Genomic DNA, 52,039 nt, shown 5'->3' with positions numbered 1-52,039 from the left:
AAACAAAATAGGAACGTGTCCATAGACTTGGCAAGTGTTGAAGATGAGGAAACTCTCCTCTCAAACGCTTCGATGTCACTCCTTTAATTTTCGCCATTGTGTCAGCAGGACTAAGTGTTGGTAGTGTATTTAAGAGCAAGTAAACATGGTCTTTGCCGCATTCCATTGCGACAATAGCAACATCCATTTCTCCGCATATTTCTTGAACCAACTCTTTGAAACGTTCTTCTACTTTTATGTTAAGAAAAATCTTTCTTCTGTATCGTGGGCAAAACACAAAATGGTAGTTAATTAATGACACAGTTGTTTTGGTTCTTCTATAATCATGTATCATATTCACATTGTATCAGTTTTACTTTTAAACTACACCACAAAAGATACCAATATTTTGGATACTTAAAGTACCACAAACCTTGCGATTTTCAGTGGTACTCCGTATCCAACCTCACTTTCATCCCATGCCTAAAGGCGATGGGCTTTCCCGTTCGGAAAGGGCTGTAAAATTGGTAATTTGTATAGAGGAAGATACAGGATAATTAACTTCATCATATTAATTTTAAGTATTTCTCCCCCCTTAATCTTTTTGATTATAAATGCCATTAAAATTAATTGAATTATTTATTCTGGGATTACTAAACTCAGTTTTCAGTTGTATTTATTTTATAATACTCTGCTGCTGTGTACATATTCCATCGCCAGAAACTAGATCCCTGAGATACAATATACCGGTCTAAAAAAATTTCAAAATTGGAATGGAGGGGATGTAAGTCTAATATATCATCTCCTAACAACAAATAATCTGGGCTATTACTTCTAGCTTTACTGTTATCAACTACTAAATAATTTTCATGCACATGTGCAATTGGATACACGTCTTTTGGTAGTTGTAGGTTACTATGTGTGACTTCTATTTCATTGAGAGAAAATATGCTTATACCACCACCTATATTTATATCCCCTTCCAATAACATTTCAAAGATGCGAGCTCCATTGTGTTGTTGTAAAAAGATTTTATAATCTATAGGTAATGTCCATTCAGTATTATTTTCGAATGATTTAATTTCTCTTTGTTCTACTGGTGAATTAAATGAACAAGTTACTGTACTAGTATTTCCTTGTTCATTTTGTAAATTTAATTTATTGTTTGCTTTACTTAATCTTTGTTTTAAGGAATCTAAACTTTTAAGAATGATAGTGTTTTGCATATTATTCACCTAACTTTAAATTTTAGTAGGCAGACCACCATGGGTTTACAATCTGTTGATGAATTTGACGTGGTAGAGGGAATAAATTATCAAAGGAACTATTACCTTGCCAGTACTTTAAGAGCTTATAACCGTTATCGGATAATGTATATGTTTCTTCAAAGATCTCCATATCAAAAACCTCTACTTGCCATTTTTCAATTAATTGATAGTAAAGTAACCCTTGAAGTGCATCATTTATTTTTTCAGGTGAATACTTATCCTTGAATAAATATAATAAATGATTAAATCGAACAGATGTATGGATACCAATGAAAGAGAGTATGGCGTACTGTTCTTCTGTTAAACACCGCTTAAACTTTACCAATTCTTCACAAGAATGGAATACATAGGTTTTATTGAGCCCATGAATCCGATATATATGAAGTCCCTATAATTCCTCATTTGATAAATGAGGAATTATAGGGTATAGGTAGATATAATCTGTACCCTTTTTATACTTGAGCTGTTGATACCCGCGTTGTTCTCGTTATATCCATATCTATGCCATATGTAAACTGTAATTCTTTACAAACATCTTTAATTAAAATTGCAACATTATACTTCTCATTAAATTGTAAAACGATGTTTTCTACTTCTTCATATGTATACTTATATTCCCCTGTAATGACACTTTTTAAATCAAAGCATTCATTTATGCAAAGTTGCACAAGTAGCTGGTCATATTTTTCTATTACATCTTCTTTCTTCCACAGTACCTCTTTTACATATAACCGATCAAACTTCACGCTTTCTCGATTACAATCCGTTAAAATCCGGGTCATTTCATTTAATTCTCGATACAATTCAGAAATATTTTTGCTTAAACTAAGCAGTTTATCTACGCCGTTTTCATATAACATATTCATTCCACCCCCGCATTTTCTTCCTCTTATTATAGCAAGAAAATTCTAAAAATAGTTTCTTTCTTCTGAAATATTAGGAAACGAATTTCGATTGCTTTACAATGAAACTAGCGAACACGAAAGGGGAAAGAAAATTGGAGCAAAAATTATATTACACTGACGCTTATAAGCAAGACTTTACTACAAAAGTTATAAAGCAAGATTATGATAAAGACGGTAACTTATACGTTATTTTAAACGAAACGGCATTTTACCCAACAGGTGGCGGGCAGCCTCATGATACTGGAACTTTAAATGGCATTACTGTATTTGGTGTTGAAGAAGTCAACGAAGAAATCCGCCACTTCATTACAGAACAATTACATACAGAAGAAGTAGAAGGTAAAATCAATTGGGAGCGCCGTTTTGATCATATGCAACAACATGCGGCTCAGCACATTTTATCTGCTGCTTTTTGGGATCATTTTAACATACCTACGATTGGATTCCATCTTGGTAAAGAAACGGTAACAATCGATTTAGAAACAGGAAATCTGCATACAGAAACAGTTGAAAAAGCAGTACAAATTGCGAACAAAATTGTTTTTGAAAATCATCCAATTCTTATTAAATGGATGAACTTAGAAGAAGCGAAAACATTACCACTTCGCAAAGAACCGACTATGACAGAAAATATACGCGTTGTTATTATTGAAAACTTTGATTATAACGGCTGTGGTGGAACGCACCCGAAACGTACAGGTGAAGTAGGGCCTATTCAAGTACTAGGATGGGAACGTAATAAAGGCGGCATACGATTAACATTTATCGCTGGTTGGCGCACACTTAAATTAATGGGACAACAGCAACAAATTATGAAGGATGTTTTTAAACAATTAAACAGTAGCGAAGCTGATATTCCAGCAAAAGTAGCACAACTTCTTACTTCTCAAAAAGAAAATGAAAAAGCAATGCAAACAATGACTGAAAAATTATTATATACAGAGGCAAACGAACTACTTCAACAACCTACCAAAATACATGCTGGCATACTTATTTCTAAAGTGTTTACAAATCGTTCTATGCAAGAAATCGCAAAGCTATCCGCTATTATTACAGAACAACAAGAACATGCCATTACATATTTCATTATTGAAAACGAGGACAAATTACAATGTATTCTTGCTTGTGGAAAAACAGTCACGCTTGATATGAGTGCTCTTTTAAAAGATGCACTTCCTGCAATTGAAGGAAAAGGTGGCGGAAATAAAAAAAGTGCTCGTGGCGGTGGGAAAGCGATTATGACTGGGGATGAGTTTTTAAATCAACTTGTTTCTTCTTTACAGTCAGCAGTGTAAAACATGTTATGAAGGATAGCGAACGGCTATCCTTCAACTATATTTACAGGCCAATATTTTGTTTCAATCCTTGGTAACTCCCTGCATTTGCAAACCCTTCATTTACAAGCTTTATAAAGGTTTCCGAAAAACCATGCTGACTTAATTCGTCTATTGGCATCATTTGTACATCATGAATCGGATTATGATCAAATTCATTTGATGGTAACATAATTTCCCCTGCAATCTTTTCCAGTAAAAATGTAATATGCAATAAAGATCGGCTAGCATCTGGTTTATCACAAACATAGAGTAGCTTCTTAATTTTAACTTCTAACCCTGTTTCTTCTCTCATTTCTCGAACCATTGCTTCTTCTAACGTTTCACCATTCTCTACCCTTCCCCCAGGTAAAGACCAACTGCGATTAGCAACTTTTTGCTTTACTAGCAATACTTTTTCATCTTCAATTAAAATTCCAGTAACACGAACTTGCATTACATTTTCCATATACAATCTCCTCTTCCTATTAAATTTACAAATAAATCCTTCCACAAAAAGAACGTATGTTTTATAATTAAAAAAAATTATGGAAGAAAGAAGTTGTTACATTCATGCGTCCATCTTTAACAAAGTCTATATCACTTGAAGATTTCCAAAACTATTATTGGTTAAAAACAGAACTGCAAACATTTTGTCGTGAGCATGGGTTGCCAGCTAGTGGCTCTAAGATTGAAATAGCCAATCGTATCTCCCATTATTTACATACTGGTAAAATATTAAAAAACAGCTCTGGTCCAAAAGCGAGTAAAACTTCCCTCTCTTATAAAGACCTTTCTCTTCAAACGATTATTACTAACAATCACCGCTGTAGCGAAGATGTTCGTGCTTTTTTTAAAGAAAAAATCGGAACAAAATTCCGCTTTACAGTAGCTCTTCAAAAGTTTTTTAAAGAGAATATTGGAAAAACATATGAAGATGCGATAACGTTTTGGTATGAAGAAAACGAACGAAAAAAAGACCCTACATATAAAACAACTATCAGCACGCAGTTTGAATACAATCGCTTTACTCGTGACTTTTTCGAAGATCCAAATAACAAAGGAAAATCAAAAGCTGATGCGATCGCTGCTTGGAACGAAATAAAAGCAAAGCCTGGTAGCAATGCTTATGTTCCTCAAAGAGTAGAAAACTAGTTCCTTTCTAGTTTTCTACTTTCTCAAATAATAGAGCAAGACCTATCCCGCCCCCTATTCCTAATGTTGCTATTCCATATTTCATACGCTCCCGTTTCGCCTGATAAAACAAGCGCGTTACAAGCATAGCTCCAGATGCACTGTACGGATGACCGAGTGCAATTGCACCACCATTTACATTTAATTTTTCATATGGAATTTGTAACTCCTTTGCACAAGCTACAACTTTTGAAGCAAATGCTTCATTTATTTCAAAATAATCAATGTCCTCTACTTTCATATTCCTTTCGTTTAGTAATTTGTTCACCGCAAATATTGGACCAGTCCCCGGAAGGTTGGGATCCACTCCAACTACAGCACTACAAACAAAACGAAGAATAGGCTTGTATCCTAATTTTCGAGCTTGCCGCTCTTCCATTACAAGAACTGCACACGCCCCGTCGTTTACACCACATGAATTCCCTGCCGTTACTGTACCATTTTGTAGAAATGCGGGTTTAGTTCTTTTAATCATTCGTTCATAATTCATTTCTGGCTTTATAGACTCATCTAACAATCCATTAAAAGACAATATTTCATCATGTATATATCCTTTTTCTAACGCTTGCAGTGTTCGTTTGTAGCTGAGGCAAGCATACTCATCTTGCATTTCTCTCGTTATGTTATAACGCTCTGCAACATATTCAGCCGCTACTCCCATATCAGGATCACCAATTGTTTCTGGTGAAAATCGTGCTCTATTTTGAAAAGGTGACGTACTTGTACTCTCTACTCCTCCAGCGATATAGTACTTACCTGCTCCCCCTTGAATGAGATGACACGCAGTACGAATCGCTTCCAATCCAGCACCACATTGCCGGTCAATCGTTACGCCAGGAATATGATAACCGAGCCCCGCCTCTAATATAGACAGCCTTGCAATATTTCCTCCTGGCCCAACAACATTCCCTAATATGACATCATCTATTTCTCTCTCAATTCCTTTACTTAAAAATGTAAGAAGTGGCGTTGCTAATTGCTGAACTTCATATTCTTTTAACATCCCATTCTTCTTACCGATAGGAGTTCTTTTCGCCTCTACAATAACCGCTCTATTCATATATCTTCTCCCGGTTTTCAATCATACTTTTTGCTGTAATACGGGCAATCTTCCCGCTATTTGTATACGGTATTTCATCAACGAAATACCATTCTTTCGGTATTTTAAAAGAGGATAATCGTTGTAAGCAAAAACTTTTTAATTGTTGCTTCGTAGCACTTCCTTTTACAACCGCGACAGGTTTTTCACCCCAGTAACTATCTTCCACACCAATTACAACTATTTCATCAACAGCTGGATGTTCATGTAATACGCTTTCTATTTCTTCTGGGAAAATATTAATTCCTCCAAATAAAATCATATTCTTCTCTCTACCGACAATATAAATAAATCCTTCTTCATCTTCATAACCTACATCTTGCACTGTCATCCAGCCATCTGCATTCAACTCCCGTGCTAAAACCCCATCTATTATGTATCCCATAAAAAACTGATCACTTTTCACATAAACAGTTCCTATCTCACCTTTCTGTACTTCTTTTCCTGCCTCATTACATACTCGAACTTGCACATTGTGACAAGGTTTCCCTACTGAATTTGGCCTTCTTTCGCTCTCTTTATCAACTAATGCTGTTACAAAACTCAGTTCCGATGCACCATAAAATTCATATCTTTTCGCATAAGGAAATATATTCTTTATTTTTTCTTTCGCTCCAGCTTCCCATTTCGCCCCTGACGAAATAATTTTCATTTTATTTTCTATCACTCTATTTTCTTTATATAAAGCTTCAAGCATTGTCGGAACTGTATACATAACTGATATATTTTCAGTTTCTAACTTATCTAGTACTTGATTTGGAATGAACTTTCTCATAATGTGAACCGTTTGTCCTACATATAATGCGCTTATTGCCCCGTATAAGAAAAGAGAATGAACAAGCGTCCCAGCTATTAAAATCGAATCCTCTCTTTTCATATGAAAGTCATGTACATTACAATCAAAACTATGAAGCCACGATTGTTGCGCACGTAAAAACGCTTTTGCTTTCCCAGTCGATCCTGATGTGAATCCCATATAAAAAGGAGCATTTTGTACATTCTCTATAGGGAAATATGTAGGAAGATATTTCTCAATCATCCTTTTCCACTCATCAATTTCAATTACTCTTCCTTCTTCATCCGGTAAATCATTTAACTTATATCTCTCTGTCACAATCATATCCGGATTACTAATTGCAATTCTTTCTTTGAGCTCATCTTGTTTCCACTTTATATCTAGTGGCACACAAACCCATCCGGCCATAGCAGCACCAGCAAATAGTTGTAAAAACTCTATACTATTTTCTAATACAATCGCTATCGTTTTATTCTTCGATTCTTTTTCATTCAACCAGTTTGCTACTTTATACACTGACTCAAACCACTCTTTATATGTTAAAACTCGATCATTTTCCTTTATTGCTATTTTATTCGGTTGTACAGAGGCATGCTTTTTATATTCTTTTGTAATCCCCATATGAGACGTCCTTTCTTGACAAAATAATAAAAAGAAACACGTAATGAACGTGTTTCTTCTCTTTCTTATCCCGCTTTTGTATATTTCCCACTCTTTAAAGCAGGCGTAATAATATGTTTCAATGAACGATGTAATTTCGTTACAAGAATTGCTGCTATAATTGCTTTTATGCAATCACCTGGTAAAAACACAACACTCACTTTCATCGTTTCCCATACAGAAATATCCATTACGAAAGCTTGCACAAGGATACCAAATACATAAACTATGAAAATACCACCAATTATATTAATACATAATACTTTTATAATAGAAACTTCACGTAAACGCTCAATTAAATACCCTATGACAAACGCTCCAACAATATAACCAAGTAAATATCCTGCACTTGGCCCAACAAATACACTAAGGCCACCGCGTCCACCAGCAAGTAATGGTGCTCCTACTCCTACAATAAGTAAGAAAACAAGCTGACTTAATGCACCTAGTCGTGAGCCTAACAACCCACCAGCAAGCATAACACCGAGTGATTGTAATGTAATTGGAACTGGTGTAATAGAAAGAGCAATTGGAGGTATTAACCCTAACACTCCCATAATAGAACTAAATAAAGCGACGAAAACTAAGTTTTTTGTATTCATATTTGCTTCTCCTATTTGTAAACTTAAAATTACTTTCAGATAACATATCACAGAAATTATATTATCTTTCCGTCTTTCTTTTGTCAACCTCCAATTCATTTAAGTTTACAAATAAAAATTCACTTATTTCTCTCTATGCAAATGCTCAAGTTCTTTCCGAAGCGCTTGTTTTAAAAACTTCCCAACAGATGTTTTCGGTATTTCTTCCATAAATACAATATCGTCTGGTAACCACCACTTCGCAAACTGTGGTTTTAAAAACTCATATATTTCCTCTTTCGTAACTGTACTATTTTTCTTTTGAACGACACACGCAACAGGGCGCTCTTGCCACTGCGGATGAGGAACAGCAACGACAGCTGCTTCAAATATAGCATCATGTGCCATTAAAGCATTTTCAAGGTCTACTGAAGAAATCCACTCGCCTCCACTTTTAATCACATCTTTCGTACGGTCAACAATTTTCACGCAGCCTTCCTCGTCCACTGTGACAACATCACCAGTATATAACCACCCATCGCGAAAGCCTTCAACAGTACGATCATCGTTATAATAGCTTTCAGCGATCCACGGTGCTCGTAAACATAGTTCTCCCATCTCCGTACTATCCCACTTCACTTCACCATTTGTACCGACTACTTTCATCTCTACACCAGGAACAAGATACCCTTGTTTTGATCGAATTTCTAATTGCTCTTCATACGATAATTCTGTTTCATAACTTTTTAAACGTGCAAGTGTTACGAGTGGGCTTGTTTCGGTCATACCATATGCATGGATGAACGGAACATTATGTTTCTGTTCAAATGCTTTAATAACGCTTTTGGGTGCAGCTGCACCTCCGCATAGTATTCTCGTCATACTAGATAAATCGTAACTATTATTTTCTAATTCTTGTAATACGCCGAGCCAAATTGTCGGCACACCGGCAGCTAACGTCACTTTTTCTGATTGAATCATTTCTAGTAAAATTTTCGGAGTAAACATCGGTCCTGGAAGCACTTGTTTTGATCCAAACCAAGTAGCAGCGAAAGGCAGTCCCCAAGCATTCACATGGAACATCGGTACAATCGCCATTGCCGCATCACTTTCCGATAATGCAGCTGTATCTGCTAAACCGAGTGCCATACAATGCAATACAGTACTACGATGCGTATATACAACACCTTTTGGATTTCCTGTAGTCGCTGACGTATAACACATACCAGCAGGTGTATTTTCATCAATATCTTTAACGAATTGGAAAGTTGGATCGCCTTCTTCTAATAGCTTTTCATAATGATATACAGGTTCTAGCGTAGTATTTGGAATTTCATCTTTATCAGTCATAATAATGTAAGCTTGTACAGTTGATAATTCAGATTGAATTTTTTCAACAAGCGGTACGAGATCTTCATCAATAAGTAGAATTCGATCTTCTGCGTGCCGAATAATGTATGAAATATGTTGAGGAGATAAACGAATATTAATTGTGTGTAAAACGGAAGCAATACCAGGAATAGCAAAATACGCTTCCACATGTCGATGATGATTCCACGCTAACGTTCCTATACGCTCGCCTTCTTTAATTCCTAATTTTTTTAACGCACTGGAAAGCCTTCTCGTTCTTTCACCTAACTGCTTATACGTTAATGTCGTAACTGTGTCATGTGTCCGTGAAACAATTTCTTTCTTCGAAAACAGTTTTTCTGCTCTTTCCATCATAGAACTAATTGTTAGCGGTACATTCATCATCATATTGGTTACATCCCCCTTTAAAGCGTTTTCATTTTTTGTTTATTATAACAGACTTCTACAAATAATCACGACATTTTTCTGTATTTTCTGAATTATTTCTTTGGAAATAATTCAGAAAATACTAAGAGAAAACACATTAAAACTCCTTCTTACGATATATAAATACCGAAATAACAAAAGAAAAGATATATATGATAACGCCCAATATTGTATATAGAATTGAAACGTATACAGATAAATTTAAATTTGATATTGGAAATTGTTCTATTAGATAGCCAATTACACTTTGTAATCCAAAATAAGTTACAAGTCCCCCGCATGCGCCTCCAATTGTAATAGCATCAGATTTTTCTGCTCCAAAAACATAGAGAAGTGGGTAAGCTATTGCTCCGGCATTAAGGATGATAAACGTCCCTAAAGAAACACTCTTAAATATCCCATCATCAATTGGTGTATCTGAAACGAAACTATGTATATAAAATATGCCATACGACAATAAAGTACCAATAATTACAACTAAAAAATAGAAAAGGTAATGACTTTGTACAATGTTATTTCTAGTAATCGGTAAAGTAAGTACATATTTTTCATAACCTGACTTACTCTCATATTTAATAACTTCAAGTGCAGGAATTGCAGCAAATAAGATAATGAATGTAGCAATTAAACGGTACATTGAAGCATTACCAAAATAAAAAACAAATCCCGATCCTAATATCGCTATTCCCATGAACGTAAAGAAAGTTCGATACACTAGATAATAGTTTGTCAATAATAAACCTCTCATTTATTTTTCACTCCTCGTTAATAAGACACTCATTTCTTCTATCGAAATGGTTCTATGAGCAATCCCATTTGGTAGTTTATGCACATCTGATACAAGTACATTGAAATAAGAGCCATTATTCCTTTTCACCACAACTATATCTTTGTTAATTAAAGTTAGTTGTTCTTCATCAACATCTACAATGGCATAATTGTTCAAAACCTTATTCTTTTCTTCATTCAATAAAATTTCTCCATCTTTTATAATGATAAGATGGCTAGCTATTTTTTCTACATCACTCATAATATGAGAAGAAAGTAGTATACCACCATTACTTTTACTCACAAAACTTTTTAACTCCTCTAATACCTGCTCCCTAGATGAAGGATCGAGACCTCCCGTCGCTTCATCTAGGATTAATAATTTTGCATTATGTGACAGCGCAACAGCTATAGTTAGTTTCATTGACATTCCACGCGAGAATTTACCTACTTTCTCATTAGTAGGTAAAGAGAAAGAATGAACTAATCGGTAAAAATTTTCTCTATCCCAAGATTCAAACATCTTTTCAAAAACTTTATTTAGTTGTTTTATTGTAAGATGAGCCGGGAGATTCATAGCATCAAATACGACTCCTATCTTTTCCTTAATCTTGGCATCTTTATTTATATTTTCTTTACCAAATATTTTTACTGTACCATTATCTTTAGAAATTAATTGTAATACTGTTTTAAAGGTTGTTGATTTCCCAGCTCCATTGTTACCAATGAATCCAACAATTGATCCAGACGGCACATTGAAAGAAACATCTCTTAAAACAACTTTATTTCCAAATGATTTACTTAGATTTTCAATTTCTAGAAGATTTGACATCATTACACTCCTATCTTAACTTTTCATAAAAATATGTTTTCTCCTATTAAAAATTATCCACCTTTTCTCTCACTTTTTTTTTCAGTTTAAAAATAAGACGATTACTATACTCTTTATTTTCTACTAAAATTCGATACGCCTCTAATACTCCTAACACACGAACAAAAAGATAAACTCCAATAGCAATAAGTACAACACAATAAGGGTGATACTGGACTAATTCTCCTGAAGTGATATGCTTTTTCTCAAATAAAAAAGGTAGCGCTCCTGCTGCTATAAAACAAAATCCAACGATTATTACTACAGCATACTTTTTCTTAATAATTGCATATCTTGTTGTCAATTCTTTTAGAAAGTTTTGATCAAATAATAATTCTTCCTTTTTTAATACATTGTATCGACTCTCTTCTATCATTACAGGTACCATCATTGCTCCAATACCAAGGACAGCAATAATGATGACAAGGAACATAGACATTGTTACATTTTCTTTAAATAATAAATACGGTATTGTAGATAAAATGAGCAAACTAAACCCTAGCGCTATATATTTAGAAATTTTTTGTCCGTACACTATATACCCTTCTGCCATTTCCTGACTTACGTAATAGCCATCCACATTTTCATTACTTTTCTCTGCAGTTTCTTTTAATAAATAGTCGAGTGATACTTCAAAAACATTTCCAATCATTATTAACTTTTCAGTTTCAGGAAAACCTTGACCGTTTTCCCATTTACTAACCGCTTGCCTTGTTGTATTTAATTTTTCAGCTAATGCTTCTTGAGAAAGGCCCTTTCCCTTTCTTAATTTAAAAAGCTTTTCACCAAATCCCATATGTGTGTGTCCCCCTTTGTTTTCTTACCTAAATTGTATGTAAACATTGCCCTTGTCTCTATCTTCCTGCGGTTGCACTTTGTCAACTTACGGTTGCGAATGTGTTATATAGCGGTTTTCTATACAATTTAGCTAGTTTTCTTTTATGATTATGGTGTGAATAAAAACCTCCCATCTCAATAACCAATTATAACAATTAAAGGTAATTATTGTTACCCAAAAATAAAAACTCCTTTATTTATTTAAAGGAGTTTTCGATATGAAATATTTCTAGAATGGCTAATTTTCTATCTCAATTAATTCACAATTTCTTCTATACATTTTTGTACGTTGTGCAACGATTCATAAGCATCCCACACAGTATATGTTGTTATCTCTTTATATAAGGCATATTCATATATATGTAAAATATTTCTCCTATTAACTTCCCTAATAAAAACACTTTTTAATAATCATAACGGCTTCTGCTTAAACTTTTCATAATGTCGTACTTTTAATAAAAGGACATTCCCGCAATCTGTACAAATATAAGCATCTACTGGTGAAGATGTGAACATCGTCTCCTTTTTCCGTATTTGTGCATAACCGACAAACTCACCTTCTCCTATGTTATGAGAACCACAATTAGAGCATGTCTGCACGTCTTTCTGTTTCATGAGAGCACCACCTTTAATCTGTTTCCACTCCCTTCGACAGTCCACTTCCATTTCCCTTCCAAAAAACTTCATATTCTCTTACATTTCAACAGGAATATCAGAACAAACATCGTATATGTACTATGAAATATATTTACTGACGGAGGAATTATATGAGTACAATTATGACGCCCAATACAGCACAAGAAATAGAAAACGCAGAAATACATATGCTTTCTTCTAGATTAGAGGCACTACAAGCGATAAAAGAAAATCCAATGCAAGTACAAATAGAACAATTCGGAAGTGCCACCGCCTTTTCATCAAAAGTAATTGCTGGTCCTGCTTTTAATACGATAAAAGGTATTACAAATACAACTCAGATAGATGAAATCATCTCTTATTATCAATTACTACAAATCCCTTGTCGTTTTGAAATTACGCCAGCGCAAGGTACAGCTGAACTATTTCAATACTTATCTGAAAAAGGTTTTTATCAATCTAGCTTCCATACCGCTTTATATAGTACACCGCGAGAAGATCCGTCCCTTCTTCCTTCTAACATTTCAGTACGCAAATTAAAAGAAAATGAGTTTAATGTTTTTGCAGACATATATGTACGTGGATTTAACATGCCATCCTTTACAAAAGATGGTGTGCGCCAAAATAACGAAATTCTCCACAATAAACCAGGATGGCATTTTTTCATAGCTGAAGTTCAAAACATTCCTGCGGGCATTGGTGTCCTGTATATAAATAAGGGTGTCGCATCATTAGCTGCTTCTGCTACTTTGCCAGAATTTCAGCGTAAAGGTTGTCACACTGCATTAATTCAAAAACGAATTGAGACAGCTATTGAATCCAATTGTCATTTAATAGTCGGACAAGCAAGATTCGGTAGCAGCAGTCAAAATAATATGGAACGTGCCCATATGAAGATCGCTTATACAAAATCAATCTGGACCGCCAAAAACATATAATTAATATTCTTTCTCTTCTCATTACAACTTTATACACTTTATGACAATTCCTTTTCAACTCTATTAATCATTTGAATATTCAAACTAAATCTGTTACGCTATTGCTAGATACATCATTCAACTTGCAATATGAAAAGAGAATTCTAATCAAACTACAAGGAGGAGAAATGTATGACTAAACATGATCATGGTTTAAAAGAAAAAGTAGAAGGTGCTATTGATAAAGTAAAAGGCGAAGTAAAAGAAGTTGTCGGGAAAGTAACTGACAATAAGAAATTACAAGCTGAAGGAAAATGGGATAAGGTAAAAGGCACTGCTAAAGATACTGTCGGTAATGTAAAAAAGAAAGTTAATGAATATAATGAATATAAAGAAAATAAATAAAAAAACGAAAATGTATGGTTGTGCAAGTAGTAAGTTACTAGATTTGAGAAAAGAGAAATTGCACCCATAAAAAATCATTATAAACGACAAATAGATGCCTCAAGGCATCTATTTGTCTATAAATAACTATTTTAATTACCCAACCCTTAAGCTTTTCCTTACTAACATTTTCTAACATAATGCCTTTGCTACAGTAAAGGCTTACTTTGTGAAATTTGGTTTTAGGTCACCTGTATAGGGTTCGTGCTCAACAAAGATTTTTATATCTTTTCCATTCGCATCTTTCCCCATTCTTGTATACGTAAATTTCGCTTTATTTAATTCTGTAAGTTCAAGAACTGCACCGTATTTATTATTTCCTAACGAAGCGTGGGCTCTTATTTTATTACTATGTACAACATCAAAGAAACCATAGTCTCCACGGCTTTCTCCTGTATTCACATTGAAAAACTCATATTTATTTGTATTTTCATCATATTTTGCTAGACTGATTAAGTTTGAATTGTATTTTGTTACATTATTACCTTGTTCGTCTAATACCACCGTTCCATTCCATAGTGTACTAGATAATATTTTATCTCCATCAACATCCGTAACTATTTTACCCGTCGAGCTCTCTAAATTTTTATCAGGTCGCGTGAAAGATAGCTCTTTTTCATGATAAGGAACATGTTCAACAAATACTTCTACATCGTTCCCTTTTGCATCTTTCCCCATTCTTTTATATGTAAATTTCTCCTTATCTAATTGCGTTAATTCAACAACTGCTTGATAATTTTGCGTCTCAGAAATTAGTACTCTTTTCTTTCCATCATTCGTTATAAAAAAGGTACCGCTATCATTACGACTCTCTCCTGTACTGGCATTAAAAAATTCATACCTTGCCGTTTTAGCATCATACTTTGCAAGCCCGATGAAATTTTGATTTTCTTTCGTTACATCATTATGATCTTTGTCATAGACTTTTGTCCCTTGCCAATTCGTTTCACCAAGTATGCTAGCTAATAGTTGCCCTTTTGTTTCTTGAGTTTGCTCAGTTTCTTGTATTGCATTGTATAAAAATTGTGCGTACTGTTCACGCGTCACATCCATATTTGGAGCAAAATTCCCTCCGCCTACTCCTTTTGCAATATTATTTGTTTGAACAGCACTAATTGCATTGCTTGCCCATGAGTTCGTTGAAACGTCATTAAAAGTATGATCACTCTTTGCCTTTAAATGAAAAGCATTTGTAAGAACCTGTGCCATTTCTGCACGCGTTAAGGAAGCCTTCGGTCTAAAGTTCCCATGCTCGTCACCCTTAAAAACGCCCATTTCTGTTAAAGACAAGATTTCCTTTATATAGCTTGTCGACTCTTTACTTATGTCCCCATATGGGTTCTCATAATTTTTGCCTTCTGCCAAATTAAAATAACGATATAGTAAAGCTGCAACTTGTTCACGTGTCACGTTATCTCCAAAACCAAATCTCCCATCATCATAGCCGAAAATGATTTTCTCACCTGTTAATTGCTGAATCGCCTCATATGCCCAGTGCCCCTTTGGAACATCTTTGAATACACCAGTATGATTCGTGTTTGGTGTAACTACTTCTGCTTTCACCTCTCCAGTCGTTTCACTTAATAGACTTCCACCTAAAACTGCTGATATGATACATGTTTTTAAAATTGTTTTATTCATAGCTTCCCAATCCCTTCCTTCATTTAACAAATAATTACACCGCTTTTCTTTCAAAAGAAGATTCTATATGCGCAATTTATGTTATAAATTTTGATTACAGCTAATGGAATACAAAGTGTTACAAATCCAAATTTCTTATTTGTAGTATCAATAGCTGCTATATATAGGAATTATAAATAGCAACTATAAATTGCCCATAAACAAATTATTAAAAAAAGATAAAATTAAGATTATATATTTTTAATCTCAATCTTTTTATAAAAAAACGTTCCTTTTGGCAAAAAGATGGCTTGAAATTAAATGTTCATTCCATTTTTTTGTTTATGCTATTATGATAAAAGAAAGAATATTTCGAAATAACAAACCTGAATTTGGGCAGAAATGAGGAAAAGAAATTGAATATTGAGCAACAATTATATGATGTGGTGAAACAGTTAATTGAACAAAGATATCCAAACGATTGGGGTGGAGCCGCAGCGATTCGTGTAGAAGATGGAACAATTTATACAAGTGTTGCTCCAGGCGTAATAAATGCTTCAACAGAACTTTGTATGGAAACAGGTGCAATTTTAGAAGCTCATAAATTTCAAAAGAAAGTTACACATTCTATTTGTCTTGCGAGAGAAAATGAGCATTCTGAATTAAAGGTACTCTCGCCTTGTGGTGTATGCCAAGAACGTTTATTTTATTGGGGACCAGAAGTACAGTGTGCGATTACAAATGCTAAACAAGATATTATTTTTAAACCTTTAAAAGAGTTGCAACCATATCATTGGACAGAAGCATATCATGATGAAATGGCAAAAGAATGGAGTACGAGATAGAGGAATAAGTTTCATTATTTTCCTGATGACAATAAAAAAATGTCACGGCCTTTTCCAAATAAAACATCGGAAAAGGCCGTGACATAACACTTATTTTATAATTGACGGAAGTTTACTTCCCTTCACTTTTTTCTAACACATACAAATCTTCTTCAATATTAGATAGTTTCTCTGTTACAAGCTTTCTAGCATCTCCAATTGCTTGATTGTATGCAAAAGGTCCTACTAATTTAATCATTTCTTCTATTAAACGTTCTGCTTGAAAACGCCCAATTTCATCTAAATCTTCTTCAACGAAAAATTGCTGAATTTGTGCTACAAGCTCTTCTTTTTTATCATTTGGTATTTTTATATTCATCATCATTTATTACTCCTCTATATGTAAGATAGTATGTTTCTTAACTCTACCATAGAAAAACGCTTTCCAGGACAACTTTTTGTAACGCCTTCTAGCTCCCTATGACCGAGTATATTTTCTTTCTTTATAGCAAACCGATTCATAAACATTTTACATAAAGAATATAATGCATTCATTTGTGCGGTAGTTGGATCATATTTATCAAAATTACCCGTCATACATATTCCAATTGTATCTCTATTATTATCTTTCGCATGCGCTCCAATATGTAAACCACGTCCTTCGACTACAGTTCCATCTGCTTCGATAAAATAATTATAACCAATCCCGCTCCACCCTCTTACTTTTTGATGAAATTCATGTGTTTTATACACATCCCATCCATCTTCGGATGTGTGGTGGATAATCAGTTTATTTACTTTTTCTAAAGGAACTAATTCATCTTGAAATGTTAAATTAACACATTTAATTTCCATTTGAACATCCTCCCTTAAAAATCAATCATCATCATTGTTTTATCATCTGGTCTTATTCTCTTTTCCCCTTCTAGTTCTTCAATAATTGCTACATATTCATTTATACTATTCTTTCTTATATATGCAACAGTTTGTTCGAGTGGCCAATCTGGGTGGAATAATCCGTCTGAACAAATAAAAATCCCGCTTACTTCATCTATATGTAATTCCCCATGCTGTAAATAATGAATCGCTTCTTTCATTCCATTTGCAACAGAATACCCCCCCTGCATATTTGCAAGATAACGATTATATTTTAACTGTTCCCGCACATCTTGAAAAACATGTTCTTCTGGTACAGATACCCCTTTTTTACGATCTTCTTCTCTTTTCTTTTTTGCTCGTTTACTAATTCCTTCGACCGTGTCTTTCGTTAATACTTGCATCGTTCCATTTTGAAGTATTGCAACAATCATACAGTCCCCTAATTGTGCATATTCAATTTTCTCACCAACTATTTGGACTGCCGCGATACATGTGCACCACAAATGCTCTTTCTTTCTCGTATCTACTCCATATGCTAACATTTTTCTTTGCAATGCTTCATTTGCTTTTGCAACTGCAACTTGTAAACTATGATTTTCGCGGAATGAATTAAAATAACTTGCAAATAAATGTGAAGCGATGTATGCTCCATTATGTCCCTTTTCATCACGAAACGGGACAAGTGGTGTTGCACCGTCACATACACCATAAATCTTTTTTTCTTCATTACAAAAATAAGAATCCTCACATTCTTGCTTCAACGGGCTTTTCTGTTGATATGTTTTTATCTTCACAACTGTATCCCCTTTCAAATGGTAAAATACTCAAATTCTTTTGATTAATCTAATTTTCCAAAATAAACTGTTTTTACCCAAAACTTTCAATATCATATATAATCTTGAAATAATATGAATTTTTCAGTGAAGGACGGGAAAGAGATGGTCAGATTTCTTGGTGTTATTATTGGTTCTATTATTATCGCGATTGCCTTTAATCTTTTCCTTATCCCCCACAAAATTTTAAGTAGTGGAATTGGCGGAATTGCTATTATTTTAGGGATTGTAACTCCTGTAAACACAGGTATTATTAACTTTGTATTAAACTTACCTATCCTTATTTTAGGATACATAGGTCTTGGAAAAAAAGTCATTTTTAACACGATTGTCTCTGTTATTGTATTATCTGTTGCATTATACTATGTTCCAGTGAAAGTCGTAGCAACAGATCCACTTTTATCCTCTATCTTTGGTGGTGTTATTGCCGGAGCTGGTATCGGTCTTGTTTTTAACTGTAATGGATCAACTGGTGGATTTGATATTATCGGTATGTTGTTGTCTCGCAAAAGAGATATTAAACTTGGCGGATTCCTTATTGTTTTAAATGCAGTCGTTGTAATCATTGCAGGATTCTTCTTCACTTGGGATGTTGCTCTTACAAGCTTACTTTCGATTTATGTAACTGGTAAAGTTATTGATGCTATTCATACGAAACATCGGAAGGTTACACTTATGATTGTAACAAATGAAGCAGAAAAAATGAAAAAACAACTTCTTTCAACTGTTGTACGTGGCATTACATTACTTGATGGCGAAGGTGCTTATTCTAGCGAAAAGAAACGTGTACTTATGACAGTCGTTTCTCGTGAAGAATTAGCAAGTATGAAATTAACAATTTCTGAAATTGACCCTCATGCATTCGTTAACATTACAGAAACAGTTGAAGTATTAGGATTGTTTAGAAAAGGTTAAAAAACTAGGTGGATTTCCACCTAGTTTTTATTTTCCATAAATTCAATTCGATTTCCGAACGGATCTGACACATAAAATCGAATTACATCTGGTCGTGCATGATCATCTATTACTTCAATGCCTTGCTGTATTAACGCTTGTTTAAATTCATCTATTTTTAAAACATAAAAAGCTGGATGCGCCTTTTTAGCTGGATTGAAGTTTTGCTCAACTCCGATATGAATCTCTTGATTTCCACACTTAAACCAGCACCCACCGCGCTTCTTTAATTCCTCTGGCTTTTGGATTTCCTCCATACCAATTTTATTACTATAAAACTCTCGTGCTTCTTCTTCACACCCTACAGGCGCGGCTACTTGTACATGATCGATACCTTGAATATAATTTCTCATTTTCTCTCCCCCTCTTCTACCCTAATGTTATAAGGAAAACCTACTCCTGTAACTTACAAATGATTTATAAAACAATATAAGCTCCCCTTATTACCACCCTATACGCACTTTTCAAAAATAAAGAAAACAAAATTTATTATATAACTTCCATTTTTTATAGAAATACACATTACATCTATATTATAGTTATGAATAGACAAATCTTTTTAGATGCTATTTGTACGGAGGAACTATTATGAGTCGTAAAAAATATTCATCAACTCAAAGAAAACGTCATCCGAACATTTCTAGACGTTTACGGAACCATATACAAGATTGTTCATTAACAGAAATGTACGCATCTCTGTTCGAACACAACCCTGATGGTATTATTTCATTAAATTTAGAGGGAATTATTATACACACTAACCCTTCTGCCGAAAGAATACTAGGTTACACTTCTTCAGAATTAGAGCGAAAAAGCATTACCTCGATTTTAGAAGCTCATATTTCTGAGCAAGTATTACAAAATATAAAGAATACGGAAGCGGATAATCAACAAGAGTATATTTTATCTATTTATCATAAAGATGGATTCTTATTAGATGTCGTGACAAAACTAGTTCCTATTTTTGTCCAAAATCGTCTAACTGGCGTATATGCCATTATGAAGCCTCTTGAAAAATCAGAAAGAATTGAGAAAAAGCTGAAAGAAAGTGAGAAGAGATTACGCACATTAGTAAACTCCATGCCTGCGTTTGTTATATTTAAAGATCATGAAGGGCGCTGGCTTGAGGCAAATGACTACGCACTTTCTTGCTTCAATTTCCATCATGTACCTTACCACGGAAAAAAAGATAGTGAACTCATTCAATATAATGAAGCGTACCGAGAAGCTTTTTTACATTGTGAAGAAGTCGATGAATTAGCATGGCAACAAAGACAAATTCTTCATGGTGAAGAATTTATTATTCATAGAGATGATTTCGACCTAATCTTAAGTATATCGAAAGTTCCTCTCTATCACCCTGACGGCTCCCGTAAAGGTCTTATCGTAATGGGAAGAGATATTACTGAGCTAAAGGAAACGGAAAAGTTATTACGAAAATCTGAAAAGCTCGCAGTAGTCGGACAACTGACAGCTGGAATTGCTCATGAAATTCGAAATCCACTCACTTCTCTAAAAGGTTTTCTAACATTGCTACTCCCTGAAATAAATGAGGAGCAGAAGTGGTATATCGATGTTATGTTAAGTGAAATTTCACAGATGGAATCTATCACGAGTCAATTTATGGCGATGTCTAAACCACAAGTATTAGCAATCCAAACTTGTAACATACAAACTTTAATTGAAGAGGTAGTTACATTTATTTTACCAACCGCAATTATGCATAGCGTTCATATCATTATGGATCATTTTGATTACGTATATGACATTCAATGTGACGGTAACCAATTAAAACAAGTTTTTATAAATATATTAAAAAATGCGATTGAAGCAATGCCAAATGGCGGAAATATTTTCATCCAAACAAAACCATTAGAGGGTAATTTCATCTTAATACGGATCATCGATGAAGGTTGCGGTATCCCAGAAGATCGTATCTCCCGTTTAGGCGAACCGTTTTATAGTTTAAAAGAAAAAGGCACAGGGCTAGGATTAATGATGTGTTACAAAATAATTGAAGAACATCATGGTAAATTACACATTTCAAGTGAATTAAATAAAGGTACGGTCGTTGATATTCACCTACCACTTTCTTCACCTCACCTTGCAATCCAGTCTTAAATAATAAAAGAAGCATCTGCTAACGATTAGCAGATGCTTCTTTTATTATTTATACTTATAGAACTGTTTTTCCATACCATTCTTTTGCTTTTTCTACTTCACCCATCGTTAATTGATGTCCTCTATTTTCCCAATGCATTGTTACATTAGCGTTTGCATTTTCTAATAGTAGCTTCAATTCCTCTGACTCAGAAGATGAACAAATTGGATCATTTGTCCCAGCAGCAATAAACACGGATTTCCCAGCTAAATTAGGCAATTGTGTTCCTCTTCTAGGCACCATTGGGTGATGAAGCACAGCACCTTTTAACGCATTTTCGTAGTGGAATAATAAGCTTGCCGCAATGTTTGCTCCATTTGAATAACCGATAGCTACAATGTTGTTTCTATCAAATTCATATGTTTTGGCAGCTTCGTCTAAAAACTCATTTAATTCCTTCGTACGGAAAATAAGATCCTCTTCATCAAAAATACCTTCTGCTAATCGACGGAAGAAACGTGGCATCCCATTCTCTAATACATTTCCACGGACACTTAATACTGAAGCTTCCGGATCAATTATTTCTGCAAGTGGTAATAAATCTAATTCATTACCTCCTGTACCATGAAGTAATAGCAATACTGGTTTTGACGTATCTTTTCCTTTTTGAAAAACATGTTTCATCATAATCCTTTTCCCCTTTCAATCACTTTAATCTAAATTTCTCACTTCAAATGGTAAAAGCGTTTGTTCAATCTGTTTTCTATGTTTTTCATATTGTTCCGGTAACTTTAATTCCTCACCCATCGTCTCTAACGATTCATCATGAGCGAAACCAGGGGGATCTGTTGCAATTTCAAATAAAATTTCACCGTGTTCTCTAAAATAAATTGCGTTAAAATAATTTCGATCTTGTACAGGAGTTACGTGGTATCCAAAACGGGACACATGCTCTTTCCAGTCTAGCTGATCAGCATCGTCACTCGCTCTCCAAGCAATATGATGCACTGTACCAACGCCGATTTGACCGCGTCCGATTGTCGATAATTTCAAATCAATAATATTGCCAATATTAGCAGAAGAACGGAATCGAACAAATTCACCCTCTTCTCCAATTTTCTCAAGACCCATGATATGTTCTAACAGTTCAGCAGTTTTTTGAGGCTGCGTTGATAAAAGAACTGCACCGCCAAATCCTTTAATTGCTACTTCTGGCGTAACTTCTCCAAAAGTCCAATTATTTAATTCACCTTCTTCTCTTTCTACTAATTCTATATGCAAACCATGTGGATCATCAAATTCTAAGTACTGTTCTCCAAATCGAGTCATTTTTGTATACGAAATATCGAATTTTTCTAATCTATTTTCCCAAAACTCCATTGCCCCTTTTGGTACAACATAAGAAGTGATTCCTACTTGACCGTCACCAATAACTCCTTGACGAGCACCTGCCCATGGGAAAAACGTAATGATTGTTCCCGGTTTTCCTCCTTCATTACCAAAATAAAGATGGTACGTACCTGGATCATCAAAATTCACTGTTTGTTTCACTAAACGTAAACCTAACACACCAGCGTAAAAATCTACATTTTCTTGTGGATGCCCTACAATCGCTGTAATATGGTGGATGCCCATTGTTTTCTTTTCCATTTCTTCCACTCCTTTTTTATTCCATTATAAAAATTGCTTTACATTAAGATTCATTATTCATTTTGTCCATACTGACTAGTAAAATCCGTCATGATAATTTTATCTCGAATTCGAGATATTAATTATAAAATTACACATTAACTTCCAGTTTATCAATTTATCTCAAATTCGAGATAATTATTTAAAAAATATTTAACCCATTTGAAATCTTTATTCAAAGTACAAATTAACTTGAACCCAAACTTATTATAAGCTACTTACTTTTAGTTGTCAATAAGTTCCTTATTTTCATTTTAAATAAAAAGAGAGTAAACGCTAGTTTCGTTTACTCTCTTCGCTAATCATTTCGTTTCTTCTTCCAGCACTGCTTCCATCTCATTAAATTCACGATGAATCGCTTTAACTGGTTCTTTCGTTAATAAACTTATAACAATCACAGCTAATAAGCTACAGAAGAATCCAGGTACCATTTCATACATAGTCGCTTTTAAACTTGGAATTTGTACCCAAGTAATTACAACTACTGCACCAACAATCATCCCAGCAAGAACGCCCCATTTGTTCGTTCTTTTCCAATATAAGCTTAATAAAATGGCAGGTCCGAATGCTGAACCAAATCCTGCCCAAGCATAACCGACGAGTGTTAAAATTGTATCACTTGGATGATACGCTAAAACAACTGCGATCATAGCTACTACTAAAACTGACAGTCTACCGATAAATACAAGTTCTTTATCACTTGCGTTACGACGGAAAAATGTTTTATAGAAATCTTCCGTTACTGCACTTGAAATAACAAGTAATTGCGAGGAAATACTACTCATTATAGAAGCTAATATAGCTGACAATAAAAACCCGGTAATATACGGATGGAATAAAATGTTTGAGAATGTTACAAAGACCATTTCTGGGTCTTGTAATGTCCCATTATTTTTAGCATAGTAGGCGATACCAACCAAGCCAGTAAGCATTGCACCTATAATGGAAATCGCCATCCAACCGATACCGATTCTACGAGAAGTTTTCAAATCTTTAATAGAGGTAATTGCCATAAAGCGGACAATAATATGTGGTTGACCAAAATACCCAAGACCCCATGCTAAAAAGGAAATAATACCAAGAATTGTGGTCCCTTTAAACATATCTAAATGCGATGCATCAACTTGCTTAATCGTATTGAATGTTTCTGTTACACCACCGACATCTGTAAAAGCAACAATTGGTACTAATACGAGAGCAATAAACATAATACACCCTTGCACAAAGTCGGTCCAACTTACTGCTAAAAAACCACCGAATAGTGTATAAGCAACTACGACACCAACAGTTACAAATAAACCAATTTTATAATCAAGGTTGAAAGAATTTTCAAACAAACGTCCACCTGATACTAAACCAGCCGACGCATAAAATGTGAAAAATACTAAAATGACGATAGCGGAGACAAAACGAAGTATTTTCGTACGATCTTTAAATCGATTCTCTAAAAAGTCTGGAATCGTAATTGAATCATTAGCCATTTCTGTATACGTTCGCAAACGCGGGGCAAGAATTAAATAGTTTACATAAGCACCTATTAATAAGCCTATCGCAATCCACACACTTGATAACCCTGTCGCATACATCGCACCAGGTAATCCCATTAGCATCCAACCACTCATGTCAGAAGCACCAGCTGATAAAGCTGTAACTGCTGGACCGAGTCCCCTTCCGCCTAACATATAATCTGATAAATCGGATGTCTTCTTATAAGACCAATAACCGATATACAACATACCTGCCATATAAATAGCAAGCGAAACCATAATCTCAATCTTCACCAAATCTCTCCCTTAGTTACATAAGCCATTCAAAATTTCGAAAAATGACTTTTTCTATTTTCTTGTTTTCGCTTATGGTTCCCTACCTTAACAAACATTTTTTGTTCTTTCAAGTGAACAGGTGTTTTTTACTGCATGTGAAAACCTTCGTAAACGCCTTTATCCCAGTGGATTACCCGGTTTTTAAAAGAAATTAAAGTAAAAATATTCAGAAAACAAAAAAACACTTTTCCACTTCTTATTTTCATTTATTTATCCGACAAATTTCCAAAAGAAAAAGCCATACAAATGCATGGCTTTTAGCTTATTGGCATCGTAATTTTCTCTTTCTCTACGTAAACTTTACGAAATTTTATATAGCAGCCAATACGCCAAGGTACTATATAACAAACCGCAAGGGTGTAGAAAAGAATGCCGATTGACTTTGGATCTAAACCTTGTAAATGTCTTCTAAAATAAGCACGTAAAAGAACGATAACTAAAAATGTAGCAATAAAAGCAATACTTTTTTTCGCATAAATTTGACCATCTTCTCTCACTTCATACCCACTTAAAATAATAAGTGGAATTGACAATAACAGTCCAATCCCAGCAGCTATCCCAATTTGCCAACCAGCAAGTTGTATCGGTGCAGCATATAAAGAAAAACCTGGTAATAAAAAGAATAATGGCAATAATAGTCGTCTTCCTTTATTTTTAATTGGTCGATTCATAGAACGCATACGTCTAAATATAACGAGCCCTATGACGAGTAAAAAAATTGTAATACTGTACGAACCTTGCTGCAAGTGAATCTCTCCCTAAAAATAGTCATTTTTAAAATCTTTTCCCATTATACTCCTAATATTTCCTAAATAATATGATTATCCCTTCGAAAAATCTTACATTTTCAATATACTTTTAGGTTTGATTTATTATAGGAAATAATTCCGAAAGAGGCACCACCCGCCCCATCTCATCTTTAAATACAATATGATCTCTCTTTAAATGACGCGGACTCTTTACTCCCGCTGCTGCTGCAAGTGAGAACAAACTATATCTCATACTTATTATATAATTCATGACTCGCCACTTCTTCTCATACGGATCTAGTGCTTTTTGATAGTGCGGATTCGTCGTGGCAACACCAGATGGACATTGGCCAGAATTACATTGAAGCGCCATAATACAACCGCTTGCCATCATAAAACCACGTGCCGAGTTTACAGCATCTGCACCAATCGCTAAAGCAATTGCCACTTTATCTGGTGTAATTAATTTCCCCGAGGCAAACACTTTGAATTTATCACGAACACCATACTGATTCGCTGTATCAATACATGTCAGTAACGCTGGAATAAGCGGCATCCCCATACTATCTGCCATCGATTTATATGTTGCTCCTGATCCACCTTCTGAACCGTCAATTGTAATAAAATCCGGATAGATATTTAACTCTTTCATCGTTTTAAATAAATCTTCCAACGGCTCCTGCTGTCCAATTACAATTTTCATACCGATTGGTTTCCCGCCAGTTTCTTGCAAACGCTGAATAAAATAAAGTGTATCTGCCGCATTGTTCAAAAATGAAAATCGATTCGGAGAATTAATCGTCTCTCCTACTCGTACATTCCGAACAGAAGCAATTTTCTCATTTACTTTTTGCCCCTCTAAATGACCACCACGTATTTTCGCACCTTGCCCAAATTTCAATTCAAATGCTTTAATATTACTTTCTTTCACTTTCTCCATAAATTTCTCCATTGAAAAATTCCCGTCCTCATCACGGTATCCAAATAGTCCTGGACCAATTTGCGCAACGATATTCGCCCCTGTATGTAAATGTTCTGGAATAACGCCACCTTCACCAGTATTAATCCACGATCCGCCTGCCATTTTCGCTCCAAAGCCGCTCGCTAAAATATAATTTTCGCCAATCGCACCGTAAGAAGTTGCTGATGCCCCAAACATGCCATACAGTTTCCACGGATATTTACGATTTTCGCCGACGATAATTGCATCGTCTTCTTCGTATAACCAAAGATTCGTTGTATCCGCTGTCAATTTTTCTCTCCGTGAAAATAATCCTTCTTTATGAATCACATACTTTTTCCCTTCACGTTCTTGCGTTACGTTCACACTTAATTCTTCTGTTAATACCGGAAACAACGTATTAGCAATATAATAACCAGATGCTTCAAAATCTCGTTTCGACCCAAAACCAAGTATTTCAGAGCGATACTTCGCTAAAAACATAACACTTTGAAAATCGTAACGTGAAAAAGGTTTTCCATCTGTATCGTGATCAAACCAATATTGTCGGAATTCCGGCCCTATCTTTTCCAGTAAGTAACGCATTCTTCCTAAGTATGGATGTAATTTTAAAATAGAATGATGCGTCCGTTTTTTTATAAAAAATGTGATAATAAAAAAGACGATTAAAAGCAACATTAATAATAGTAATATACTAATAATAACGAGTAGCGTTTCACTCATCTCGCTTCCCCCTATAAAATTCCATAATAAAAGGAGAACACTCCATGTGTTCTCCTTTTATCTTTATTCAAATTAATGTAGCAAGATGCTCTTTCGCGTCATATTCAACTAAACTTTCAGCATGTTTAATTCGATGAACAAAATCTGGATTAGCAATTAACGGTCTTCCGAATGCAGCTACGTCAATTGTTCCTTCTTGCAACGCTTCTTCAGCCTCTTTCGGATTCAAATTACCAACCCCAACAATCGTACCATCCCAATATTTTCTTACTAATTGATGAAAATTCTTTCCGTCAGCAATCACTTGCGTATAATTCATCGTTGAAGGATGAATCATCGTTAATCCAACTTCTTTAAACATATTTACAAATGTTTCAATTGCCAGCTCAGGGTTTTCCCACATATAAGTAGGATTATCCCCTTTAAAAGCAGAGAAACGAAGAAGTGTTTTATCAGCTCCAACTGCTTCTATTACAGCCTCAGTTACTTCTTTCATAAACGTTAATCTTTGCTTTAAGTCACCGCCATATTTATCAGTACGCTTATTTGCAAACTCATAAGTAAATTGATCAATTAAATATCCGTGTGCACCGTGAATTTCTACCCCATCAAACCCAGCTTCGATCGCGTTTTTCGCAGCTTGTGCGTATTGACTGATAACTTCTTGTATTTCTTGTAACGTCATTGCTTCTGGTGTATCAAATGGTTTACGAAAACGCGGAACATTCCCTTCTGCAGCGATTGCAGAAGGCGCTTGCGGCATTTGCCCACCAATTATTTCGTGATGACTCATACGTCCAACATGCCATATTTGAGCAATAATCGTCCCGCCTTCTTTATGTACTGCCTCTGTAACAGGTTTCCAAGAGTCGATTTGTTCTTGCGTATAAATCCCTGGTACTCCTGGATTGCCTTTCGCTCTCGGACTAATGACAATTCCTTCTGTAATAATTAATCCAACTCCGTCAGCAGCACGCTTTCTATAGTACTCCACTACATCAGCACCAACTACTCCAGTTTCATTGTCTGCAAAGCATCTCGTCATCGGTGCCATTGCTATGCGATTACGAAGAGACCAAGCTCCGACTTGAATCTGATCAAACAACTTCGTTTCTTCAATATTTTCAAAAGATCCCCAAGCGTTTACATTTGTTCCTTCATAAATACTTGCCGCTTTCTTGTTCGAACTTGTCATGTTTCTTCCCCCTAAAAAAATTCTTACTACAATCGCATCATACTTACTTTTAGATAGTAACGTCAATTTATACGCTTTAACCAGAGGTTATTCGAATATTAAACAAATGGGATGCTATAAATAAAAAAGGTTTCCTGGGTAGGAAACCTTTTTTATTTACCATATGTGAATGTCAATTTATCTCTTTTATATAAAGGATATACACATATAAGAAAATCCCTTAACAATAGAAGTGAGAGCGGTTCAATATTCTTATGAAAATAATAACTTATATATACCTAAAACAATGAAAGCCCTACCTCTCTTTCATCCTTACGGCTCCTCGTCCGTGCCAGTGTGAATCAGGATTGCAAAAATCAAGTAATTATTTTATCGAAGTATTTAATTAAACTTCGAACATTCGTAAAAGAAATTTAAAAAATAAAAATGGATTTGATTGTAGTAATAACAAAAGAGGTTAATGCTCTAAAAGTGGTTTGAAAGAGTTGAATGTCTTTGAAATGATTAATTCTCTATAATTATACTCCCAAAAAATTCAAGATCTTTTTTGGGATGCCATATATTATTTGTAATGAACCTTAACAAAAGCTTTTTATTTGATTTTCTGTGATACCTTCAATTAATCCCAGTTCACTAATCAAAAATTCATGTGCGTTATCTAACATTTTCTTTTCGCTTGCATTAAGTGCCTTTTCTTTCTGTATACGCATTAAATCACGCACAACCTCAGCACCTTCTTGCATTTTACCCGTTTTTATTTTATCAGTGTTCACTTTATACCTTTGTTTCCATGTAAGTAATCTATCTGATTCTCCATGCTGAAAAATATCTATTATGTGTATTAATGCCTTGATATCTGTAACTGGTCGTATATTTGAATTCAATATTTTCCCTTCAGGAATCATTATTTCCATATTACTAGCCGACATTTTTATAACATAATACTGTTGTTTTTCCCCTGCGATTTCCTTCTCTTCTATGGCTTTAATTATACCTGCTCCTTGCATTGGATAAACAATGTTATCGCCAATTTGAAACAAATAATCCACCTCCATATATGGTAACCTTCTCAAGCTTAACACAACTTTAGTTTTTTAGCAAAATTTTTATTTTATCATAAAATTATTTTACACGTCAATACTTCAAAAGCAAGAAATTAAATTCACACGATACACTATAAAAAACCGCAATTTTATTAACGGTTCCACACACATTCATTCTCTTTTAACATAAAAAACACATCACTACATTTGAGTAGTAATGTGTTTTTGATAAGGCATAAATAAAAATCTACTTTTCTGTCTATATACTAACCTGCTTATTAACTGTTTCCCTCGCTAAAAGAAAACTCATAATCACTTGCGCTGCTACTCTACTCGTCATATCCCTAAAATCAAGAGTTGGATCAATCTCTACTATATCCATACCTTGAACGAGCGGTTCTTTACCAAGGAATTCAATCGCATCTAGTAAAGTCGTACTGTCCATCCCACCAGGACCAATTGCTGGACAACCTGGTGCAAATGCTTGATCTAGTACATCCATATCAAGAGAAATATAAATAGAAGTCACACCTTGCCTTCTTAATACTTCAATACTTTCCGCCATAATATCTTTTATTTCTCGCTCTCGTACATCCTTCATTGTATACACTGTCACGCCTTGTTCTTTTGCATATTCATGGTACGCACGCGCGTTTGAAAAATTACGAATACCGATTTGAACGAGTTGTTTTCCTGTAATGACACCATTTTCTAATAAACTACGGAACGGTGTACCATTTGACGGACCACCATCATCTAAATTACGTAAATCATGATGGGCATCAAATTGAATAATACCGACCTTCCCTTTACTGTTTGCAAATCCTGTTATACTCGGAAAACTAATCGAGTGGTCACCACCAAGAACGATTGGTATCATGTTTGGATTTACTTTCGTTACATGACCTACTGTTTTCGCAATTCGGTTATGACTTTCTTTTATATCTGTTACATGCATCGTAATATCACCGCAATCATATAGAACACTTTCTTTCATATCGTGTTCTTCTGTAATTGCGTATGTGCTATATGCATCTAACATCGCACGAATTGTTTTTGGTGCAAAACTTGCTCCTGAATGACTAATAGACGGTTTAGAAAGGGGTGCTCCAATTAAGGCAGCACCGAATATTTCCACACCTTCCTCCCAATCTTTAATCATCTCACTCCATTTCGTTACTTCACGATCAATAAACTTTGCATTTTTCTTTAAATAGTGGCCGTGCTCCACGATTGTTCACCTCTTGTATATGCGATATTACCATTCTTCCAGACTGTATTTACATGACTTACGCCGTAATGATACGGTACGTAAGCATAGTTGTAAGCATCCCATAACACTAAATCTGCCTTGCGACCAACTCTAATTTTCCCAGCTACCTCACCACGATTAATCGCGTAAGAAGAGTTAACTGTTACAGCATTCCAAACTTCCTCTGGTGTCATTTTCAATTTCAACATTGCGATGCTCATAATAAGCTGAATGTTTTCAGTTGGGCAGCTGCCTGGGTTAAAGTCTGTAGCTAAAGCTACCGCAACACCTTCATCGATCATTTTACGACCGCGAGCAAAGCTTTCTTTATTTAAATAGAAGGTTGTTCCTGGTAATAAAGTGGCTACTGTATTAGAATTTGCAAGCATTTCAATTCCTTTATCAGAAGCACCAACCAAATGGTCCGCTGATGCTGCACCAATTTCAGCTGCTGCTTCCGCACCACCAAGAGGATCAATTTCATCCGCATGAATTTTCACATCAAAGCCAAGCTCTTTCGCTTTTAATAAAAACTCTTTTGATTCTTCGACAGAGAACACACCTGTTTCGCAGAAAATATCAACGAATTCTGCTAATTGCTTCTCTTTCATTTCTGGTAGTAGGTCTAACATCCATTGTAAAAATTCTTTTGATCTACCTTTGTACTCCTTCGGAACTGCATGAGCACCTAAAAACGTTGACACTAAATCGATTGGATGTTCTTTTTGTAATTGTGCAGTTGCCTCTAATTGTTTCCATTCCGTCTCATCATCTAATCCATAACCACTCTTCGCTTCTACAGTTGTAACTCCGAAAGATAGCATACGGTCTAAATGGAATTTCGCTTTTTGAACAAGCTCTTCTTTCGACGCCTGTTTCGTTGCATTTACAGTTGAAAGAATACCTCCGCCTTGTTCTAAAATTTCTAAGTACGGAACTCCTTGTAATTTTAGCGCGATTTCATTTTCACGAGATCCACCAAATACAAGATGAGTATGCGGATCAACAAGGCCAGGAGAAACCATTTTCCCACCGCAATCAATAACCTCTTTCGCTTGTAATCCTTTCGCTTCTTCCGCTGTTCCAACGAAAGTGATTACACCATTTTCAATTCCAACCGCACCATTTTCGATAACAGGAAGCGTGTTCATCGCTTCCCGTCTTAACAAGCCATCTTCTTGATCCATTGTTAGTAATTGACCGATATTGATTAGTAAAGTGTCCAGCATGTTTTCTCCTCCTTATTTCATCATTGGAATGTTAACGCCTTTTTCTTTCGCAGTTTCCACAGCTAAGTCATATCCTGCATCAACGTGACGAACAACACCCATACCAGGGTCAGAAGTTAATACGCGCTCAATACGTTTTGCTGCTGCTTCTGTTCCATCTGCAACGATAACCATTCCTGCATGAAGTGAATACCCCATACCAACGCCACCACCGTGGTGAACAGATACCCAGCTTGCACCGTTTACACTATTAATTAATGCATTTAAGATTGGCCAGTCAGCTACTGCATCACTACCATCTTTCATCGCTTCTGTTTCACGGTTTGGAGATGCTACTGATCCGCAATCTAAATGGTCACGGCCGATAACGATTGGTGCTGATAATTCACCATTTGCAACCATTTCATTAATGATGCGACCAAATTTCGCGCGCTCACCGTAACCAAGCCAACAAATACGTGACGGAAGACCTTGGAACTCAACTTGCTGACGAGCCATACGAATCCAGTTACATAAATGCTCATTATCAGCAAACTCACGTAAAATTACTTCGTCTGTTTTATAAATATCTTCTGGGTCACCAGAAAGTGCTACCCAGCGGAATGGTCCTTTTCCTTCGCAGAATAATGGACGGATAAATGCTGGAACGAATCCTGGGAAATCGAATGCATTTTTCAAACCTTCATCAAAAGCAACTTGGCGAATGTTATTTCCGTAATCAAATGTAATTGCGCCTTTTGCTTGCATAGCAAGCATGGCTTCTACATGTTTTGTCATGCTTTCTTTTGATAATTGTACGTAGCGCTCCGGATCTTCTTCACGAAGTTTTGCTGCTTCTTCTAACGTGTAGCCTACTGGAATATAACCGTTTAATGGATCATGAGCAGATGTTTGATCTGTAACCAAGTCTGGCGTAATATTGCGCTTCACTAGTTCTGGTAAAATTTCTGCCGCATTTCCTAATAAACCAATAGAAATTGGTTCTTTCTTCTCTTTATACTCGTTCGCAACCGCTAACGCTTCTTCTAATGATTCTGTATACATATCACAGTATCTCTTTTCAATACGACGATCGATGCTGCGCTTATCAACATCAATAGCAATAACAACACCGCCGTTCATCGTTACAGCAAGAGGTTGTGCACCACCCATACCACCTAAACCAGCAGTAAGTGTTAATGTACCTTTTAATGAACCACCGAAATGTTGACGTGCCGCTTCACCAAACGTTTCATACGTTCCTTGTAAAATACCTTGTGTTCCAATATAAATCCAGCTACCTGCTGTCATTTGTCCATACATCATAAGACCTTTTTTCTCTAGTTCACGGAAGTGATCCCAGTTCGCCCACTTCGGTACTAAGTTTGAGTTCGCTAAAAGAACGCGAGGTGCATCTTCATGTGATTTAAAGATTGCAACTGGTTTTCCTGATTGAACAAGTAATGTTTCATCGCTTTCTAACGTTTTTAATGAATCTACAATTGCATTGTAGCTTTCCCAGTTACGAGCTGCACGGCCGATTCCACCATATACAACTAATTCTTCTGGCTTTTCAGCAACTTCCGGATCTAAATTATTCATTAACATACGAAGTGCAGCTTCTTGTACCCACCCTTTCGTTTGTAACTCAGTACCTCTTGGCGCGCGAATTGTTTGTTTAACTTTTTCCATTTCAATCTCTCCCTTTTCTCATTTTATAGTGCTGCGTTTACATCTAATCTTTCTTTTATCGAATAATTCGTTTTTAACCAATACGCAATATTTTCAATATCCGTTGAGAATATACGGTCATTAGTAATAGAAGGTACTTGTTGACGACCTTGATGATAGAAGCTCTTCGTCACTGTACTCATGTTTTCAATACCGCGATATTCTGCTGCTTGCATCGCACAAATCATCTCAATTGAAAGAACACGTCTTACATTTTGAATAATTTGATGTGCATGGCGTGAAGCAATTGTTCCCATACTTACGTGATCTTCTTGGTTAGCTGATGACGGGATTGAATCAACACTCGCCGGATGTGCTAACGTTTTATTTTCAGAAACTAGTGACGCTGCAGCATATTGCATAATCATCGCACCAGACTGAAGTCCTGGTTCTGGACTTAAAAATGGTGGTAAATCGTTTAACTGTGGATTTACTAAGCGTTCAATACGGCGCTCTGAAATATTTGCAAGTTCTGCCATTCCAACTTTTAAGAAGTCCATCGCAAATGCAATTGGTTGACCGTGGAAATTACCACCTGAAATTACTTTTTCCCCGCCATTAAAAATAAGTGGATTATCTGTCGCGGCATTCATTTCAATTTCTAATTTTTCTTTCACATAATTTAAAACTTGCCAAGAAGCACCGTGTACTTGCGGAATACAGCGAAGTGAATAGGCATCCTGCACACGTAGTTCTCCTTGTTTCGTTGTTAATTTACTATCATGAAGGATGTCACGAATTCTGCTTGCTACTTCCACTTGCTCTTTATAACCACGTGCTTTATGAACATTTTCATCAAATGCATCAATAATGCCTTGTAGACCTTCAATTGTCATAGATGCAATTAATTCAGCTTGATAAGCCGTTGCTTCTGCTTCTATATAAGAAAGAACTCCTTGCGCTGCCATCGCCTGCGTACCATTAATTAACGCCAGACCTTCTTTCGCTTCAAGTTCAATTGGCTCAAGACCTTCTTCTGTAAGAGCGACCATTGCATGAACGCGTTTTCCTTTATAGAACACTTCACCTTCGCCTAATAATACGAGCGCAAGATGAGATAAAGGTGCTAAATCGCCACTCGCACCAAGTGAGCCTTGTTGTGGAACAACTGGGTGAATTTTACGATTTACAAACTCAAGAAGCATATTTACAACGAGCGGTCTAACACCAGATACTCCTTTAAGCATCGTGTTTGCTCGTAAAATTAACATACCGCGTGATACTTCTTCAGGGAATGGCTCGCCTATCCCACATGCATGTGACTGAATTAAATTATGTTGAAGTGCCTTTACATCATCTTTTTGAATTAGCACATCACTAAACTTTCCAAATCCAGTTGTAATACCGTAAACAACTTTTCCGTCCTCTACAATTTTCTCAACTACTTCGCGGCACTCCGCCACCTTTTGCATACTAGTTGGACAAGCTGTTACACCTTCTCCTTCAAGTAACAACCTCTTCATTTCTTCAATTGTCAATGTGTGTCCTGTTAACGTAATCATTGTTTTTCCTCCTTAAAAAGGCAAAAGGGGACCTTATCTTTTTTAAGACAGACTTCTGTCCTAAAAAAGTAAGGCCCCCTTCTAACTAATAGACTATGGGCAAATCATATGTGATTAATTCCTAAACCAATCGCCTCATGCTCAGATCCTTTTACAGGTGCACCAATCGTTCCATATAATGCAACAGCAACCCATTCGCCTTCTTTTTTTCCGTCGTATGGTGTACCGCGCACAATCGCAAAGCGAAGTCCTACTGTACGAAGAACGTCTGCTAACTGAATTTGACCTCTCGTCACTCCGTACAAAGCTTCCATAATTGCATGATAAAGTGCATGTGTTTCTCTGTAAACGTCTGTTTCAATAACTTGGTTGCTCTTAGCCGCTGTTTCCATTGCTGCGACAACCTTTTGCGAATTCATAGAACCCACTTTCCCCGTACAATACTTCCAACCTTTTGGGATAGATAATACAGGGCTTTCATTCTCATCCGCAAGTGCCAACAGCATGGCCATACGACCAATTCGATGTGTTCCTTGAAGAAGCATGTGACTCTCTCATTTCTTTTAATTATTTGAATATTTCTTAATTTAAGAATATATGAAAACGGTTAAATCGTCAATAGTTTAAACTCACATTCAAATAATTTTTTCATCTCCTCCATTTGTGTACACAAATGATTTACACAATTTTTTCAGGCATGCTATAGTCTCACTAACAGATGCAAAGGAGCGAATTTTCAATGACAAAGCGAAAAGATATTCATTTTCGAATTGAAGAAAAATTACTTGAAAGGTTTGAAGCGGCACTCCATTACGAAGGCTTAAAGAAAACCGACGTATTAACACATGCGATTCAGCAATTTTGCACGAAGGTGGAATGTGAAAAAATGAATGATGTAAAACGCCAATATAACGTAAGTAACCATTTACAAACACGTATTGATACGCATAAACATTACGAAGAAAAACAAGTGAATTTAGATAAAGTCGTCATGGAACATTTACAACTTCAAGGAGACGAAAAAATATTAGAGGTTGGGTGCGCTAATGGAAATTTCCTTTCCCTTTTACAAACTAACGGTCATAAAGGACAACTAACCGGTTTTGATCAATCGAAAACGATGCTTTCTGAGGCAGCAATAAAGAATAGCATAATTGAATGGAGACTAGGTGACGCTGGTAAACTTCCTTTCAAAGCTAATAGCTACGACTGGATCATCGCAAGACACATGTTATATCACATGAAAGATGTCGTAAAAACAATCCAAGGATTCCATAAAGTAATTCGTCCTGGTGGCTCACTTTTAGCTACAACAAATTCTAACGTTACATTACCTCGTATAGTTGAAATGTGTAACCGCATGTTAGACGCATTTGATTTGCCAAAAACAACATCATCAGTCACTCCATTTTGTTTAGAAAATGGTAAAGAGATATTACAGTCTGTTTTTCCAACTGTTGAAGAAGCAGTTATTCATAATGCTCTCGTTTTTCATCATGCTACTCCGATTTTAAACTATATTTCTAGCATGTTTCCATCGCTAAATATACCTGATAATACAATTCTTCACGCGGAAATGAAGGAATGGCTAAAAGAAGAAGTAGAAAATGAATTGTCACTTCATAACGGTATATGGCGCGATCCGAAAACGTTAGCCATTTATCGATGTCAAAAAGAAAAAAGCTAGCATTCGCTAGCTTTTTCGAGTTTTCTCATAACAAATTCTCCATCATTACATTACCCTTACCACCATAAAAATTTGTATTATGTTCATTCGCTACTCCAAAATAAGAGGCAATCGCTATTCCAAAGGGTACAAATGCATGCCCCTGTGCTGTAATAACATTCGAATGTTGCACAATTTCTTTATACACAAAATTTTCTACTGGAAAACACTCTAATTGTTTATAATCCATAGTCACTGTATACGAGACTTCTTTGAATAAGCCTGCTTTTGCTAGTGCATACGGTCCCGCACAAATAGCAGCTACTAATTTTTCCTGTTCGTGAAACTGACGGATGACTGAAAAGAGTCCTTCTGCATCCTTCATATGTATCGCGTCTCCACCGGGAATAATAATCCCCTCATATTCTTCTACACGTACTTCACTTAATTCTATATGCGGTTGCACTTGCAAACCTGTTTCACTTATAATCAATTCTTTCGTTAAACTCGCTGTAATGATTTCATATTTATTTTTCAACAATGCCGTTGCTACCGTAATTTCAAACTCCGCAAATGTTGGATATACGAATAATAGTATTTTTTTCATAGCCCTCTCCCCTTTAACCACTTCATAAAATATACCCCTAATGCGTCTGCTGATAATCTATTCGTGTCCACATAATTTACAGGAAATTGTTTATACCAGTCTTTTTCAGTTTCTACTAATTTAAATTGCTCCTCAAATGTACTTCTGTTTCTTGTTCTATCATTATTTTTTCTATTATATAAATTACTTTCCGAGCTATCTAAATAAAAAATAGCATCTGAACGACATTCTCTTAATTTATATAATTCATCTTTTAATTCAGTTTCTATATCCCACTCTTTTCCTATAATTGTAGGATAAAAGATGGTATAGAATTCAATATCTTCTGGTCCACGATCAAAAATTACGACTGAACCTTTCGCATTTTGAAACTCTTTTATTTTAGCTTCTATAAACATTTTTTGATTTGCTATAAACCCTTCTTTTGAATTCATATCCAAATTTAATTGTTTTCGCTTTTCTACAATTGGGTATGGATTTTCATATATCACCGATAACCCATGTAGCTCTAACCTTTTAGCTAAGGTGGTTTTTCCACTTGCCATCGGTCCTTGAAGTGAAATTACATATGCCATGCCGCTCATTCCCTTACATTTTAGTATACCTATAATATGCGGAATTTTGAAAACTATCAACAAAATATATATCATCTTGTTTCTTATTCTTATCTAACTTATAATAAAAAATAGAGATTATGACGGACGCATCAATAATGTAAGCTTGGAAATCCAAGCTTACATTATTTTTTGCTTTCCCTTTTCTAATAAAAAGAGTATACTAGATTAGAACGTATGTTCTTAATGATTACATACAGTAAGGAGATAGAACAATGGTATACGACACAAAAGCAATTTCTTGGAATGAGTCTTTAAAACAACTTCAACGCCGCTATACAAACAAACAAGTTGACCGAAAAGAATTTGAGGATATTGAACTGATGGAATTCTTCCGCGATAACGACTACATTTCTTTACCTACACATATAAGCGGCCTATCAACAGCACGTTTTACTTCTTACTCTATTTTCACAACTGAAGATAAAGATCGTAAAGTTGGCACATTAATCATTGAATATGTAGAAGATGATAATAATAATTTATGTGTGGAACAACTATACTTTGTTTAAATGATAACGCTTGGTCAAAATGACCAAGCGTTCTTGCTTTCTATGAATCTCACTGTTTATAATATAAATAAAAGAAAACCGCAATCATTAAGGGGGGGATACTCTTGCTCGAAGGATGGTTCAGTTGGTTTATTGTACTGTGGACTGTTATTTTATTAGGACTTATGTCTATCGGTGGATACTTTATGTTCAGAAAATTTTTAAAACGACTACCAAAAGAAGATGGTATGTCTATATTAGATTGGGAAGAGCACTATATTAATAAAACGAGGCATTTATGGGATGACGAACAAAAACAATTGTTAGAAGAGCTCGTAAGTCCTGTTCCAGAACTATTTCGCGATGTTGCTAAATCAAAAATTGCCGGAAAAATCGGAGAACTTGCCTTACAAGAAAAAGCCTCTCAAATTACACAAGATTTAATTATTAAAGGGTATATTATTGCTACACCAAAGCGTGATCATAAATTTTTAGTAAAAAAACTACAAGAAAAAAAGATTGATTATTCTCATTATCAATCTTTACTAACAAAACCTACCTCATAAAAAAGATTGCTAGCTTATAGCAATCTTTTTTAACTTACAGTTACTGATTTTGTAGCAGTTAAACGTGCCTCCGCTAAATCTATTTGTAAACCGACAGCACCAGCGTAAAGATAATCAAATGTATTTGGGATATTTACGGTAGTAGAAGTAGAGCCGGCTGTTAACACGCCATTTGCAGGTACATTTGTCACATCAAACTCTGCACGCCGATTAGTCGCAGAAGTACCAATTGGCATATTTCTATCCCCAAAACTTCCGACTGTATTTAAATTTCCCAAATAATTATTTACTTGTGAAGCAAAAAAGTTATTTATTAAATTATTAGGTCCTGAAAGTCCCGTACCGTTTAAGTTAAATCTATCACCTGTCGCATCAGTATCACCATTAATTGCCATTGTAAATACACGAGCATTAACCGGCGCTACAGCTGGAGTGATAAAATTTGAAATCGTTGCTGTCTCACCCAATGTAGAAATGAGTAAACCAGTATATAAACTAACATTCCTAATAGGATATGAATTATCGCGATATACAACAACCAATGCCCATCCTACACCTGTCCCTTGCGTCGGAGGATTTGCCGTGGGAACTCTTTCTACAAAATAATCCCCCGCTGCTCGATTTGAAAGCCCTTGTAGAATATTTGTTACATTTGCAGCACGTGTATAAATGGTACCTTGAAATGTTCCGCTTGATCTCGTCTCTCCCCATGCAGGAACACTCGTAATTGTATGAGTGACCCCATCCGGTGTTTGTAAAGTAGGTATATTGTTATTTACCACCGTTTCTGTTACAGTTGCACTCAATGTTCCTTGCCATACTAGCATTGCAAAGTCTACAGTTGCTGTTGCTGGTACATCTGTTACTGAAGGATTAAGCCTTGCCCAAGAACCATTTAATGTCCAATCATTTGTCGTTCCCGCAAAAGTTAATGGATCTACCGAAGAAGGAACTCCTGCAAAACTTAAATTTGTATCTCTTGTTATTAATGCATTGTATTGATACGCCGTAGCTGTTGTAATACCACGCATGCCAACTGTATTCCCTGTGTGTACCATAAATAAAGAGTCCGTTTTCGTATATGTTTGTACAAAAGCCAACATTTCCACTCCCCTTCCATATAAGATAAATATTTATTCGCTATTTCATTTAATGCAAACGAGTAAAAAAAGTTCCATTTGTATATGCACAGACTAACTTGGGCAAAAAAAAAGCCTTTGCCTATTCCTATTCATTTAAATTTGAATAGGATGCAATGACGAGCTCATTTTATACCAATATTTATAAATCATATTATTTCTAAATCATTATATAATACTAGTTGTAAATATTTAATCCCTTGACCGGATTTAAATTTATACAGAAAGGACGAATCTAATGGCAATAGCAACAATAGGAAGTCGTTTAACCTATACAATCGTTGTCCAAAATACCGGAACACTTCCTGCCCAAAACGTTACATTTACAGACCCCATACCCGCTGGCACTACTTTCGTTCCAAACAGCGTTACAGTTGATGGCGTTGCAACAGCTGGAAATCCTGCTACTGGTATTCCCATTAGCAACATTCCTGCTGGTGGCTCTGTTACAATTACTTTTCAAGTAGATGTAACAAGTATTCCTACCCCACCTGTCGCCAGTAACGTAGCATCATTTGGATACGAATTTCAACCTGCACCTAACGCACCCACTATCACACGTACAACAACAAGCAATATAGTTAATACAGACATTTTCACAGCTAATGTCGCATTAACAAAAGCAGTAGATAAAACAATTGCTACTATCGGTGATACGATTACGTATACAATTACGGCCACAAATCAAGCCACATTAGCTGCTAATAATGTTATCATTACAGACACGCCTCCTGCCGGCACATCGTTCGTACCGGGTAGCGTTACAGTTAATGGTACTTCTACTACAGATAATCCTGCTACTGGAATAAATGTAGGAACGATTGCTGCAAACGGGAATGCTACAATTACGTTTCAAGTTCAAGTTAATACTCTCCCTACACCAAACCCTATTCCAAATAGTGCAACTTCAAGCTTTCAATATAATCCACCGAACCAACCACCAATTAACAGAAACTCTACAAGTAATATAGTTGAAACACAAATTAATGCTACTATCATAAATCCAACTAAAAGTGCAAACCAACAAATTGTGAATATTGGTGACATCATTACGTATACGATTACTGTTCCAAATAACGGTAATATTTCAGCAACAAATGTTTCCATCACCGATCCTATCCCTACTGGCACTACTTTTATTCCAAACAGTGTTACAGTTAATGGAACGGCACAATCTGGCGTAACTCCAACAAATATTCCGCTAGGTACAATTCCTGCTGGTCAAACTACAACTGTCACATTTCAGGTCCAAGTCACTTCCCTCCCAGCTAACGGAACGATTACTAACGAAGCAAATGTAACATTTACGTCGCAACCGAATCCGACTGAACCCTCAACAACCACTACGATAACACCACCTCCAACAACTACTTCTGTACGAACTGCAATTGTAAATCCAACAAAAACTGCTAGTCCACAAATTGCTGATATCGGTGATATTATTACGTATACGATTACTGTACCAAATACAGGAAACATCGCTGCAACGAACGTTATTGTAACTGATCCAATTCCAAGTAGCACTACATTTATTCCGAATAGCGTCACAATTAACGGTACTTCACAACCTGGCGTAAACCCTTCTGGTGGTATACAAATTGGAACAATCGCAGCTGGTAATACTGTCACTGTCACTTTCCAAGTTCAAGTTACCTCTCTCCCAGAGAATGGCCTAATCCGAAATATCGGAACCACAACATTTACGTATCAACCAGATCCTACAAAACCAGCTATTACAACAACAAACCCTACACCACCTACTACTACTCCTGTTAACACCGCTATTACAAACCCTGTTAAAACGGCGGATAAAACTACTGTTGATATTGGTGATGTTATTACGTATACGATTACTTTCACTAATGATGGTACGATCCCTGCTACAAATGTAGTTTTTACTGATACCATTCCTACTGGTACAACATTCATTCCGAATAGCGTAATCTTAAATAATGTACCGGTTCCAAATTCAAATCCCGCACTAGGAATCCTGGTTGGAACAATTAATCCGGGTGAAACCAAAACACTATCTTTCCAAGTTCTTGTTACACAAATTCCAGCTGGCGGTGTTATTGCAAACGAAGCTTCAACGACATATACGTACCAGCCAGATCCAACAAGACCGCCGGTTACCACAACCGAACCGACAGCACCTACTACAGTCTCTGTTAATACCGCTACAGTTAACCCTACAAAATCTGCTAATCGTACTTTCGTTGATATTGGTGATGTTATTACGTATACAATTAGTTTACAAAATAACGGCACTGTTCCCTCAACAAATATTGTACTAACAGATCCAATTCCAAACGGTACAACATTTATTCCAAATAGCGTCACGATTGATGGTGTCTCACAACCTAACAGTAATCCTGAAAACGGTATATCGATTGGTACTTTAAATCCAAATCAAGCAAAAACAATTACATTCCAAGTTCAAGTTACAAGTGTCCCGCCAAATGGAATTATAGAAAACCAAGGCAGTGTATCATTTAATTATATTGTTAATCCAAATGAGCCTCCTGTTACAACAACTACCCCAACTCCTAAAACAGAAACTCAAGTTGGGACCGTTATTACAGCGCCTACAAAATCTGCCGACAAACAAGTTGCTGATTTAGGAGATACGATTACCTACACGGTCACATTTACAAATAATGGGACCATTCCGGCTACAAATGTAGTCGTTACAGACCCTACACCTAACGGAACTATTTTCGTTCCAAATAGTGTTACAATCGATGGCATTACAACGCCAGGAGCAGCCCCATCACTTGGTATACCACTTGGTACCATTTCTGTCGGAGAAACGAAAACAATCACGTATCAAGTTGTCGTTACAAACTTACCACCTGATGGAATAATTAGAAACCAAGCATCCTTCACTTACCAATATCAACCGAACCCAAGTGAGCCTCCTGTCACAACAACTACCACCACTCCAAGTGTAAACATTTCAATTAATAATCCTAATCCAACGACTACAAAATCTGCTGATCGACAAGTTGCTGATATAGGGGATACGATTACTTTTACTGTTACATTCCAAAATAGAGGGACCGTCCCCGCTACAAATGTTATTATAAAAGATGTACTTCCATCTGGTGTTTCTTTCGTTCCAGGTAGCGTTGTCGTAAATGGCACATCACAACTTGGAGAAAACCCTGAAATTGGTATACCCGTCGGCACTGTAAATCCCGGTCAAAGTATTACAGTTACGTTCCAAGGTGTAGTAAATAATATCCCGCCCGGAGGAGTTATTAGAAATCAAGCAAATATTACATTCACATACGAGCCAAATCCAAATGAACCTCCCGTTACGACAACTATTACAACTCCTGAAACAGAAACAGCAGTTAATACCGCTACACTAAATCCACAAAAAACAGCAGATCGCTCCTTCGTTGCATTAAATGATGTCATTACCTATACTCTCTCATTTCAAAACACCGGTACTGTTCCTGCTACGAATATAACAGTAATAGATTCTATCCCTGCCGGTACTGTATTTATTCCAGATAGTGTTACGATTAATGGGATTCCTCAAGCAGGAACAAATCCATCATCAGGAATTTCACTTGGAACTTTAGCGCCATCCGAACGCGCAACGATTACTTTCCAAGTACGAGTAATAAACATCCCTGCTAGCGGCGAAATCCGAAATCAAGGTAGTGCAACATTTAATTATCAACCGGATCCAAATTTACCTCCAGTCACAAAAACAGAAACAACTCCTGAAACAACGACTCCTATCCAAACTGTAGTCATAAGTCCAACAAAAACAGCAAACCTTACGTTTGCAGAAATTGGCGATATTGTAACTTATACTGTCACATTTACAAACCAAGGAACTATACCTGCTACTGGTGTAACAATTACAGATTCTTTGCCACCGGGTACAACTTTTATTACGAATAGTGTTACTGTAAACAATGTCGCTCAACCCGGCGTAAGTCCAGTCACAGGAATTCCTGTTGGAACAGTTAATCCCGGCGAGACAGTTACTGTTACATTCCAGATTCAAATAAACGCTATTCCTCCTAATGGAAAAATAGAAAATACAGCAAGTGTTACCTACACTTCTCAGCCTAATCCTAGCGAACCTCCTATTACAACAACAGAAACGACTCCTACCGTAACTTTACCTGTTCGTACCGCTAACCCGAACCCGCAAAAAACAGTGGATCGTGAGTTTGCAAGTATTGGTGATACGCTCACTTATACAATCACCCTTGAAAATACTGGTAATATACCTGCAACTAATGTCATTATTACAGATTCTATCCCTACTGGAACTACATTTATCCCTGGTAGCGTTACGATTAATGGCATTCCACAACCTAATTTGACCCCTGAAACAGGAATCCCAGTTGGCACATTAAACCCTAGACAAGTAGTGACTGTTACTTTAGAAGTACAAGTAACAGCTTTACCACCAAATGGCCTTATCTCAAATGAAGCAAATGTCACTTACACATCTCAACCAGACCCGACACTCCCGCCTGTTACAACAACCACACCTACTCCAATCGCAGAAACAATTGTGCAAAATGCAGAATTAGAGTCAACAAAAACAGTAGATTTGCCAATTGCTAACATTGGAGATGCACTCACTTATACAATCACCCTTGAAAACAACGGAAATATTCCTATGACAAATGTATTTGTCATTGATCAACCACCAGTAGGTACACAATTTATTGTAGATTCTGTTACAGTAAATGGCCTTTCACAACCAGGTGTTGATCCAAGTATTGGGATACCTATTGGTACAATACAACCAAATCAAATTATAACCATTACGTTCCAAGTAACGATTACAAATATACCTCCTAACGGGGTTGTTACAAATGTTGGTTCAATCAACTTTACCTCTCAGCCTAATCCAAATGAACCTCCTATTACAAAAACAGAGACAACACCACCCGTTAATACTGAGATCATTAACAGCATTATTAATCCAGCAAAAACAGCTAATCGAAACAACGTTGATATAGGTGATATCATTACGTACACCGTTACCTTCCAAAACTTACAAACAGTACAACTGACAGACATCGTTTTTACAGACCCAATCCCAACAGGGACTACTTTCATTCCAAATAGCGTTACAATTAACGGCACTCCAACTAGTAATGTAGATCCAGCTCTTGGCATACCTCTTGGCACATTAAACCCTAGTGAATCGGTCATTGTAACTTTCCAAGTTCGTGTTGTTTCCATACCACCTAATGGAATTATTGTAAATGAAGCTACTATCACCTACACCTTCCAACCTAATCCTGGAGAACCTCCAGTAACAGTAACTACACCGACTCCACCCACTACTACAAATGTCAACACCGCAACAACGAGTCCTACAAAATCTGCTGATAAAGTATTTGCTTTATTAGGTGACACAATCACCTATACGATCTCCTTGCAAAATACAGGAACCGTCCCTGCAACAAATGTACTTGTAACCGACCCTATTCCAGCTGGCACTACTTTCATTCCGAATAGCGTTACGATTAATGGTGTTTCACAACCAGGTATCATTCCTAATTCTGGAATTCTTATCGGTACATTAGAACCTAGCACTTCAGCCGTCGTGACTTTCCAAGTTCAAGTAACTTCGATACCGCCGACAGGTTTTATTGAAAATGAAGGGACCGTTTCATTCCAGTACCAGCCAGATCCGACTAGGCCACCTGTATCCGTTACTACGCCTACACCTACTACAAAGACGCAAGTAAGTGAAGTTACCACTAATCCTAACAAACAAGCTAGCCCTCAAGTTATTAATCTTGGTGATACTGTCACATATACAATTACATTCCAAAATGTCGGGAATATTAATGCGACAGATGTTATTATTACAGACCCTACTCCAGCTGGTACTACTTTCATTCCGAATAGCGTTACGATTAATGGCGCCTCTTCGCCTGGAGCAAATCCAAATAATGGTGTCAATGTCGGAACTGTTACTCCAGGACAAATTATTACGTTAACTTATCAAGTTACTGTAACTGCACTCCCGCCAGACGGTATAATTAAAAACACAGCAACTGTCACTTACACATTCCAACCAAATCCTAGTGAACCTCCTATTACCATTACAGATCCTACTCCAACTGTTGAAGTATCCGTTATTACGCCTACACCTAATCCAAATAAACTAGCTGATAAACAAATTGTAGATTTGAATGAACTCATCACTTATACAGTAACGTTCCAAAATCGTGGATCAGTCCCTGCAACTTCCGTTATCATTACTGATCCGTTAGCAAATGGGCTAACATTTGTTCCAGGTACCGTTATATTAAATGGTATTCCTGATCTTGGAGCAAATCCTGTAGAAGGTATACCTGTAGGTACAGTCAATCCGAACGATACAATTACTGTTCAATTCCAAGCGAGGGTAACAAGTGTACCACCTGGTGGTATCATTCGAAATCAAGCAACTGTTACTTTCACATATGAACCAATCCCTGGTGAACCACCTGTTACCATTACAGATCCTACTCCAATTAACACAACGAACGTAAATACAGCGATATTAAATCCACAAAAAACAGCTACGCCGGAAACAGTTACACTAGGTGATATCATTACGTATACGATTTCACTTCAAAATACAGGTACCATTCCTGCTAATAATATCGTTGTAACTGATACAATTCCTGTCGGGACTTCGTTCATTCAAGATAGTGTTACGATTAACAATGTGCCGCAACCAACCGCAAATCCATCCACAGGCATCCCGATTTCAACACTTGCTCCTTCTGAATCAGCAACGATTTCTTTCCGTGTCCTAGTTACTTCAATTCCACCAAGCGGAGAGATCCAAAACCAAGGTAACGTTTCCTTCCAATACCAACCAGATGCTACTAAACCACCGGTATCCGTTACTACGCCTACACCTACTACAATTACTCCTGTAAACGTTGGAACTCTTAATCCGATAAAAACTGCTGATAAATCCGTCGTTTCCGTGGGTGATACAATTACGTTTACTATCACATTCCAAAACGAAGGTACGATTCCCGTGACTAGTATTTCTGTTACTGATTCACTTCCTGCAGGTACATCATTCATTCCAAACAGTGTTACAATTAACAACATTCCCGTTCCAAACGCAAATCCATCCACAGGCATTCCAGTCGGAACTCTTAATCCAACAGAATCCGTAACTATTTCATTCAAAGTACAGGTTATTACACTTCCAGCTAATAGAATGATTACAAATATCGCATCCATTACGTATACTTCTCAACCTGATCCTACTAGACCACCTGTCACAACAACAACTACAACACCACCAATTACGATAGAAGTAAACCCTAATGAGCCAAACACATTTATTAAGACCGCAAATGTAAATAGCGCCAATCTCGGTGATTTCATCACATATACACTTACCTTTACTAACAATGGCACCATTCCAGCAAATAATGTACTCATTACCGACCCACTTCCTCCTGAAGTTACTTTCTATCCAAATTCAGTAACAGTAAATGGAGTAGCACGTCCCGGAACTAACCCAACTATTGGTATTCTTATCAGCACTGTTAATCCAGGTGAATCTGTTGTTGTCCGTTTTATCGTTCAAGTAACAGCAGAGCCACGAAATGGTCTCATTCGAAATACCGCCCGCATTCGCTATACACTCAGACCAGATCCTACTCAACCACCGATTTTCGTTGATGAAACTTCAGAGCCAAACATTATTCCATTTATCGGTCCGTTCGTCTCACCAAATTTAAATTGCTTTTTTAATGGTACACGTTTTATACGCCGCGGCTGGGATAGAAGGTGTTAACAATATAAAATAAAAAGACAGCGTCAAAAAACGCTGTCTTTTTATTTTATACATATACAGTTTTTAAGTTAGTTTCATATCTTTTTCATTATAAAAACCATCTTCTTTTTCCATTTCCTTTTGTAATTTCGTAAAGGAACGGTACATGGCAATTCTCCATGATACAATCATCGCGAACGCCAGTAAGAAGAACATGCCACTAAGTTGTCCTAAATCAAGAGATTGACTTAAGTATGTTTTAAATACAATTCGCACGACAAGTAATCCAATTAATATAAAAACAAAGGCTTTGGAACGCTTCAAATAAATCTCTTGTCCTCTAATTTCAAATTTAGATGTTTTAATAAGAAAAATAGAGAAAAACAAACCTACGCCAATCGCTTCTAACATCTCTGCTGGAGTTAATCGAAATTCAGGAAAAACATACATCAATGCTCCCGTACTCATAAAAAATGGTGGAAGTATAATTTTTTTCAATGTTGCAGGTTTCTTAGCTGCTTTTAAACGAATAAACATCGCACCAACAGCCATACAAACAGCAACGATACTGGATAAAACAACTATGTTCATATTTTCTCATCCTTTTTTGTGGCTATATGCAAAATATACTTTCATTATATGCTTTTCCGTTAGTATTTCCAACATTTTCACAGAATAATACTAAAAACCCGTAAAACCACCAAATAAACTTGAGAAATATACGATAATTTTTGTCATCCAGTTAAAGTATAAGAAGATACCCATGATAATCATAATGTATCCCCCGATTTTCATGAACTTCATACTGTTTCTTTTAATCCAAGACATTTTCGTAATAAAGAATGATAGTACGAAGAACGGGATAGCAAATCCAAGTATGTATGCAATCATATAAATCATTGCTGATTCTGGATTTGTTGCTGCTAATCCAATAACCGATACTAAAATAGGTCCTGTACAAGGTGTCCACCCTGCCGCAAATGCCAACCCAATTAGAACAGATCCAAAATAACCACTCGGACGATTTTTAAACGTGAATTTACGATCTTGCATTAAAAACTTCGGCTTAAACACACCGACAATAATAAGACCGAACACGATGATAAATATACCACCTAACTGTCTAATTAAATCTTTATAATTTGTAAAGATGCCTCCAATAAAACTTGTACCAAATCCAATTGCAATAAATATAATTGAAAATCCAAGTAAGAAAAACGCTGTATGTATCATACTTCTTTTGCGAAGCATTGCATTTTCTTCTTTCAGCTCAGAAACCGACATACCTGTTATGTACGATAAAAATGCCGGATAAAGCGGTAAGCAACATGGGGAAATAAATGATAAAAACCCAGCACCAAACGCTAAAAAAATACTAATATCTTGCATTATTCCACTCCTCTCCTTACATATTGTAGCAAAAACATATAAAAATACTATGAACAATTCGTGAAATCACTTTTCCAACGTGATAATAAGAAAAACTACCCTTTCACACTTTTTCTGAAAAAACGTTTTCATTTCCTTCTATTTATATAGAAAAATCTCAATTACACTACAAAACCTCTTTAATGTTATTAACATAACAAAGGTAATATAGTTTCTCAAATGATTAGCATGTTATTCGTACGCTTATATACATATTGATTAAAAAATATTTTTTTCAAATGCTGTCTTTATACAATACAAACTTGATTTTATAATACTTCTATTATTACTAATTTCAAGATTATGCATAAATATCATACTTTTATTATTATTCTATAAAATGTCACACTTTTCTTTTATTTGACCCTTCATTTTTAATTTTGTATACTTCCCTCTAGTTATATATGTCCGTTACGGAACAATTTCATATAGATGGGAGGAATATTTCATGCTTCGTTATTCTCTTTTAGTTTTATTAGGAGCGTGTAGTTATGGGATTTTAGCTATTTTCGTTAAACTTGCATATGCAGAAGGATTTTCACTTGGAGAGGTAATTGGCAGCCAATATTTGTTCGGTTGGATTATTTTGCTTGCTATTACACTTCTATTTTCTAGACATCGTGTTCCATTAAAACAAGCTTTAATTTTATTCGTTGCAGGTACATCTGCAAGTTTCACTGGAATTTTTTATTATGCTTCATTAAAAACTGTACCAGCATCTATCGCCATTATACTTTTATTCCAATTCGTTTGGGTGGGAATTATTATTGAAGCAGTCGCAACAAAAACTTTACCTTCAAGAGAAAAAGTTATTTCTGTTATTTTCTTACTTGCAGGTACATTTTTATCAAGTGGTTTACTAGAAAAATCAGCAGGTGATTTCGATACGACTGGAATTATATTAGGCCTATTATCTGCTGTTACATTTGCAACATACATTTTCGTGAGCGGAAAAGTTGCTGTTGAAGTACCTTCATTACCACGCGGTGTTCTTTTAATGGCTGGTGCTTTAACTTTAGTAATGATCGTATTCCCTCCAACATTTATTTTTAACGGTGCAATTTCTGAAGGACTTTGGAAATACGGTTTAGGTTTAGGAACATTCAGTATCGTCATTCCTTCTATCGCCTTTACAATTGGTATTCCAAAGATTGGTTCTGGCTTAGCGACTATTCTTGGCGCTGCGGAACTACCAGTTACAACAATTATGTCTGTATTCGTTTTAAAAGAAGCTGTACTATCTTCACAATGGTTCGGTGTATCACTTATCTTAATAGGGATTGCAATCCCGCAAATTGCCTATGCAATGCGTGGACGTTATCGTAAACATCATACACATAAAAAATTGGCAGCATAAACGAGAGAGGATTTTCATTTGAGAATCCTCTCTTTTAATATTGTATACTTAATGTAAATACTTTATTTAGGAAAGAAGGCATTATAAGTGGCAGCAAATCTAGAACAGTTAACTGATCAACTTATTTCTATTCGTAGAAATTTACATGAGAATCCAGAATTATCCTACGAAGAATTCAAAACGACGAAAGCTATAAAGAATTGGTTGGAAGAGAAAAACATTACGATTATAAATTCTAATTTAAAAACAGGCGTTATTGCTGAAATTTCGGGGAATAGTAACGGACCGCTTATAGCAATCCGTGCTGATATTGATGCCCTTCCTATTCAGGAAGAAACAAATTTATCCTACGCTTCAAAAATCCATGGAAAAATGCACGCTTGTGGGCATGATTTTCATACAGCTGCTATTATAGGGGCTGCTTATTTGCTAAAAGAAAAAGAATCTTCTCTTAGCGGAACTGTACGCTTTATATTCCAGCCAGCTGAAGAAAGTAGTAATGGTGCTTGCAACGTCATCGAAGCCGGGCATTTACGTGGTGTACAAGCTATTTTCGGTATGCATAATAAACCTGATTTACCAGTAGGTACAATCGGTATTAAAGATGGTCCACTGATGGCTGGAGTTGATCGATTTGAAATTGAAATTCACGGAGTTGGTACACATGCAGCTGTACCAGATGCTGGGGTAGACCCTATTGTCGCATCTTCTCAAATTGTGATGGCACTCCAAACAATTGTAAGCCGAAATATAAGTTCTTCACATAATGCCGTCGTTAGTGTCACAAACATCCACTCAGGAAATACGTGGAACGTTATTCCTGAAAAAGCAACGCTGGAAGGAACTGTACGTACATTTCAAAATGAAACACGTGAAAAGATTCCTGCGCTAATGAAACGTATTATTCAAGGGGTTTCTGATGCATTAGGTGTAAAAACAGAATTTCGTTTTTATGCAGGTCCTCCTGCTGTTCATAACGATACATCCCTAACAAACTTATCGACTCAAGTTGCAGAAACTATGAATTTAAATATCGTCTCTCCTACCCCGTCAATGGCCGGAGAAGATTTTTCTTTTTATCAACAAGAAATACCTGGTTCCTTCGTCTTTATGGGAACAAGTGGTACACACGAATGGCATCATCCCGCTTTTACAGTAGATGAGCGAGCATTACCTATAAGTGCAGAATACTTCGCTTTGCTAGCTGAAAGGGCACTTAAACAATTTGCATAAAAAAGG

47 protein-coding genes and 3 pseudogenes are annotated in these 52,039 nt (G+C 36.0%); 13 read left to right on the top strand and 37 right to left on the bottom strand.

Going from position 1 to position 52,039, the window contains the following annotated elements; all coding sequences use genetic code 11:
* The 4 genes and pseudogenes from tnpA to RCJ96_RS24450 form a co-directional block, all read right to left on the bottom strand.
* Positions 1-334 (bottom strand): IS200/IS605 family transposase (gene tnpA / locus RCJ96_RS24465; RefSeq protein ID WP_446699867.1); only part of this gene is annotated, 334 nt, incomplete at its 3' end.
* Positions 335-638: 304 nt separating this feature from the next.
* On the bottom strand, positions 639-1,205 hold the full coding sequence (locus RCJ96_RS24460) for an SMI1/KNR4 family protein (protein WP_001181681.1): 567 nt from the start codon (positions 1,203-1,205) through the stop codon (positions 639-641).
* Between the two features lie 91 nt (positions 1,206-1,296).
* Positions 1,297-1,626, bottom strand: a pseudogene (locus tag RCJ96_RS24455) (hypothetical protein); the annotation flags it as partial.
* A gap of 73 nt (positions 1,627-1,699) precedes the next feature.
* Positions 1,700-2,107, bottom strand: coding sequence for a hypothetical protein (locus RCJ96_RS24450; protein WP_000965142.1), 408 nt, complete (start codon positions 2,105-2,107; stop codon positions 1,700-1,702).
* A gap of 137 nt (positions 2,108-2,244) precedes the next feature.
* On the opposite strand from RCJ96_RS24450, the gene RCJ96_RS24445 reads away from it, so the two are divergent.
* Entirely contained in the window at positions 2,245-3,447 is a 1,203-nt protein-coding gene (locus RCJ96_RS24445) for an alanyl-tRNA editing protein (RefSeq protein ID WP_416503866.1), read from the top strand.
* A gap of 43 nt (positions 3,448-3,490) precedes the next feature.
* On the opposite strand, the gene RCJ96_RS24440 is transcribed toward RCJ96_RS24445, so the two are convergent.
* Positions 3,491-3,934, bottom strand: a complete 444-nt coding sequence (locus tag RCJ96_RS24440) for an NUDIX hydrolase (RefSeq protein WP_416503867.1) — start codon at positions 3,932-3,934, stop codon at positions 3,491-3,493.
* Positions 3,935-4,038: 104 nt separating this feature from the next.
* Between RCJ96_RS24440 and RCJ96_RS24435 the strand changes: the two genes are divergently transcribed.
* Positions 4,039-4,620, top strand: coding sequence for a DUF6434 domain-containing protein (locus RCJ96_RS24435; RefSeq protein ID WP_416503868.1), 582 nt, complete (start codon positions 4,039-4,041; stop codon positions 4,618-4,620).
* 7 nt (positions 4,621-4,627) lie between these two features.
* Here RCJ96_RS24435 and RCJ96_RS24430 read toward each other — a convergent pair whose 3' ends face one another.
* The 9 genes and pseudogenes from RCJ96_RS24430 to RCJ96_RS24390 all read right to left on the bottom strand — a co-directional run bounded on the left by RCJ96_RS24430 (position 4,628) and on the right by RCJ96_RS24390 (position 12,683).
* Entirely contained in the window at positions 4,628-5,719 is a 1,092-nt protein-coding gene (locus RCJ96_RS24430; RefSeq protein WP_416503869.1) for an acetyl-CoA C-acyltransferase, read from the bottom strand.
* Positions 5,712-7,175 carry an acyl-CoA synthetase gene (locus RCJ96_RS24425; RefSeq protein ID WP_416503870.1) on the bottom strand — a complete coding sequence of 488 codons (1,464 nt, stop codon included), beginning with the start codon at positions 7,173-7,175 and terminating at the stop codon, positions 5,712-5,714. The genes RCJ96_RS24430 and RCJ96_RS24425 overlap by 8 nt, the downstream gene beginning before the upstream one ends.
* Positions 7,176-7,240: 65 nt before the next feature.
* On the bottom strand, positions 7,241-7,816 hold the full coding sequence (locus tag RCJ96_RS24420; protein WP_001093345.1) for a biotin transporter BioY: 576 nt from the start codon (positions 7,814-7,816) through the stop codon (positions 7,241-7,243).
* A gap of 123 nt (positions 7,817-7,939) precedes the next feature.
* Positions 7,940-9,553: a long-chain fatty acid--CoA ligase gene (locus tag RCJ96_RS24415; protein ID WP_416503871.1), complete on the bottom strand. Its 1,614-nt coding sequence runs from the start codon at positions 9,551-9,553 to the stop codon at positions 7,940-7,942.
* A 136-nt stretch (positions 9,554-9,689) separates the two neighbouring features.
* Positions 9,690-10,340 (bottom strand): ABC-2 transporter permease, encoded by a 651-nt coding sequence (locus RCJ96_RS24410; RefSeq protein WP_074609069.1) that lies wholly within the window; start codon positions 10,338-10,340, stop codon positions 9,690-9,692.
* Positions 10,341-11,192 (bottom strand): ABC transporter ATP-binding protein, encoded by an 852-nt coding sequence (locus RCJ96_RS24405; protein ID WP_074609067.1) that lies wholly within the window; start codon positions 11,190-11,192, stop codon positions 10,341-10,343.
* A 46-nt stretch (positions 11,193-11,238) separates the two neighbouring features.
* Entirely contained in the window at positions 11,239-12,027 is a 789-nt protein-coding gene (locus RCJ96_RS24400; protein ID WP_000505634.1) for a helix-turn-helix domain-containing protein, read from the bottom strand.
* Between the two features lie 299 nt (positions 12,028-12,326).
* Positions 12,327-12,461, bottom strand: a pseudogene (locus RCJ96_RS24395) (GNAT family N-acetyltransferase); the annotation flags it as partial.
* An 18-nt stretch (positions 12,462-12,479) separates the two neighbouring features.
* Positions 12,480-12,683 carry a hypothetical protein gene (locus tag RCJ96_RS24390; RefSeq protein ID WP_000810208.1) on the bottom strand — a complete coding sequence of 68 codons (204 nt, stop codon included), beginning with the start codon at positions 12,681-12,683 and terminating at the stop codon, positions 12,480-12,482.
* Between the two features lie 152 nt (positions 12,684-12,835).
* Between RCJ96_RS24390 and RCJ96_RS24385 the strand changes: the two genes are divergently transcribed.
* Complete coding sequence (locus tag RCJ96_RS24385) at positions 12,836-13,642, top strand: GNAT family N-acetyltransferase (protein WP_074609065.1); 807 nt, start codon at positions 12,836-12,838, stop codon at positions 13,640-13,642.
* A gap of 171 nt (positions 13,643-13,813) precedes the next feature.
* Positions 13,814-14,026 carry a CsbD family protein gene (locus tag RCJ96_RS24380; protein WP_416503872.1) on the top strand — a complete coding sequence of 71 codons (213 nt, stop codon included), beginning with the start codon at positions 13,814-13,816 and terminating at the stop codon, positions 14,024-14,026.
* Positions 14,027-14,227: 201 nt separating this feature from the next.
* Here RCJ96_RS24380 and RCJ96_RS24375 read toward each other — a convergent pair whose 3' ends face one another.
* Positions 14,228-15,706, bottom strand: a complete 1,479-nt coding sequence (locus RCJ96_RS24375) for a DUF4822 domain-containing protein (RefSeq protein ID WP_139302842.1) — start codon at positions 15,704-15,706, stop codon at positions 14,228-14,230.
* A gap of 395 nt (positions 15,707-16,101) precedes the next feature.
* Between RCJ96_RS24375 and RCJ96_RS24370 the strand changes: the two genes are divergently transcribed.
* The gene (locus RCJ96_RS24370) at positions 16,102-16,530 is read left to right on the top strand and encodes a cytidine deaminase (RefSeq protein WP_001019674.1); all 429 of its coding nucleotides are present in this window, start codon (positions 16,102-16,104) and stop codon (positions 16,528-16,530) included.
* 112 nt (positions 16,531-16,642) lie between these two features.
* Here RCJ96_RS24370 and RCJ96_RS24365 read toward each other — a convergent pair whose 3' ends face one another.
* Genes RCJ96_RS24365 through RCJ96_RS24355 form a run of 3 tightly spaced genes read right to left on the bottom strand, consistent with a single transcriptional unit; the run spans position 16,643 to position 18,200 of the window.
* Positions 16,643-16,894, bottom strand: coding sequence for a DUF2164 domain-containing protein (locus RCJ96_RS24365; protein WP_001983516.1), 252 nt, complete (start codon positions 16,892-16,894; stop codon positions 16,643-16,645).
* Between the two features lie 11 nt (positions 16,895-16,905).
* Positions 16,906-17,364, bottom strand: coding sequence for a peptidoglycan recognition protein family protein (locus tag RCJ96_RS24360; RefSeq protein ID WP_000402965.1), 459 nt, complete (start codon positions 17,362-17,364; stop codon positions 16,906-16,908).
* A 14-nt stretch (positions 17,365-17,378) separates the two neighbouring features.
* Positions 17,379-18,200: a protein phosphatase 2C domain-containing protein gene (locus tag RCJ96_RS24355; RefSeq protein ID WP_139302841.1), complete on the bottom strand. Its 822-nt coding sequence runs from the start codon at positions 18,198-18,200 to the stop codon at positions 17,379-17,381.
* A 126-nt stretch (positions 18,201-18,326) separates the two neighbouring features.
* On the opposite strand from RCJ96_RS24355, the gene RCJ96_RS24350 reads away from it, so the two are divergent.
* Positions 18,327-19,136 (top strand): YitT family protein, encoded by an 810-nt coding sequence (locus tag RCJ96_RS24350; protein ID WP_000251338.1) that lies wholly within the window; start codon positions 18,327-18,329, stop codon positions 19,134-19,136.
* Between the two features lie 20 nt (positions 19,137-19,156).
* Here RCJ96_RS24350 and RCJ96_RS24345 read toward each other — a convergent pair whose 3' ends face one another.
* Entirely contained in the window at positions 19,157-19,528 is a 372-nt protein-coding gene (locus tag RCJ96_RS24345; RefSeq protein WP_074609058.1) for a VOC family protein, read from the bottom strand.
* Positions 19,529-19,763: 235 nt separating this feature from the next.
* Between RCJ96_RS24345 and RCJ96_RS24340 the strand changes: the two genes are divergently transcribed.
* Complete coding sequence (locus RCJ96_RS24340) at positions 19,764-21,296, top strand: BA3702 family sensor histidine kinase (RefSeq protein ID WP_000087685.1); 1,533 nt, start codon at positions 19,764-19,766, stop codon at positions 21,294-21,296.
* 55 nt (positions 21,297-21,351) lie between these two features.
* Here the strand turns inward: RCJ96_RS24340 and RCJ96_RS24335 are convergent, their stop codons facing one another.
* The 12 genes from RCJ96_RS24335 to hutP form a co-directional block, all read right to left on the bottom strand.
* Positions 21,352-21,963 (bottom strand): alpha/beta hydrolase, encoded by a 612-nt coding sequence (locus tag RCJ96_RS24335; protein WP_061131655.1) that lies wholly within the window; start codon positions 21,961-21,963, stop codon positions 21,352-21,354.
* A 24-nt stretch (positions 21,964-21,987) separates the two neighbouring features.
* On the bottom strand, positions 21,988-22,926 hold the full coding sequence (locus RCJ96_RS24330; protein WP_416503874.1) for a ring-cleaving dioxygenase: 939 nt from the start codon (positions 22,924-22,926) through the stop codon (positions 21,988-21,990).
* Between the two features lie 341 nt (positions 22,927-23,267).
* A complete protein-coding gene (gene putP / locus RCJ96_RS24325; protein WP_416503875.1) occupies positions 23,268-24,746 on the bottom strand; it encodes a sodium/proline symporter PutP in 1,479 nt (492 codons plus the stop codon).
* Between the two features lie 299 nt (positions 24,747-25,045).
* On the bottom strand, positions 25,046-25,534 hold the full coding sequence (locus tag RCJ96_RS24320; RefSeq protein WP_001183914.1) for a cytochrome c biogenesis protein CcdC: 489 nt from the start codon (positions 25,532-25,534) through the stop codon (positions 25,046-25,048).
* 112 nt (positions 25,535-25,646) lie between these two features.
* Positions 25,647-27,221 (bottom strand): glutamate synthase-related protein, encoded by a 1,575-nt coding sequence (locus RCJ96_RS24315; protein ID WP_416503876.1) that lies wholly within the window; start codon positions 27,219-27,221, stop codon positions 25,647-25,649.
* Between the two features lie 67 nt (positions 27,222-27,288).
* Entirely contained in the window at positions 27,289-28,416 is a 1,128-nt protein-coding gene (locus RCJ96_RS24310) for an alkene reductase (protein WP_074606671.1), read from the bottom strand.
* A 578-nt stretch (positions 28,417-28,994) separates the two neighbouring features.
* Positions 28,995-29,456: a CarD family transcriptional regulator gene (locus RCJ96_RS24305; protein WP_003160944.1), complete on the bottom strand. Its 462-nt coding sequence runs from the start codon at positions 29,454-29,456 to the stop codon at positions 28,995-28,997.
* Positions 29,457-29,718: 262 nt separating this feature from the next.
* A complete protein-coding gene (gene hutG, locus RCJ96_RS24300; protein WP_074606672.1) occupies positions 29,719-30,690 on the bottom strand; it encodes a formimidoylglutamase in 972 nt (323 codons plus the stop codon).
* A complete protein-coding gene (hutI, locus tag RCJ96_RS24295) occupies positions 30,669-31,940 on the bottom strand; it encodes an imidazolonepropionase (protein ID WP_000887530.1) in 1,272 nt (423 codons plus the stop codon). Before hutI ends, hutG begins: the two co-directional genes overlap by 22 nt.
* Positions 31,941-31,952: 12 nt before the next feature.
* Positions 31,953-33,611, bottom strand: coding sequence for a urocanate hydratase (gene hutU, locus RCJ96_RS24290; protein WP_076870306.1), 1,659 nt, complete (start codon positions 33,609-33,611; stop codon positions 31,953-31,955).
* 23 nt (positions 33,612-33,634) lie between these two features.
* Positions 33,635-35,152: a histidine ammonia-lyase gene (hutH, locus tag RCJ96_RS24285; protein ID WP_416503877.1), complete on the bottom strand. Its 1,518-nt coding sequence runs from the start codon at positions 35,150-35,152 to the stop codon at positions 33,635-33,637.
* Between the two features lie 104 nt (positions 35,153-35,256).
* The gene (gene hutP / locus RCJ96_RS24280; protein WP_000926516.1) at positions 35,257-35,697 is read right to left on the bottom strand and encodes a hut operon transcriptional regulator HutP; all 441 of its coding nucleotides are present in this window, start codon (positions 35,695-35,697) and stop codon (positions 35,257-35,259) included.
* A gap of 194 nt (positions 35,698-35,891) precedes the next feature.
* Between hutP and RCJ96_RS24275 the strand changes: the two genes are divergently transcribed.
* Positions 35,892-36,839, top strand: coding sequence for a class I SAM-dependent methyltransferase (locus RCJ96_RS24275; protein ID WP_139302715.1), 948 nt, complete (start codon positions 35,892-35,894; stop codon positions 36,837-36,839).
* A 25-nt stretch (positions 36,840-36,864) separates the two neighbouring features.
* Here RCJ96_RS24275 and RCJ96_RS24270 read toward each other — a convergent pair whose 3' ends face one another.
* Both RCJ96_RS24270 and RCJ96_RS24265 read right to left on the bottom strand, forming a co-directional pair.
* Positions 36,865-37,425 (bottom strand): DJ-1/PfpI family protein, encoded by a 561-nt coding sequence (locus RCJ96_RS24270; protein ID WP_074606680.1) that lies wholly within the window; start codon positions 37,423-37,425, stop codon positions 36,865-36,867.
* Positions 37,422-38,000 (bottom strand): AAA family ATPase, encoded by a 579-nt coding sequence (locus RCJ96_RS24265; protein WP_074606682.1) that lies wholly within the window; start codon positions 37,998-38,000, stop codon positions 37,422-37,424. The genes RCJ96_RS24270 and RCJ96_RS24265 overlap by 4 nt, the downstream gene beginning before the upstream one ends.
* A gap of 254 nt (positions 38,001-38,254) precedes the next feature.
* On the opposite strand from RCJ96_RS24265, the gene RCJ96_RS24260 reads away from it, so the two are divergent.
* On the top strand, positions 38,255-38,551 hold the full coding sequence (locus RCJ96_RS24260; RefSeq protein WP_000262403.1) for a hypothetical protein: 297 nt from the start codon (positions 38,255-38,257) through the stop codon (positions 38,549-38,551).
* Positions 38,552-38,655: 104 nt separating this feature from the next.
* A complete protein-coding gene (locus RCJ96_RS24255; protein ID WP_070806700.1) occupies positions 38,656-39,096 on the top strand; it encodes a DUF2621 domain-containing protein in 441 nt (146 codons plus the stop codon).
* A gap of 29 nt (positions 39,097-39,125) precedes the next feature.
* On the opposite strand, the gene RCJ96_RS24250 is transcribed toward RCJ96_RS24255, so the two are convergent.
* Positions 39,126-40,196 (bottom strand): hypothetical protein, encoded by a 1,071-nt coding sequence (locus RCJ96_RS24250; RefSeq protein WP_000896248.1) that lies wholly within the window; start codon positions 40,194-40,196, stop codon positions 39,126-39,128.
* A 277-nt stretch (positions 40,197-40,473) separates the two neighbouring features.
* On the opposite strand from RCJ96_RS24250, the gene RCJ96_RS24245 reads away from it, so the two are divergent.
* Positions 40,474-48,036, top strand: coding sequence for a DUF7507 domain-containing protein (locus tag RCJ96_RS24245; RefSeq protein ID WP_416503878.1), 7,563 nt, complete (start codon positions 40,474-40,476; stop codon positions 48,034-48,036).
* A gap of 63 nt (positions 48,037-48,099) precedes the next feature.
* Here RCJ96_RS24245 and RCJ96_RS24240 read toward each other — a convergent pair whose 3' ends face one another.
* The 3 genes and pseudogenes from RCJ96_RS24240 to RCJ96_RS24230 form a co-directional block, all read right to left on the bottom strand.
* Positions 48,100-48,606: a CcdC family protein gene (locus tag RCJ96_RS24240; RefSeq protein WP_001028639.1), complete on the bottom strand. Its 507-nt coding sequence runs from the start codon at positions 48,604-48,606 to the stop codon at positions 48,100-48,102.
* Between the two features lie 90 nt (positions 48,607-48,696).
* A complete protein-coding gene (ccdA, locus tag RCJ96_RS24235; protein ID WP_001152681.1) occupies positions 48,697-49,404 on the bottom strand; it encodes a cytochrome c-type biogenesis protein CcdA in 708 nt (235 codons plus the stop codon).
* A 16-nt stretch (positions 49,405-49,420) separates the two neighbouring features.
* Positions 49,421-49,565 (bottom strand): annotated as a pseudogene (locus RCJ96_RS24230) (peptidase T).
* Between the two features lie 326 nt (positions 49,566-49,891).
* Between RCJ96_RS24230 and RCJ96_RS24225 the strand changes: the two are divergent.
* Both RCJ96_RS24225 and RCJ96_RS24220 read left to right on the top strand, forming a co-directional pair.
* Positions 49,892-50,800: an EamA family transporter gene (locus tag RCJ96_RS24225; RefSeq protein WP_000947030.1), complete on the top strand. Its 909-nt coding sequence runs from the start codon at positions 49,892-49,894 to the stop codon at positions 50,798-50,800.
* 87 nt (positions 50,801-50,887) lie between these two features.
* A complete protein-coding gene (locus RCJ96_RS24220) occupies positions 50,888-52,033 on the top strand; it encodes a M20 peptidase aminoacylase family protein (protein ID WP_416503879.1) in 1,146 nt (381 codons plus the stop codon).
* Positions 52,034-52,039: the final 6 nt, after the last annotated feature.

It is taken from the genome of Bacillus sp. BSL6, from assembly GCF_052928345.1.
The sequence above is the reverse complement of the archived record's forward strand: the minus strand, read 5'-3'. Positions and strand labels throughout refer to the sequence as shown.

What these genes read in the sequence shown, in the direction of transcription:
- RCJ96_RS24365 (WP_001983516.1), bottom strand. Translation starts at nt 16,894, where the DNA reads ATGATGATGAATATAAAAATACCAAATGATAAAAAAGAAGAGCTTGTA.
- RCJ96_RS24375 (WP_139302842.1), bottom strand. Translation starts at nt 15,706, where the DNA reads ATGAATAAAACAATTTTAAAAACATGTATCATATCAGCAGTTTTAGGT.
- RCJ96_RS24350 (WP_000251338.1), top strand. Translation starts at nt 18,327, where the DNA reads ATGGTCAGATTTCTTGGTGTTATTATTGGTTCTATTATTATCGCGATT.
- RCJ96_RS24245 (WP_416503878.1), top strand. Translation starts at nt 40,474, where the DNA reads ATGGCAATAGCAACAATAGGAAGTCGTTTAACCTATACAATCGTTGTC.
- RCJ96_RS24265 (WP_074606682.1), bottom strand. Translation starts at nt 38,000, where the DNA reads ATGGCATATGTAATTTCACTTCAAGGACCGATGGCAAGTGGAAAAACC.
- RCJ96_RS24415 (WP_416503871.1), bottom strand. Translation starts at nt 9,553, where the DNA reads ATGATGATGAATGTACCGCTAACAATTAGTTCTATGATGGAAAGAGCA.
- RCJ96_RS24390 (WP_000810208.1), bottom strand. Translation starts at nt 12,683, where the DNA reads ATGAAACAGAAAGACGTGCAGACATGCTCTAATTGTGGTTCTCATAAC.
- RCJ96_RS24435 (WP_416503868.1), top strand. Translation starts at nt 4,039, where the DNA reads ATGCGTCCATCTTTAACAAAGTCTATATCACTTGAAGATTTCCAAAAC.
- RCJ96_RS24385 (WP_074609065.1), top strand. Translation starts at nt 12,836, where the DNA reads ATGAGTACAATTATGACGCCCAATACAGCACAAGAAATAGAAAACGCA.
- RCJ96_RS24440 (WP_416503867.1), bottom strand. Translation starts at nt 3,934, where the DNA reads ATGGAAAATGTAATGCAAGTTCGTGTTACTGGAATTTTAATTGAAGAT.
- RCJ96_RS24335 (WP_061131655.1), bottom strand. Translation starts at nt 21,963, where the DNA reads ATGATGAAACATGTTTTTCAAAAAGGAAAAGATACGTCAAAACCAGTA.
- RCJ96_RS24240 (WP_001028639.1), bottom strand. Translation starts at nt 48,606, where the DNA reads ATGAACATAGTTGTTTTATCCAGTATCGTTGCTGTTTGTATGGCTGTT.
- RCJ96_RS24270 (WP_074606680.1), bottom strand. Translation starts at nt 37,425, where the DNA reads ATGAAAAAAATACTATTATTCGTATATCCAACATTTGCGGAGTTTGAA.
- hutU (WP_076870306.1), bottom strand. Translation starts at nt 33,611, where the DNA reads ATGGAAAAAGTTAAACAAACAATTCGCGCGCCAAGAGGTACTGAGTTA.
- hutH (WP_416503877.1), bottom strand. Translation starts at nt 35,152, where the DNA reads ATGATTACGTTAACAGGACACACATTGACAATTGAAGAAATGAAGAGG.
- RCJ96_RS24400 (WP_000505634.1), bottom strand. Translation starts at nt 12,027, where the DNA reads ATGGGATTTGGTGAAAAGCTTTTTAAATTAAGAAAGGGAAAGGGCCTT.
- RCJ96_RS24405 (WP_074609067.1), bottom strand. Translation starts at nt 11,192, where the DNA reads ATGTCAAATCTTCTAGAAATTGAAAATCTAAGTAAATCATTTGGAAAT.
- RCJ96_RS24360 (WP_000402965.1), bottom strand. Translation starts at nt 17,364, where the DNA reads ATGGAAATTAAATGTGTTAATTTAACATTTCAAGATGAATTAGTTCCT.
- RCJ96_RS24260 (WP_000262403.1), top strand. Translation starts at nt 38,255, where the DNA reads ATGGTATACGACACAAAAGCAATTTCTTGGAATGAGTCTTTAAAACAA.
- ccdA (WP_001152681.1), bottom strand. Translation starts at nt 49,404, where the DNA reads ATGCAAGATATTAGTATTTTTTTAGCGTTTGGTGCTGGGTTTTTATCA.
- hutP (WP_000926516.1), bottom strand. Translation starts at nt 35,697, where the DNA reads ATGCTTCTTCAAGGAACACATCGAATTGGTCGTATGGCCATGCTGTTG.
- RCJ96_RS24225 (WP_000947030.1), top strand. Translation starts at nt 49,892, where the DNA reads ATGCTTCGTTATTCTCTTTTAGTTTTATTAGGAGCGTGTAGTTATGGG.
- RCJ96_RS24340 (WP_000087685.1), top strand. Translation starts at nt 19,764, where the DNA reads ATGAGTCGTAAAAAATATTCATCAACTCAAAGAAAACGTCATCCGAAC.
- RCJ96_RS24310 (WP_074606671.1), bottom strand. Translation starts at nt 28,416, where the DNA reads ATGACAAGTTCGAACAAGAAAGCGGCAAGTATTTATGAAGGAACAAAT.
- RCJ96_RS24315 (WP_416503876.1), bottom strand. Translation starts at nt 27,221, where the DNA reads ATGAGTGAAACGCTACTCGTTATTATTAGTATATTACTATTATTAATG.
- hutI (WP_000887530.1), bottom strand. Translation starts at nt 31,940, where the DNA reads ATGCTGGACACTTTACTAATCAATATCGGTCAATTACTAACAATGGAT.
- RCJ96_RS24410 (WP_074609069.1), bottom strand. Translation starts at nt 10,340, where the DNA reads ATGAGAGGTTTATTATTGACAAACTATTATCTAGTGTATCGAACTTTC.
- RCJ96_RS24345 (WP_074609058.1), bottom strand. Translation starts at nt 19,528, where the DNA reads ATGAGAAATTATATTCAAGGTATCGATCATGTACAAGTAGCCGCGCCT.
- RCJ96_RS24330 (WP_416503874.1), bottom strand. Translation starts at nt 22,926, where the DNA reads ATGGAAAAGAAAACAATGGGCATCCACCATATTACAGCGATTGTAGGG.
- RCJ96_RS24460 (WP_001181681.1), bottom strand. Translation starts at nt 1,205, where the DNA reads ATGCAAAACACTATCATTCTTAAAAGTTTAGATTCCTTAAAACAAAGA.
- RCJ96_RS24275 (WP_139302715.1), top strand. Translation starts at nt 35,892, where the DNA reads ATGACAAAGCGAAAAGATATTCATTTTCGAATTGAAGAAAAATTACTT.
- RCJ96_RS24420 (WP_001093345.1), bottom strand. Translation starts at nt 7,816, where the DNA reads ATGAATACAAAAAACTTAGTTTTCGTCGCTTTATTTAGTTCTATTATG.
- RCJ96_RS24380 (WP_416503872.1), top strand. Translation starts at nt 13,814, where the DNA reads ATGACTAAACATGATCATGGTTTAAAAGAAAAAGTAGAAGGTGCTATT.
- RCJ96_RS24425 (WP_416503870.1), bottom strand. Translation starts at nt 7,175, where the DNA reads ATGGGGATTACAAAAGAATATAAAAAGCATGCCTCTGTACAACCGAAT.
- RCJ96_RS24450 (WP_000965142.1), bottom strand. Translation starts at nt 2,107, where the DNA reads ATGTTATATGAAAACGGCGTAGATAAACTGCTTAGTTTAAGCAAAAAT.
- RCJ96_RS24430 (WP_416503869.1), bottom strand. Translation starts at nt 5,719, where the DNA reads ATGAATAGAGCGGTTATTGTAGAGGCGAAAAGAACTCCTATCGGTAAG.